Consider the following 57,671-nt stretch of genomic DNA (forward strand, 5'->3'; position numbering starts at 1 on the left):
GCTGGGCGGGTCTTCGACTTCAGACAGTTCAATCGTTCAAGGTGCTAGCGACCACCGTAATCTGTCATCTTGAGGCCGCAGCCGAAAGATCTCCCACCCGTTTGCCTCAATCCAACTCCGGGGGAGATTTCTCGCGTGCGCGCTCGAAATGACAGGACAAGGGGGACGCTGCCGCGCCGACAGTTTGGCGTTGACGACCCACTCAACATGATAGAGAAAAGACGGACTGTCGCGTCTTACGCCTTGATACGTTGGCGGGGACGACCGGCGCAGCCTGTTACTGGAGCGGCAGCGGCACAGTCAGGACGGTCTGGAGTGCGCCGTCGGCGACGAGGAGTGCTACGCCGCCGGTTGTCACGGCGATGCCGTACGGGCGGCGAACCTGGCCGACACCGAGCGGGTCTCCGGCGTTGCCGTCGGCATCGAACGGGACGATCACGCCGAGCGTCGACATGGTGACATAAACGTTGCCGTCGTCCGAGACCGCGATCCAGGGCTCGAAGTACAGTTGATCTTTCCACTGGGCAACTGCCCATGCTCCGAGCCAGGTGCCATCACTGCTGAAGCGCGCGATGCGGCCATTGTGCGCGTCGGCGACGAAGACGGTGCCGTCCTTGCCGACCGCGATGCCGACGGGCTCGAGCAGTTGACCGTCGCCGGAGCCCGTGCCACCGAAAGCCCGCACGAATGTGCCGTCGGTCTCGAAGACCTCGACGCGTTCGTTGCCTGTGTCGGTGACGTAAACGAGGCCATCGTGGATAGCGATGCCGCGCGGACCGTAGAACATGCCGGTCATCTGCTGCGCGTCGGTGCTGTCCTGCAAGTCGGCGAATTGGCCCCATGTTCGGAGCGGCGTGCCGTCGGCTGAAAAGACGGAGATGCGATGGTTCCAGGTATCGGCGACATAGATTGAGCCGTCTGCGTCGATGGCGACGCCGTTTGGACCGCCGGCACCGGCGGCGGAATTGATGCCGAGCTGTCCTTCACCTGCGCCACTCGTGCCGAACGTGCGGATGAACGAGCCGTCCGAGGCGTATTCCTGGACCCGTCCGTTGCGCGAGTCGACGACGACGATCGTGCCGTCGCTGCTGATCGCCACGCCGCGCGGGCTGTTGAGCTGCCCCTCGGCCGACCCTGCGCCGACTCGGTCGGAGAGGTTGAATGGGCCGGTCGCCTGGAACAGCCGGTTGGCAATATCGGGCTCGGCGAGGACAGTGAACTGTTGCGCTTCTGGCTGGCGATCCAGGTTGCGGTCAATGATGAACGCGGCGAATCGACGCCACTCGTCCGGATTCACGATCCCGCTGAGCAGATTGCTCCATTCTGGAGCAGCAAACATGGGAGCGAGATCGTGACCATAGATGTAGTCCTGGCCACGCATGGATGGCGCAACGAGGCTGGCGTCGCGGCTACTGTCGATGATGACGATCTGCGCGTCTGATGGCGCAGCTCCGCTATCCGGATCAAAGATCGTCAGGTTCGGGTACTGACGGAAGTACCAGGCGAATGGCTGCTCGATCCGGGAGTCGATTGCGATACGGAGGCCGTGCCCGCCGGTCGGATCCGCTGAGTCGCGCTGGTTCAGCGTCATGTCGCGAGACAGGCGTTGCAAGCGTCCGACGACGATCGGGATGTCAGCAGAGAGCGCGTGCGCGGCAAGCGGGTCGCCCGGCTCACCCGGACGTTCGGACGCGGCCAGCACGCTCGATCGGATCGTCAGGCCGCCGAGAAGCACGAGCCCGATGAGGAAGGCGAGTACGAGGCGGTCGCCGGTGACGCGACGGCCAATGGCTGACAACGCGAACGCCAGAGGCACGACCGCGACCAGCGCGACCAGCACGAAGCGCAAGAGCCAGTCGGCGGCGTTGCCACCGGTTCCAGACGTCAGCAGACCGAAGAGGCTCAGCAGCGCCGCAAGCATGAGCGTCGCAGCGGCGACGTAGAGCGTGCCCGGCCCTTCACGGAGCGAGCGCCAGGGCAGGCGCGCGCGAAGATGTGCGGCACCGATGGCGGCGAGCAGCGTCAGCGGGATGACGACGCCGACCCAGGCGGTGAGGTTGTTCCCGCCGAGCAGTGTCGAAGCGACGAACGCGGAGAGCGCCCAGATCGATGTCGAGCGGGTCAGCGGGGTTGCGCGGCTGGTCACGACGGCGACGATCGCCAGCACGACCAGCAGCGGTTCGTTCAGCAGCAAGTTGAACGCCGTCATGTGCCATTGAGTGCCGACCTCGGCGATGTGGTCATTCCAGAATGCCCGCCCGAGTGCCGCGAGCGAAGCAGTGAAGCTCCCGGGCCGCGTCAGCAGCACCGTGGTGGTCAGTATGATCGTCGCAGCGCCGGCCGCGACGGACGGCGCTGCTAGCGTTGCCCATGTGTGAGGACGGCGATCGAGCGCTCTGGCAATGAGCACAGCGCCTGGCCAGGCAAGACCGACGAGCACGATGCCATACGGATCGCTCAGGATCATCAGGGCGCTCGCAACACCGGCGAGTACCGCCCAGCCGAGCGATTGACTGTTTCCGGACCAGATCACGGCGAACAGGATGACGAGCGTGCCAAGACCGGCTAACGCGGCACCATCGACATTGCGGGCGGCCACGATCATCGTTGGCGAGAAGGCGGCGAGGACGAGCGCAGCCGCGCTGATATCCCAACCGAGCCGGCGGTGGAACGCGAGCCAGAGCAGGACGGTCGCGATCCCGGCGAGGCCGAAGGCGACGCGCACGATCGCGTCGTTCGCGCCGCCGACAAAGATGGCGAGCGCCGCCCACTGGACGGTCGCGGCGACGCCATGGAGGTCGTCAGACACATTCTCGCCACGCACGATCCACCAGGCGCTCAGCGCCGAGTCACCGCCGCTTGCGGATAGTGGCCAGCGATCGAGCCCGACGAGCCGCAGGAGCGTTGCGGCGACGATGGCAATGCTGGCGAGCGCCCAGCGGCCACCGGCGAACGGAAGGTCGATGGCGCGGTCGAGCACAGACGGCAACCGCCGCGTATCGACCTGCCAGGTTTCGTCATCGAGTGGCATGTCGCGACTCAATCCGCCCACACCCTTCCGTCAGCTAGTACCGAATCTGATTCCACGTCGACAGGAGATCGTTGCGCACGTAGACGCGGAAATTGAATGAACCGAGCGGAGCCCACAGCTCGCGGAACGCGACCAGCCGGAACATCTTGGCCTGTTGAGCCGGTTCGTGCATGCCCCAGACCGAATGCCAGACGCTTTCGGCCACGTCGAGCGCCGAATACGGCGGCTCCTTGTCGTTCTGATAGTTCTGGCGATTTTCCTTGTTCAGCTCTGGTGCAATTGCGAACTTGCGGTACGTCTCATCTTCAGGGAACCACCAGCGCATCGAGTACTCGAAATATGTGTAACCCTCCAGCATCGACGCGTTCGCGCTGCCAGCGTCGCCGCTCAGATTGTCGTTGGAGATGATGACAATCGGCGCATCGGTCGGCTGGGCGATCGTCGTGCCGAAGAACTTGCGATTGGTGTAGTTGCGCAGATACCACTGGAATGGCCACGACGTTCCCGAGTCATAGGCGATCGGCATGTCGAGTCCGCCGGTCAGCTCGCGTGAGAGTGTGCCAATGTCGGTTAGCGCCTGCGGCACGTCCGGCGATGTCTGGACATACACGAGCATGTCGATCGGCACGTCGCCTTCCTGATACGACATGCGGAAGGTGACGTGTGCCTGCCCGATCAGGATGACGGCGACGGCAGTGATGCCAAGCACGCCGGTGGCCAGCTTCGGGCCGAGCCGGAATGCACTCCAGAGAACGATGACTGCGAGCCCGACCAGCGGGAGATACAGGATCCAAGGGTTGTCGGCGATGGCTGGCCGCATCTCACGGATCAGCGGGCCGTCTTCCATCTGCACCCACGGTCCGGCGCTGCCCCAGGCCCAGAGTGCGAACCAGGCCGCTGTGAGGACGGGCACGCCGACGGCAGGCACCCAGATGGAGCGGCGGTGCAGCCGACCTTCGCGAACGGCGCGCTCGACTGACTCGATGGCTGACCCGACAACCGACGCCGCCAGGATCGCCAGCGGCAGGGCAGTGTGGACGCTGAGCCACGGCATCTTCTCACCGGCCCACGAATAGATCGCCAGGTTCATCACGATCCAGTAGATCGCGAAGCCGCGCAAGTAGGTGCGCGGATCGACCGTCTGACGCTTGAGGATGGCTGGGATCAGGCGGCGTGCAGTGAGCATCACTCCGACCGGAAAGAGGAGAATGCCAATGAACTCGTACTGCGCGAGCAGCAGGAGGTAGTAGAACCACGGCTGATCGGCGCGCTGCACGTCGTGCTGGCCGAGCCAGTAGCCGAGGGCACCGACCGTGCCACTCGCCAGACCGCCCATGTTCATGAACAGGCTAGTGTAGAGGGCAGTGAACAGGGCCAGGCCAAGGGCAACTGAAATCCACAGTGTGCGTCGTTCGGTGAGGACGCGTAGCAGCGCTGCTGCTGTTGAATCGTGTGGCTGGCTGCCGAGTACACCGGCGAGCCACGATTCGGCTTCCAGGTCGCGCGCTTTCCCGAGCGCGCTGAGGACGCCAACGATCCCCAGCACGGCAACTCCGAGCGCGGCCAGGAAGATCGGGTGGACTGCGAGGTCGATGGCGAAGGATCGAACGTTGCCGCTGGACGGGTCTTCCCAGGGGATGCTGGGCAGGGCAGGTGCGCCGAGCTTCGGCAGCAGCACCCAGACGGCAGCGAGACCGACGCCGGTTGCGACGACCACGCCGAACGCCGTCCGGCTCACTTGCCACGTCACGACGGCGAGGATGAACGTGACCATGATGAACGCGATGATGAACGAGACTTCCATTGTCGCGAAGAGCAGCCCGGCCATGATGCCGACCAGGTAGACCCAGCGCGGCTCAGGTCGCTCCATGTAGCGCAGGCAGGCGATGACGATCGCCAGCGTCGCGACGAGGACAAATGGATCGTGGCGGATGTAGCGCGTGTAATAGAGGATCGTTGGCGAGAAGAGCAGGAATGTCGAGCAGGCCAGTGCGCCCCAGCGACCGAGGAACTTGGAGTCGCGCAGCAGCGCCGGCATCAGGACGAGCATGACACCGAGCGCAGCCGGCCAGATTCGGGAAACGTAGTCGTTGTCGCCGAAGAGCAGGAACGCGAGTGCGTCGGCGTGAAAGAGCGTCGGGCCGTGCATGAGCGGATCGTGAATGTAGCCACTGCCCACGGCATAGAGCCACGAGAAATAGGCGTGCAGGCTCTCGTCGTGGTGGAGCGCACGCGATGATAGATCCCAGAAGCGCGTCACGGCAGCGAGAATACCGAGGACAACGTAGGCGATCAGCTCGACCGTTATGCGGATGCGCGGCACCACGCCAGTGACACTCGGTGTGTCACGTGCCAGCGTCACTTCATCGGCGGACATGTCAACGTCGGCGGCGAAGACCGAATTCTCGACGCTGAGCCGCTCAGGGCGCGTATGATTCATCGTGAGGCTGTTATCCTGCCGCAATAGTCGCCCGCACAGAGCGCCTGACGCGTCGCTTGCTGCTGCTTTCCACAGGCGCGGATGCCCGACGTAGTGTACACAGAGCCTCTCCGGGCTGTCAGACGTGATCGACAAGCGTTGTCGCGCTCATGCGTCTAACAAGCCGTTGCGCTGGAGAGCGGTACGCCAGGAGAGGAAGCGTTCAGGTGGCTGACCGGTTTTCCGCATCGAACCACGAATCTAACGGGCACGAATTTGCGCGGGTTGCGCGCCTTTTCATTGTCTCCGACGGTGGCGGATCGACTGCGGAGGCGGCGATCGATGCGGTGATGGTTCAGTTCCCCGACACCGAGTTCTCGATCACCCGTCGCCCTGGTATCCGCACTCGCGAACAGGTGTTGAATGTTGTGCGTGAGGCGTCGGCGGCGCAGAGCATCATCGTCCACACCATCGTCATTCAGGAGATTCGTCAGATTCTGGTGCGCGAGTGTCGCCAGCGAATCATCCCGCATTTTGACCTGATCGGGCCGCTGATCGGGCATATCTCGCAGCAGGTTGGGCAACGGCCAGTGTTGCAGCCGGGTATCTCGCGTGGCATCGACACCGACTACTTCAAGCGTATCGACGCGATTCAGTTCACTGTCCAGCATGACGATGGGCAGAACGTCAGCACCTTGTCAGAGGCCGATCTTGTGCTGGTCGGTGTCTCGCGCTCGTCGAAGACGCCACTGTCGATCTATCTCTCCATGCGCGGCTGGCGGGTCGCCAACATCCCGATCGTCCTTGGTGTGCCGCCTCCGCCGCAACTGCAGGAGATCGATCAGCACCGGATTGTCGCTGTCACGATCGACTCGCCGTACCTCTTGGAGATTCGCCGCAATCGCCTGCAGGCGCTCGGCCAGCAGACCGACGGTGCGTATACCGATCCGGATCAGGTCGGCGAGGAGATGGCCTACTTGCGACGGATTGTGCGCAGCGGCTACCCGTGGCCGATTGTGAACATCACCGGCAAGTCGGTCGAGGAAGCGGCCAAGGAAGTCATCGCGATCATTGAGGCGCAGCGGGCGCTGGACGATCCGCTCTACGGCACGCCGCTGCCCGCCCCGCCATTGCGCAACGACGAAGAGCGACCCTGACCGGATAGAGGAACGAGCCGCGTGAGGATCAACCTCACGCGGCTCATTGGTATTACGGAGTTTCGGCTAGTCGCGCTTCTTGAACAGCCCACCAGCAGCATCGCTGATCTTCTCACCGATGCCGGACGGAATCTTGTCCGAGAACTGGCTGAGTCCGGGGATCTTCTCCGCCAGCGCGTGAATTTGCTCGTCTGAGGCGTTGTTGGTCAGGAAGTCGGTGAAGACCAAGACTGCTTTGTTGGCCTGGTCGGCGCTCAATCCGGCCTTCTCCTGCAACTCCTGGAGCAGCTTGTCCATGAACCCCCTTCGTGTGGGTGCGTGGGAACCCGTATCGGGTTCCGAGATGTACGACTTCAAAGCCTACAACGTCGTGTCTTCGATGTCATAAGCCCTGGCTTCCGCCTCGTGAGCAGTTACCGACAAATGGATCTTGTCGCCGTCAACTTCGCTGACCCAGTCCATCGGCACGCGGATGTCGCGGGTGAAGATGAGCCCCTTCTTGACGAGGAAGCCGGTGAGCTGCCCATCGTCATCGAGATAGACTTCTTCGACCGTACCAACCTTATGGCCATCTGCGCCGACGACATCGGTGCCGTCGCTGATGATGACGTCGTTCTCTTCAACGTTGGTGCGATTCTCGACGATCGGCGGGTCAACTGGCGCGGCATCAAAAAAGCTGTCTTTGCTGCCCTCATACCCGCGTCCAACGTACGGAGCGCCGTACAAGTACAACCCCGCCCCGCCGGCATTCGGCAGGATGAATGGGACGTTGTGCAGCTCATCGTCCGGTACAGTCGAGTAGTGCGTTTCGACGAACTCTGGCAGCTTCGTCGCTGCCTCTTCCGGCATGTCGAGCACGAGCTCCTCAACTTCATGGCTGGCGATCATCCCGACATCGACGATGTGGCGGTGGTGGCCGAGGAATCCCCCAGACACAATCATCTCGACGATCTGCCTGGACTTGGGGTCCAGAACCAGTCGCTCGACGCTGCCGAGCTTCTTGCCGTCTGAGGTCAGAACGTTCATTCCAAGATCAATTCGCATGTCGGTCTCCGATTCATTCCGTATTTCGTTCTTCCCGCTGTGCCTGTTGCAATCCACATGCCACCTTGTTTCTGGGATGTTACGGCAGGATTCCTGCGCTATCGCTGTCGCGATGAGGACGTTCAGAGATGTGAGGGAGAGACGGTGGTCAACGAAGGACCTTCTTGGCGACCGCGGCAGATGATCGACGGGCGACAGAGCTCTCTCGTGGCGCGAGCAATGCCGATCTACCTCGCGCTGTTGCTGGCGATCCTGACTGTCGTGGCGTTGCTACTCGTTATCAAGATGACCGACGTCCTGATGCTCATTGCCATTGGTGGGTTGTTTGCGGCGGCGATATCGGGCCCTTCGGCGCGATTGGAGCGGTGGCATGTGCCGCGGCCGGTCGCTGCGCTAGTGATCTATATGCTTTCGTTGGCTGTGCTCATCGGCTTGGGCTGGTTCGTTGTTCCACCCCTCGCGGGCCAGATTTCCAACCTGGTTGATGACGCGCCCGACTACGTGGATCGCTACGAAGACGTTCGCAGGCGTTACGACGAGCTCCGAGAAGACTACCCACAGCTCAGCAGTTTCGATGAGCAGATGAGTGGGTTTCGCGACCGGATTGTGGACGGTGTCGGCGCGCGACTTATCGATCTACCAACTCGATTGTTCAGCGTGTTCATCGATCTGCTCGCGGTATTCATCATTTCGATGCTGCTCTTGTCCACACGGGAGCGGATCCGCGATCTCATACTTTCAATGGTTCATCCGAATCAGCGCGAGCAGACGCATCGAGTAATGAAGATGATGTGGGATCGCGTCGGTCTGTACGTCCGCGCCAAAGTGATCGTCATGGCGATCATCGGCGCGATCACCTATGTCGCGTTGCTATTGATTGGTGTTCCGTTCCCACTGGTGCTGGCGATTGTGGTGGCGTTTGGTGAGATCATCCCGCGCGTTGGCCCGTGGCTGGCGCGCATTCCGCTGCTGGCAATTGCGGCGTTGCAGGGCTGGGAAGTGTTTGCACTGACCTTCGGCGCGTCGATTGTGATTGAGAACTTGAAGGGGCTGGTTATCTCGCCATTTATCGAGGGCGACCAACTCAACATCCATCCGCTGCTGGTTATCATCGCTGTGCTGATCGGAGCGGCGCTCCTCGGGCCGTTGGGCGCGTTCATCGCCGTGCCAGCTGCCGCGGCTATTCAGGTGCTGTTCGAGGAAGTCGTTCTGCCCTGGCGGCTGGGGCAACTTGAAGAAGTGACAGTCGCGGCCGAAGTATCAGAGCGGCGTGTGGAATAGATCGCCGACCGACATGTGAGGGTGCCGGTCGGCAGATCATCGATACTCGGTCAGGCGTCGCCGACTCGGCCGCCGTCGAACGTCTCGTCACGCGCATTGCGGCGCATGAAGGTCAGGTACTCGTCCTTGGTCATTGGCGGCTTGCTGGTTTCGAGGATGTGCTTGGCGGTCTCGGCGCTTCCGGCCAGCAGGTCGATGACGGTCATCGCCATCAGCTTGGCCGGCAGGATGTACGCCTGATACTTGTCCTCGATGGCCCAGTCGGTGCCGTGGCCAGTGCCGGAGAAGCCGCGGACGTGCGGGTGCAGGGCCGGCATGATGTGGGCGATGTCGCCCATGTCGGTCGAGCCGGTCTTGTGGCCGGTCTCTTCCCACTGATCCTCGGCGTAGAAGTTGAAGAAGTTGCCCTTGAACAGATCAGCCATCTGGCGATCGTTGAACAGCGGCATGTAACCCGGCAGGGTCGCGATCTCGACCGACGCGCCGAGTGCAACGGCACCCGCTCGCAGTGCGCGATCGACCTTGCGTCCGGCGTCTTCGATGGCTTCGGCGGTCTTGCCGCGCACCATCGTCTCGAAGCGGACGTCGTTCGGGATGACGTTCACGAGGTCGCCGCCGCGCGTCAGAATCGGGTGGATGCGGACGGTGTCCTCGTCGCGGAACGTCTCACGCTGGGCGTTGATTGACGCCAGCGCGATCTCGGCGGCGTAGAGGGCATTGATGCCGCGATGCGGTGCGCCACCGGCGTGGGCGGCCTTGCCGACGAAGCGCGCCTGCTTGCCGATGAAGCCGTTGTTCGAGGCACTAACACCGGCGATTGCTTCCATGTTCTGGCTGCTGGCCCCGTGGACCATCATCGCCATGTCGATGTCGTCGAACGCGCCGAGTCGGATCATCTCGCTCTTGCCACCGAGGAATTCGGTTTTGCCCTCGCGGCGGAGCTGGACGCGGTAATCGATCTCGACGTACTCCTCGGCCGGGACGGCAAAGAAGGCGACGTTGCCGGCCAGTTCGCCGAGCACCCCGGACTTGATCAGCCCGTTGGCGACGCCGAGCATGGTCGTGATCTGCGCGTTGTGGCCGCAGCAGTGCGCCGCGCCGGTTTCGGGGTTGGCGAACTCGTGGTCGGCGACGAGCACCGAGTCCAGCTCGCCGATGACGCCGACGGTTGGTCCGGCTGTGCCGCCGGCGACGACCGTCTTCAGGCCGGTGATCGCAATCTCCTCGTGATAGCCGAGCCCGAGGCGCTGGAACTCACCGGCCACAATGTTGGCGGTCTTGAACTCCTTGAAGCCCAGCTCGGGATCACGGTAGATGCGCTCGCCGACGCTGATCAGGTGGTCGGCGTTGCGATCGATCTCATCGAGTACACGTTGTTTGAGCTCTTCGTGCTGCATTCTGCCCTCTCCTCGTTTGCCAACGATATCGGCCCGTATGTTCGCCGAGGGCAGCCGGTGCGTCAATGTGTGTCTGCTGCGACTGTAGCTTCGAGCTGCTGCGCCAGCATCGCTGCGCGTTCCGCGTAGCCGTGTTCAGCGCCCCAGAGCATGCGCACGACGATGTGCCAGACGCTGTAGAACCCCAGCGTTGGCAACGGATCGGCCAGACGCGGATGTGGATACGCGCGAGCGACCTGCTCGGCGAACTCCACGCCGAAGTCATCGGCAATGTACATCAGGTCGCGGACCGGATCGCCGAGGACGAGTCCCTGAAAGTCGATGATGCCGGTGACGGTCAGATCGTCGGGATTGACAAACACATGATCGGCCGAGACTTCGCCGTGCAACAGGACCGGTTCCGACTGCCGGTCCGACTCGCGGGCCATCTGCGCCTCTGTCAGCGCATGCAGCCTGTCCAGCGTCGACTGCGCGACGAGTCCGTGCTGCTCGATTCTGGACAGGTCATTCGCGTAATGCGGAGCCGATGGCCCGTCGGCCATGCCGTCTTCGGTGGCTGCGAACGGGTACCAGGCGACTGGGATGCCGGCGGACTCGGTGAGCTCGCGCGGCGTGGCGTGCAGGTCAGCGAGGAACGCTGCGAGCGCCTGTGCTGCCGCATGCACGCGTTTCGCGGTCATGGTCTTGAACAGTGAGCGTGAAAGAGGCACGCCGCTCAACCGACGGGTAATCAGGAAGCTTCGTCCGTCCGGCAGATGCCCGGTTGCAGCATTGGAGGGGATGGCGAGTGATACCCGCTGTTCCAGCATCGGCAGCATGGCTGCTGCGCGGCTGAGTGCATTGCTCGCTTCGGCCGTTCGGCCAACCAGGAGAAGGAAGGCTTCGCCGATCTCGTGGGCGCTGCAATAGTCGCCACCGTCGAGTTCGGGCAGGTCGTCGGGTGACAGGTCGCCGGACGCGAGTTGATCCGCCAGGCGGGTGTTCTTCACAGGCAGCTCCCGAATGTCATGACGTACGTCGCGCAAACAAAAGCGCGGCTCCAAAGAGAGCCGCGCTGCTGTAGCGCATACGGGATTCGAACCCGTGATCTCCGCCTTGAGAGGGCGGTGTCCTAGGCCGCTAGACGAATGCGCCACGCTTAGCCGGTAGGCCGCGGCGAGTATAGCAATCGCCGAATCGGCCTGTCAAACGTGTGCTGAGTGAGCAGCGTCCGGCTGCTGCGCGCGCGTTCGCGCCTTAGAACATCCCGGTGCGAACCATCGCCTCACGAACGGCGGTGTAGTCGCGTCGGGCCTCAGCGGCAGAAGGGCCACCCTCAGTCTGGTTGCGAACGATCATGCCGTAGTACGACTCGAAGTCGCCGTCGGACATGTCGCCAGTGAACGAGCGAATGATCTTCTTGAAACGGTTCATGTGCTGTACCTCCTCGTACTTCATCAACCTGTGAGAACTATATCACCATATGCGGATATGTGCAAGGGAAGGTGAAATATCCGTTTCGCGGTACCCGGATCGACCGAAGCGCGCTCAGGTCTTTCGCTATCAGCCGTCTCGGCTTATCATCTGCACTACCCTCAACTCTGATCTGCGCCGCCGTTGTCTTGAAGGGACGTTCGTTGGAGAAGCTGATCATCTCAGCGGCGACGACCGGTTCGAAAACGTCGCGTGCTCAGACCCCGTATGTACCCATTACTGAAGAAGAAATCGCCGCGCAGGCGGTCGATTGCTGGCGAGCCGGCGCGGCGATCGTGCATATCCACGTTCGTGACGAGAACGGACAGGTCTCCTGTGATGCCTGGCGTTACCAGAAGGTGACTGATCTGGTCCGGGCAGCCGGGTCCGACGTGATCATGAACTGGTCGACCGGCGGCGGTGCCGGGATCGTCACTGATGAGCAGCGCACCGCGCCGGTTCGCAATGCGCCGGAAGTCGCAAGCTTCGATTGCGGCTCGACGAATTTCGGCGATGGCGTGTTCATCAATTCGCCGTCGTTCCTGACGAACCTGGCTCGCGAAATGAACGAGCATCTCGTCACGCCCGAGATCGAGATCTTCGATAGCGGCATGGTCGAAAACGCGCGACAGCTCATAGACGACGGATTGCTGCAGCCGCCGTACTGGTTTCAGTTCGTCCTGGGGTTGCGCGGCGGTGCCCCGGCAACGGCCCGCGAACTGGCGCATCTGGTCGATTCGCTGCCGCCGGGATCGAACTGGTCGGTCTGTGCGATCGGGAAGTACCAGCTACCGATGAACGTGATGGCGCTGGCAATGGGCGGACATGCGCGGACCGGGCTGGAAGACAACATCTATTACGGTTATCGCGAGTTGGCGACCAGCAATGCGCAACTTGTCGAGCGTCTGGCGCGCCTGGCCACTGAGATGGGCCGACCGATCGCCACGCCCGATGAGGCGCGTGAGATCATCGGCGTCAACGCCCGGCGCGGAACGATCGGGGTGTCATGACCGACGCATTGACCATCGTTGCGGCCGAACTGTCGCATGAGACAAACACGTTTTCGGTTGTGCCGACCGATCGCGCGGCGTTCGAACGCGCCGGGCTGCGGCGTGGTAACGAGATCCCGGCGGCGTTGCGCGACACCGCGACATCGTTTGCCGGATTCATTGACGGAGCCGAAGCGAACGGCGTCATCCTGCTGCCCGCACTCGCGGTCTGGGCGACACCATCGGGTATGGTCGATGATGAGGTGCTGGCGGAACTCGTTGACAGCATCATCGAAGCGATTGCCTGCTCGCGACCGCACGGTATCGCGCTGGCGCTGCATGGTGCGATGGTGACACGCGCCCACGAAGACGCCGATGCCTGGATCCTTGAACGGGTGCGCGAGGCCGTGGGCGACAGCACTCCGATTGTCGCGACGCTGGATCTGCACGCCAACATCAGTCCGCGCATGGTTGAGCTGGCCGACATCCTTGTTGGTTACGACACCTACCCACACGTCGATCAGCGTGAGCGAGCCCGCGAGGCGTTCGATCTGCTGATGCGGCTGTGTCGCGGAGAGATTCGCCCGGTCTCCTACCTGCTGAAGCCACCGATGATGCCGACCTCGCAGAATATGCCAACCGGCCGCGATCCGATGCACCGGATCATCGAGCGCGCCAACGAACTGGAGTCGCGGCGCGGCGTGCTGAACGTCACCGTCGCCGGAGGCTTTCCGCCGGCCGATACTGAGGAGACCGGATTCAGCGTGCTGGTCACCACCGACGGCGATGCGCGTCTCGCACGGGAGATCGCTCAAGAAGTCGCCTCAACGGCATGGGAGCGCCGCAGTCAGTTTCTCGGCGGGGTGATCTCGTGGGAAGAGGCCGCCGAGATTCTGCATTCATCAACCAGAAGCCCAACTGTTCTGGTGGACATTGCGGACAATCCGTGGACGGGTGGGCCTGGTGATTCAGCTGAGCTTGTCCGATTCCTTCTCAGTCAGGGCATTAGCAACGCCTGTGTTGCATCCGTGTGCGACCCGGAAGCGGTGGCTCGCTGCCTGGAGGCTGGACCAGGTGCGACGATTGATCTGGAGATCGGCGGGCACACCGATCATTTGCACGGCGCGCCGCTTGCGATAACCGGTGAGGTACGCAGCCTGAGCACCGGGCGCTATGTGAATGCCGGGCCGATGCACGCCGGGATTGAAGTCAACCTCGGGCCAACTGCGGTTGTGCGAACGGGCGGGGTTGAAGTCCTGCTGACGACATACGCCGAGACACCGATTGACCTGAACGTGTTCCGGTCTCAGGGCATCGAACCGACCGAGCGGCAGGTCATCGGGCTTAAGGGCAAGGGGCATTTTCGGGCGGCGTTCGAGCCGATCGCAGCACAGGTGATTCTGGTCGAGGGCCCCGGCATTACCGGATCGGACCTCTCGCGGCTGTCATTCCAGCGTGTTCGGCGGCCGATCTGGCCGCTCGATCCGGATGTGCAATGGAGTGCCGCCAAGGCTGAGGGGTGGCAGTATGATTGAGTATTGGCGAGTCTGGTTCGGGTATTCGCGAGTCATCACGAGAGAGTCAGACCGGAATCGAGGAAGTGCGGCAATCGGGCACAGGCCCTGAACGCGCGTAACGGGAGGCGAGGAAATGGTCGAAACCACCGAGAAGACTGCGAGCAGGCACGGCTTGGACCACCATGGTGTGCGGCCAAAAGGTGTTGTGCACTGGAACCTGACAGCGCCGCTACTGTATGAGGCGGCGATCCGACGAGGTGAGGGGATCCTGTCCAGCCACGGAGCACTCTCGGTGGCGACCGGCGAATACACCGGTCGATCACCAAAGGACAAGTTCATCGTGCGAGAGCCGGAGAGCGATGCTCTTGTCGATTGGGGTGCTGTCAACCAGCCGTTCGATGCCGACGCATTTGACGCCATGCACGAGCGCGTTGCGGAGTTCCTGAGCAATCAGGAAGAGCTCTTCGTGCAGGATCTGGATGTCGGCGCGGATCCTGAATATCGGATGCCGCTTCGTGTCGTCGGTCAGCGAGCATGGCATTCGCTGTTCGCGCGGACGATGTTCATTCGCCCAGCACGCGAGACGCTGGCCGATCACGTGCCGCAATTCACGGTGCTGCATGCGCCGGGCATGGAGGCCATACCTGAACGCGACGGCACCCGCTCGAAGACCTTCATTCTGGTCAGCTTCTCCAAGGGCCTGATCCTCGTTGGCGGCACTGAATATGGCGGCGAGATCAAGAAGTCGATCTTCTCGATCATGAATCACCTGCTGCCGCAAAAGGGCGTCATGCCGATGCACTGCTCGGCAAACATCGGCGACGACGGCGCGGTGGCGCTGTTCTTCGGGTTATCCGGCACCGGCAAGACGACGCTCTCGTCCGATCCAAGCCGAACGCTGATTGGTGACGACGAGCACGGCTGGAGCGACAACGGTGTCTTCAACTTTGAAGGCGGTTGCTACGCCAAGGTCATCAACCTGTCGGCCGAGGCCGAGCCGGATATCTACCGCGCGACCCGTCTGTTCGGGACGGTTCTTGAAAATGTCGTGCTCAATGAGGACACGCGGGCGATCGACTACACCGATTCGTCATTGACCGAGAACACGCGTGCCGTTTACGAGTTGGGCGTCATCCCGGGTGCTTCCGAGGATGGCACCGGCGGCCTGCCGCGCAACATCCTGTTCCTCACCGCCGACGCGTTCGGCGTGCTGCCGCCGATCTCGCGTTTGACTCCCGATCAGGCGTCGTACTACTTCCTGTCGGGCTACACCGCCAAGGTAGCCGGCACGGAGCGCGGCCTGACTGAGCCGGAGGCGACCTTCTCGACCTGCTTCGGCGCGCCATTCATGACGCAATCCCCCGGAACCTACGGGAGGCTGCTGCGTGAGAAGATCAATCAGTACAAGCCGAATGTCTGGCTGGTGAATACCGGCTGGACCGGCGGGCCGTATGGCATTGGTCACCGGATCTCGATCGCGCACACTCGGGCGCTGGTCGATGCCGCACTCAACGGCGATCTCGACAACGTCGAGTTCCGCACCGATCCGATTTTCGGTGGTGAGATCCCTGCGGCAGTGCCAGGCGTGCCGACCGAGGTGCCGACTCCGAAGCAACACCTGGGATGATGCCGACGCCTACCGCAAGCAGGCGCTGAATCTGGCGGAGCGTTTCGGAAGAACTTCGCGAAGTATGGCGACGGTGTGGATGATGACGTCCGCAACGCCGGTCAGCGCTGGATAGCGAGCCGACTGGCTATCAACGAAATCCAGAAATACACGGAGAAGCGGGCACCATGCGTGCCCGCTTTTCCGTGCCTCACTTCAGTTTGCGACAGTGAACCGCGCAGGATCGAACGCCTTCAGCGCCGGATCATCCTCGCCGGCCAGAATACTCGCCGTCAGTAACTCGGCCGTCGCGGGAGCGAGAAGGGCACCCGAGCGGAAGTGGCCGGTGGCAATCCAGGCGTTTTCGACGTGCGGAACGCGTCCGATGATTGGGTCGCCGTCGGCAGTTCCCGGCCGAAGTCCGGCCCATGTTGCGGCCAAGCGTCCCTGATTCAGCGATGGTGCCAACGTCTCGATGCGCTCGGTGAGCCAGGCGACTCCTGCCGGTGTCACGCTGGTGTCGAAGCCGGCCTCGTGCTCTTCGGTTGCGCCAACAGCGATGCTGCCGTCCGCGCGCGGCACGACGTAGATGCCGCCAGCTGCGACAACACTGGTCATTGGCGTTGGCGGCGCTGTGATCGCCAACATCTGACCGCGCACTGGAATCGTCGGGATCGACACATCAAGCGCATCGCCGAGCGTCCGGCTCCAGGCACCGGCAGCGATGATGACCGCGCCGACCGGGTGCTCACCATCGAACGTCTGGATGCTGGCGACCTTGCCGCGACTCACGTTGATCCCGATGACCGGTGTGTGCTCGCGAATGACTGCGCCGTTGAGCGCAGCGGCGCGTGCGACTGCGGTCGTCATGCGGGAGAGGATGACGCTGCCGGCTTCGGCGGCGAACACGCCGCACCCTTCGTCGATCGCGAGGACCGGTTCTCGCTCGCGGACATCAGCTGCCGAGTCGATCCACTCGACCAGCATGCCGTTCTCGGTCTGCCACTCCAGCGCGGCACGCATGCGCTCCCGATTTGCCTCTGGTCCGAACTCGATCTCGCCGGTGTGAACGTAGCCAACATCGATGCCGGTGGCGTCCTGCACCTCGGCGATGAGCGATGGATAGCGCCGGTAGGCGCGTAGTCCCAACTCGAGCTTGGTGCCATAACGCGGTGACGGTGGTGAGATGATGCCTGCGGACGCCCAGCTCGCTTCGCGTGCGAGCTCCCGGCGCTCTAGCAGTTCGACGGTCATGCCGCGCCGCGACAACTCCAGTGCGAGCGTTGCGCCGACAATACCGCCGCCGATGATGGTGATATCGCGTAGACCAGTCTGTCCCATGCATCCTCCCCCAGAACGATCCCGGATCCCTCAGGCACGGAGATACCATGAGCGGTGTGCCCTGTCCAGAATCCATTGTGCGGGAGACCGTGGAATAAGAGAGGATGCTGTGGTCGGACTGAGGCTGCTATTGTCGCTGCAGGTCGCCCTGATCAACGCGCCACTTCAGAAACTGGAGTCGCTTCCACTCTGTCAACGAGTCGACGTACTCGACAAATGGGTAGCACGCCTTCAATGCTTTCAGAGCGTCAATCTGTTCGTCGGTAAAACCCTGCTCGACGAGGTCAGCAACTGTGACTTCCGAGCGGGGAGTGAGCGAGGAAGCCGTCAATCCTGTTCCTCCATTCCATACGACACCGATACAACTCCATCAACGTAGTATCGAGTTGGAACATTCCCCTGGGTCGCGTCTGCGAGGCCGCGGGTCTGCCCCTACTGATGCAATTCCTGAGCCAGCGCTGAGGTTACGAACGTCGAACGCAAACATCCCCCGAGCCTGCCCGTTGAGGCGGCCCGGGGGATGATGCTTGCGATCGGGATTGTGCGGCGTGGCGAGCCTAGCTCTCGCTGTCGCCTTCCGCCTCAGCGGCTGCAACGAGCAGCTGCTCGTCGCGGCCCTGAATCCGCTGTCGCTGATCCAGCTTCTTCTGTCGTCGCTCGGTCTTCTTGCGACGAGTCTCACCCTGGGCACCTTCGAGTCGGCGCATGAAGCGCTCGACCTGACCGGCGGTATCGACGATGCGCTGCTCGCCCGTGTAGAACGGGTGGCACTTGTTGCACAGATCAACCCGCAGGTTTGGCTTGGTTGACCTTGTCGTCCAGGTGTTGCCACAGGAGCAAACGACGGTTGCTTCCTGATAATTCGGATGAATGCCAGCCTTCATGACTGTTGACTCCAGGTTCCCGTTCTCTCGTGGAACGGTCGTAGATGCTATCTAGTCGGCTGCCGCGACTTCGGCCTCAACGGCCGGGGCATCGGCGAATGGGTACACGCTGACGCGCTTGCGGTCGCGGTGGAATGGCTCGAACTTCACTTCGCCGTCAATCAGCGAATAGAGCGTGAAGTCGCGACCCATGCCGACGTTGGTGCCGGGGTAGATCTTCGTGCCCCGCTGGCGGACGATGATGCCGCCTGCGCGGGTGACGTTGCCGTCATAGAGCTTCACGCCAAGCCGCTTCGCCTTGCTGTCGCGGCCGTTACGGGAGCTACCCATACCCTTTTTATGTGCCATTGTGGTCTCTCCGTTTCGTCCCGATTACGACACGTCAGGCGGTGCGGATCTCGTTGATCTGCAATCGCGTCAGTTCCTGGCGGTGGCCCTGTGTGCGGCGATAGCGCTTCTTGGGCTTGAACTTGAACACGCGGATCTTTGGTCCGCGGAAGTGCTCGGAGACGGTGGCGACGACAGCCGCTCCGTCCACAACCGGCGCACCGATGGTAACTCCAGCGTCGCCCGATACCATCAGTACACGGTCGAGCTCGACCTGTGAACCGGCATCGGCGCTGAGCCGCTCGACTGTAATCGTGTCGCCGGCGGCGACGCGGTATTGCTTACCGCCTGTCTCAATGACCGCGTACACCGAGTCCCCCTCCTGTGCCCGTTCTGCGGGCATGTCCTCGAATATGCATCCAGGCTCGTCGTTCAAACATGAACATCAGGCCAACGACATTGCGTGGCCTGCCGACCCGAAAGTATATCCAGTCGTTCGCTTGCCGTCAAAGAGCCGTCTTCAACCGCACGATATAAAGTATGCCATTTGGCGCAAGGCGGTTCGCGGTGATTCGGCACCGTAAACACCCGTCGTTCTTGACACGCTTCTCGAGCCGTTCCTACACTTCCCTGACAAATGAGGTTTGCCCAGATTCCACGCGCCTTCAGGTTCGTTCGTACGAGGTGCAGCGGGAGTCGTCGGGCCATCCACGCGGTGCGTGGCAGGGATCGAGTGCGAGACAACATGACCTTATCTCAAGTCCAGTGTGCCGCGCAGTGTGGCATTTCCCAGATCGGTCGATCGTCGTGAGTGGAGTAGACGCAGCAGCACCCCCCAGGAGGCTCCGAATTGCTACACGCGGCAGCGCGCTCGCCAAAGTCCAGACCGCCCGCGTTGCTGCGATCCTCGAATCTTCGCATCCCAATCTGACCTGTGAGATCGTCGTCGTGTCGACCCACGGTGATCGCGACAAGGAAACGCCGCTCGCTGTGCTGGGCGGGGAGGGCGTCTTTGCCAAGGAACTGCAGCTAGCAGTCCTGCGCGGCGAAGCCGATTGCGCAGTCCACAGCGCCAAGGATCTCACCTCGATCATGCCGGACGGTTTGACGCTGGCGGCGATCCTGGATCGCTCCGATCCTCGTGACGTACTTATCTCGCGGCATCCCGGCGGGCTCGATGGTCTGCCAGCCGGCGCACGGGTCGGAACGAGCAGCCGCCGCCGCATCGCTGAGTTGCGCCTGGCGCGGCCCGATGTAGAGGCGATTGAGCTGCGTGGGAACATCGATACGCGGATTGCGCGCGTGCTCGATGACGCAGATTCACCGTTCGATGCAGCCATCCTCGCCGCAGCCGGCGTCGCACGAATGGATCGCTCCGACATCGTCAGCGAGTACCTCGACATCGATCAGTTCATCCCGGCTCCAGGGCAGGGTGCGCTAGGTGTCGATTGCCGCAGCGACGATCGCGCGACCCGCACATTGCTGCAGGCGGTAACCGATCCGACGACAACGATTGAGGTTGAGGCGGAGCGGGCCTATTTGCGAACGTGCGGTGGCGGCTGCCGCTCGCCGCTTGCTGCGCATGCGCAGGTAGATGGTGACATCGTCAGGATGTGGGCGATGTACGCCGATGAGACGCTGGATCGCATCGCGACCGCCGAGGACGAGGACGACATCGAGGACGCGAACGCACTGGCGTCACGCCTGGCGACGATGCTGCAGGAACGCGTGCAGGCATGAGCGACGCCGCTGCTGTCCTGCCGCTCTCCGGTTTGCGGATCGTCGTGACCCGCGCGACCGGGCAGGCAGCGGACCTCTCCGAGCGACTGGAAGCGCTCGGAGCAGTCGTCGGTGAGTTGCCGGCAATCGAGATTGTTCCGCTGCCGCCGAGCGAGCTCGATGCGCGGCTGAGTCAGATCGACACCTACGACTGGATCGTGCTTACCAGCACGAACGGCGTCGAGATGTTTGCAGGGCGCCTGCGCGACGCAAATGCACTCGTCGCGGCAGTTCGTCGCTGGCGCATTGCAGCGATCGGGCAGGCGACTGCAAAGCGGTTGCGGCAGCATGGTCTGCCGGTCGATCTGATCCCTGACCGCGCCGTTGCGGAGAGCCTGCTCGAAGCGCTGTTGGCAACGGGAGTAGAGGGGCGTCGCCTGCTGTTGCCGGTCGCCGAAGGTGCCCGCGCCGTTCTGCCGGACGGCCTGCGGGCAGCTGGTGCGACGGTCGATGTGGTGGCGACCTATCGAACCATCCGGCCGCAGGACTACGAATCCGATGCCCTGCAGATCGTTCGGAGCGGGGCCGTCGATGTGCTGACGTTTGCTTCGCCCTCCGCCGTCCGCAACACCATTGATCTGGTTGGTGGACCGATACCCGCAGCTGTGGCGATTGCCTGCATCGGCCCGGTCACGGCGCGAGCGGCGAGTGACGTCGGGCTAACCGTCGATATTGAAGCGCAGGATCATTCCATTGCCGGGCTGATTGACGCGATAAGCAGCTGGGCCGCGCAACGAGCGCCGCAGAAGGAGCAATCCAATGTCTGTTGACCGTGATGGCCATCCACCTTTTCGTCGCTACCGTCGCCTGCGTCAGTCCGCAGGTCTGCGGCGATTTGCGCGTGAGACGTTGCTGCATCCGGGCGACTTCATCTACCCGCTGTTCGTCACCTTTGGGACCGGCGTCCGGCGCGAGGTACCGTCGATGCCCGACGTGTACCAGATTTCGGTCGATCAACTCGAGCGCGAGGCGAACGAGCTCCTGTCGCTCGGCGTCGGTAGCGTCATCCTGTTCGGTATTCCGGAGGTCAAGGATGACGAGGCGTCCGACGCCTACGATCCCGAAGGCGTGGTGCAACGCGCGATTCGTGAACTCAAGCGCGCGACGCCCGAACTGATGGTGATGGGTGATGTTTGCTGCTGCGAATACACCACACACGGTCACTGCGGAATCCTGGACGGTGAGATCGTCGACAACGATCGCACGCTGACATTGCTGGCTCGTACGGCTGTCGCTCAGGCGCAGGCCGGCGTGGACATCGTCGCGCCGTCCGACATGATGGACGGTCGGGTGAAGGTCATGCGCGAGGCTCTGGATGCGGCGGGGTATGCGTCGTTGCCGATCCTGTCGTACGCAGCCAAGTACGCGTCCGGGTTCTACGGTCCGTTCCGCGATGCCGCCGAATCAACACCGGAATTCGGCGACCGGCGTAGCCACCAGATGGATCCGGCCAACGCCCGCGAAGCCTATCTGGAGATTGCAGCCGACATTGATGAAGGTGCTGATGCGATCATCATCAAGCCCGCGATGCCGTACCTGGATGTCATCGCCGGGGCGCGTCAACGGTTCGACGTCCCGATCGCTGCCTACAACGTCAGCGGCGAGTATTCGATGGTCCGGGCGGCCGGTCAGGCGGGCTGGATCGACGAGCGCCGGGTGACGATGGAGCTCCTGACGTCGATCCGTCGGGCAGGTGCCAGCCAGATCATCACCTATCACGCGAAAGACGCTGCGAAGTGGTTGCGTGAAGAATATGGCGCTGCCTCGACAGCCGCCGAACTGGTGGGCGGCTAGGGTGACGGCAGCCTAGTCGTACAATCAGTGCATGGGGCCGCAGACACGATCGAGGTACTGCCGGTCTCGATCGATTTCTGGTGACGACGGAGGAAAGCGTGCAGTTCTATCTCAAGTCCGATAAAGCCGATTCGGCTTCCCCAATAGGTGAGACCGAAGGTCGGCAGGTTCTGAAGCGGCTCCGCACTGGCGGACGCAAGATCGTTGACATATACGTTCTCGAAGCGGATGGCGCAATCGATCGCTATCAGGAGCGAACGCGGCGACGTCTCGGCTCGAACGCAATCGCCTCGCGAACATGGTTGTGCGAGACCGCTGACGGGGCCGAGTGGGTCAATGGCCGCTATGTGCCGGAACCGCTAGAGGCGATCGACGAGACGGAGCCGAGCCCGTTGGCCGTCGTGCTGGTCCTGACCGGTGCCGAGTCCATGCCCGAGACGACGATCGAGCAGCTCCAGAGCATCCCGACCGCGTAGAGCACTCAGCCACGTTTCGAGAAGCCCGCTCCAGGCGGGCTTTTTCGTTGTCTGCGCTTCGTGCGATGATCGAACATCAGACAATCGACAGGGAGGGACGCTGATGGAATACCGACAGCTTGGACGCAGCGGCGTTATGGTCTCAGCACTTGGGTTGGGTGGAAACACGTTCGGTCGAACGTGCGATGTCGCGACGACGGCTGCGATCGTCCACCGCGCGCTGGATCTGGGAATCAATCACTTCGACACGGCTGACAGTTACGGCGGCACACGTTCAGAGGTGTATCTTGGCGCGGCGCTGCGGGGCCGAAGACACGACGCAATCATCGCGACAAAGACCGGCTACCCGGTCGGCAGTGGCCCGAACAGCGACGGTCTCTCGCGACGGCGAATCATCGCCAGTTGCGAGGCGAGCCTGCGCCGAATGGGAACGGACTACGTTGATGTCTTCTATCTGCACCGTCCGGACCCACTGACGGATATTGAGGAGAGCCTCGAGGCGCTGGACGATCTGGTCCGACAAGGCAAAGTCCGCTACGCAGCGTGCTCCAATTACACCGGCTGGGAGATTGCCCGGCTCTGCGAGCGCGCGGCGGCGCACGGTTGGGCCGTTCCGATTCTGACGCAGTCGCGATACAGCATGCTGTTCCGCGAAACAGCGCACGAGATCGCCCCGGCGGCGCTCGCCTATGACATGGGCATCGTGCCCTATTCGCCGTTGGCGGGCGGGCTGCTGACCGGGAAGTACCGCTCGGCGGACAACATCGAGCCGGGCACGCGAGCCTGGAACAACCCGAACCTCCAGTCGCTGCTTGCTGATGTGATGCAGGTTGTCAGCGACCTGCGGGCGTTCGCCGAGCGCCACGATCGCACGATCGGCGACCTGGCGATCGCCTGGCTGTTGAATCAGCCGGGAGTCTGCTCAGTCATCACCGGTGTTACCAGTGCGGAGCAGGTGGAGACGAACGCGCACGCCGTAGGTTGGGTACTTGACGACGTTGAGCTCGGTGAAATTGGCGGCATCCTGGCCGCTGCGCCAGTAGAACTGGGGTAAAGCGATGAGTCACGACGAGCAGACGCCGACCTGCCGGAATCGTATCGAAGCGTTCCGAGAGCAACGGCAGCGCCACAACGAACGCATCTTCGAGATCGAGCACTTGGGCATCAAGCGCTTCTTCAGACTGGACAGCGCTGCTTACGAAGAGGGTGCGCTCGATTCGCGGACGAAGGAACTGCTGGGCCTCGTCGCGTCGGCTGTGCTGCGCTGCGATGACTGCGTGGACTACCACCTCGACCAGTGCATCGACATCGGGCTGAGTGATGCAGAGCTCTACGACGCCCTGAACGTGGCACTGGTCGTCGGCGGCAGCATCGTCATCCCGCACCTGCGCCACGCCGTCGAATCGATCGACCTCATTCGTGAAGGACGCAACGAGCGCTGAGTCCAACGCGCGCATGCGCGACATCACTCAACCGCCGGGACTGCCTCGGGCGTTTCGGCGACCGCTGTCGCGCGAGCGCGTGCATTCGCGCGCGAGAAGTAGACGTAAAACAGAATCATTGCCAGTGTCATCGTGACACTGTAGGTGCCGAAGGCGACGTTGTATCCGTGGGTGACGATGAGGCCACCGGCGATGAAGCTGGCGATCGACCAGCCGAAGTTCCACGAGGCCGATCGGTAACTGAACACGGCAGCGCGCGCTCTGGCCGGCAAGAGCTCGGAGATGTAGGTGCTGTCGATCGGCCACGCCATGTTGATCGACGTCGTTCGCAACATGTGAGCGACGATTGCGATTGGGAGATTGGCAGTCAGCATCAGCATCAAATACCACGGCACTGGCGCGAGCCGTACGAAGACGACCGCTTTGAGCGAGCCCATCCGCTGGGCAACGAGTGGAGAGAGCAATCCAACGAACGCTGCCATGAGTCCCGCCGCGGAGAAGATCAACCCGATCTCGCCAGCACTGGCTCCCTGCCGCTCCAGAAACACGTTGTAGAACGGGAACAGCGCACCAGCACCGATGCTCATCAGACCACCAACGGCTATGAAAATTGCCATGTGCCGTCGCACGGTGCGCGGATTGTGAACCACGGGATGCGCGTGCGAGCCGACTTCGTTCTCGTCCTGCGGGATCGATTGCTTGCGCTCCGCGCTCATCATCATCAGCGGGATGATTGCGAACCCGGCGATGACGATGCCGAGGATGAGTGTGTAACGGTAGGCCTCGGCACTTTGCGCTTGCAGGCCGCTGAACAGGCTCAGCGAGCGCGGCATCCAGCCACCCAGCAGGCTTCCGAAGGTGATCGACAATGAGTTCAGCGAGAACGCCAGCGCCGCGACGTGGTGGCGTTCGTGGCTGCGGGTGAGGTCGACGATGAACGGCATGGTCGGTACAAACAGGAAGGCCGTGCCGGCACCGCTCAGTCCGGCACACACGAGCAGCAGGAGCGGGTCGGTGACGATGCAGGCGAGCAACGAGGTCAAGACGAACACGATCAGGCCGATCGAGACGGTGCGCCAGACGCCGCTGCGATTGATCATCACCCCCATGCCGAGCGCCACGACGCCCATCGCCAGCGTGTTGACCGAATTCCAGCGCCCGATGTAATCCTCTTCGTGGCCCAGCTGAACGAGATAGAGGTTAAACAGCAGCGTGAAGACGCCGATACCAACGTTGGAGATCAGGCTGTAGAGCAGGTACAGCTTGATATCGCGGGCATGCGCAAGGACACCGCGAATGTAGGAGCTCACGTCTCATCCGTTTCACTCGAACAGGCCGCAGCGGATTATAGCGGTGGCGTATCCAGATTGTGAGTGGAATTCAGCACAGTCGATGGACGGAAATCGACCAGATAGAGCTTCAGGCTTGTTCGCCCGTCCCAGGTGTCACGTTGCAGGCGTGTGACGATATCAATGTGCGTGAGCCGGAGCAGCTCCGGAAGCCGATGGCCAGCACCAAAGAGGACGGCGCGATGGCCGCGGCGACCTTCAGCACCGACCTGTAGCAGCAGATGGCGACCGTCGCGAGACGTCTTCGCGTAGCGGTGTGAAAGCCCGCGTATCAGCAGGTGCGGCTCAGGGTTGCCCTGCCCGAACGGCTCCAGCTGTTCGAGGGCGTCAACGGTGCCAAGGTCAAGATCGGACGGGTCGGCTTCGGCGTCGATTGCGATCGTCCGTTGCGGCAAGCGCCCGCCGCACAGGTCGAGGACCGATGCGTTCAGCTCGTGGACAAAGGCGTCGAACATCTCTGCCTGCATCGACAGCCCGGCCGCAGCCTCGTGACCGCCGAAGCGATCGAGAATATCGCTGCTGGCTGAGATCGCCTGCACGATATCGACGCCGGGCACTGACCGCGCCGAACCGCGCACGACGCCGTCCCGATGTTCCAGCACGATTGCCGGGCGATAAAAGCGGTCGACAAGGCGGCTCGCAACCAGACCGACGATGCCGTTGCTCCAGCCGTCACCGGCAACGACGATGGCTGGGAAGTCAGGTTGCCAACCGATTTCGCGCAATTGCCCTTCGGCTTCTTCCAGCACGCGGGTTGTTTCGGCGCGCCGATGCTCATTGAGGTCGTTGAGCTGGAGAGCCAATGGTGTGGCGGTCGTGGCATCGTCCGCCAGCAGCAGATCCAGTGCTATATCGGGGTCGGCGACGCGCCCGGCAGCGTTGATGCGTGGGCCGATAACGAATCCGATGTGCCAGGTCGACAGGCGCGATTGATCCAGCCCGGCGCTCGCGCACATCGCTCGCAAGCCCGGCAGCTGCCAACGCCGCATTTTCGAGATGCCCTTCGCGACCAGCACCCGGTTTTCGCCGCGCAGCTCGACGACATCGGCGACGCTGCCAAGGGCGACATACGGCAGGTACATCTCGGCATCGTCGTCGCCCAGCAGCAAGCGCACGAGCATGTAGGTGACGCCAACAGCGGCGAGGTCGCGGAACGGATAGGCGTTGTCCGGACGCTGCGGGCTGACGAACGCGACGCTTTCCGGCAGTGCGCCACTGTAGTGGTGGTGGTCGGCGACGATCGCGTCGATTCCGTTGTCGAGCAGCATCTGCAGCTCGTCCGGGCTGCTGCTGCCGCAATCGACGCAGATGACGAGATTCGGCTGCTGATCAACGATCTTCTCAGCCATCGGCATCGTCAAGCCGTAGCCATCGCGCAGGCGATGCGGGATCATCGTCGACGGCGTTGCGCCGAGACGGCACAGAACCCGAACAAGCATGGCCGTCGAGGTCAGCCCGTCAACATCGTAATCGCCATACACGAGGATGCGCTCACCGCGCTGGATGGCGTCCCGCATCCGGCTCACTGCGCGCTCCGCGTCCGGCAACAGCGCCGGGTCGGCCAGCGATCCCCGCAGCGGATTCAGGAAGCGCTCTGCGTCGGCTGCGGTGGTGAGTCCGCGAGCGCGGAGGATCGCTGAGATCAGCGGATCATCGACGAGAAGCTCAAGGCTGGAATGTCGGGTTGGCTCTATCCAGAGAGCATTCGAGCCGTGTTGGCGTGGGTTGTCATTGCAGGTGTCGGTGTCAGCTTGCATTCACCGGCTCATCACGCAGGATGTGGATTGAATCTGCCAGCTCCGCGCCGAGGAAGTGCTCTTCGCCATTGACGTTGAGGCGGAGCGGTCCGCCGAACGGCATGCGTTCCATCAACACGATGCGTGCTTCGGGATACAGCCCGATGGAGCCGAGGTAGCGCAATTTGTCCGGGTCGTCGTCAGTGACGCGACTGATCGTCCCGGAATCACCGACGTTCAGCGATGACAGGCGGTCGTTGGAAACCTGCGGGACAGAGCCACTCATACTCGGGATCGGGTCGCCGTGCGGATCGATTGTCGGATAGCCGAGCGCGGCGTCGATCCGGGCTTCGAACTCCTCGGAGATCGTGTGCTCCAGTCGCTCAGCTTCTTCGTGCACTTCGTCCCACGAATAGCCGAGCGCTTCCGCCAGATACAGCTCCAGCAGGCGGTGATGCCGCACAACCTCCAGCGCCGCCTTTTGCCCGGCGGAGGTGAGTGTGACGGAGCGATAGCGCTGGTGATCGACGAGGTGCAGATCGGCCAGACGCTTGATCATGCCGGTCACCGACGGCGCCGCGACTTCCAGGCGCTCGGCTATGGCTTGAGTTGTGACGCGCTGGCCGTCCTCAGAGAGACGATAGATCGTCTTGAGGTAGTCCTCCATCGCGGGTGTGATCGTGACCACATCGTCACCTGCTTTGATTATCGCGGTAGCGACCGTCGTCTCGTAGGGCCTCGGAACCTACTCTTCAGCGCCGAGAACCCTCCAGAGGAGCACCGACTCGATCGCCAGGATCACGGTCGTGATGATGGCCGAGGCCACGCACCACTGGCAAATCGCCTTGATAACCCAGATCTCCAGATACGTGAGATAGGCAGCATACGCGAATCCGGCCAGGGCGATGCCCCATGATGCCATCGTCGCGACTTCGAACGACACCGGGAGCTTGCCTCGCATGCGGCCCAGCGCTGAGACGGCCAGCGCGACATACATGCCGAGCCCCAGGAGCGCGATCGGAACTGGCCCGATCGTCGCGTACTTGCTCTTCTGCACCGTACCGCAATCGCCGACCGCGCACACAAGCGCGCTCTCGTTGAAGTGCGTGTAGGTCAGATACGCGGCAACGATGATGCCGAGAATACTCAGGCCGACGATGGCCCCGAGTGCTCGGGGCCAATTGCCGGTCGAATCGCTACTTGCTGAGCTCCGCGTCAATGCGCTGCTGTAGTTGCTCAAAGGTCTGATACCCAGTCACTTGTTCGCCGTTGATGAAGAAGGTTGGGGTCGAGTTGACTCCGAGGTTGATCGCCTCATCGTAGCTGGCTCGAACGACATCGAGATAGGTGTCGTCCTCAAGGCAGCTGACGAATGCAGTTGTATCCAACCCGAGCTGATTCGCCATCTCTTCGAGACGGCTCTGGGTGAATGCGCCCTCGTTCTCGCCATTATGGTTGGCGAAGATGGTCTTGTGCATCCGATAGCCGGCACCCTGATCCATCGAGCAGGCGACAGCCTCGGCGGCACGAACCGATTCGCGACCGGCACCGCTGGCGAAGAACCGGTCAATGAACGGGAAGTTGCGGAACTCGACATAGACCTGGCCGGTATTGACATACTGCTCGACCAGCTTGGCCTCTTCGTTCATCGACCACTGTGCGCAAATCGGGCACTGGTAGTCGGCCCACTCCTGAATGGTGACCGGCGCGTTCGGATCACCGATTGCCAGAATCTGGCTGCCATCATGCTGACTGCTCACCGGCGTTCCGTCGGCACCTGCCTCAGGCGAGGCGATCGCGCCCTGTTCTGGTCCCGGCGTGAAGACATCATCAATGCCGGTTGGGATGACGATCGGATCATCAATCCCGTTATCCCGCAGTGTGTTGACGAGGACCAACCCGAGAATGACCAGAACTGCAACGAGCGCGCCACCACCGAGAATCATCATTCGACGGCGCTTGCGATCCTTTTCGGCCTGGATGACGCGCTGCGCACGGCGTGATTGCGCGCGCGATGTGGCGTCTGTTCCCTCGGTTGTCTGCGGGCGGCTCTTGCCCTTGCTGCTTCTGCGTTTTGGTGTGTTTGACGACACGGCGGACGATCTCACCCTTCATCGACACGGCGCGTCCACGTCCGGTTAGCCATGGCATCTCAAGAGACCCTGGCAATCCCTCGAATTTCGTGGCCGCTTGTACAACGGTCGCCTATAGTCAGGCTCACTGAAGGAGGAGTATGCCAAAACGGTGGATTGTCGGTGGGATCTTTGCTCTCGGAAGTGCGATGGGTTTGACGTGGTTGTACGCGCGGCGAATCGCTCCCTCCTGGCTGGAGACAGTACGGCTACGCGTGGCAGTACCGGGATTACCTGCCGAGCTCGACGGGCTCAAGGTCGCGCATCTGTCGGACGCGCACGCCGGCGGTCCGGGTGTCACGCTCGATCTGCTCTGGAAAGCGCGCCGGATTGCCGAGGCATATCAGCCCGACATCATCGCCCTGACCGGCGATTTCTACCATCAGGGTCAGCCAGTTCCGGATGGCGATCTGCTGGGCGAATGGCCCGAATCAGCGGTCGTGCTGGCTGTCCTTGGGAACCATGATCTACGAGGGACGCGAGCGGAGCTTGATACCGTTCTGAGTCGCCTGGAGGTCGGCAGAGTGCGGCTGCTGCGCAACGAGGCAGCCAGAATCACGCTTCGCGGTTGCGATCTCTGGGTGGCCGGGGTAGACGATCCATACTCTCAGCAGGCCGATATATCTCGCGCATGCGCTGATGTTCCCGATGAGGAGGACGTGCTGCTGCTTCTGGCGCACTCCCCGGCGATTGTGAACGATCTGCCGACGGGTCGGGTGCGTCTGGTGCTTTCGGGGCACACCCACGGCGGGCAGATCCGTCTGCTGCCGTCCGGGCGCGTGCCGTTTCAGAATTTGCTGCGCCAACTGAACCACGAACCACCGCGCAACGATCCGCCGTTCTATCGCGGGATCCACTGGGTGAAGGGGGGCGTGGTTGTGATCTCAACCGGATTGGGCATGTCAGAATGGCCACTGCGCTTTCTGACCCGACCGCAGGTGATCCTGATTGAGCTGTCTCAACCTGCAACAGTTGGCCCGGACTGCGACGAGGTGGACCGCTACGTTGAACGAGTCGATCCCCCACCCTGGTATATCCGGCTGCTGTCGTAAGCTACGTCCTCACCAGATCTATTCTCAACGTCTGTTCCCTTCGCTAGCGTTTGAGGTGTCGTGCTCGTGCTTGATACGTTGGTTGGTGATCCACTCCGCATACTGGCCATTGATGTCGGTGCCGGGACGCAGGATGTCCTCGTCTATCAGTCGGATCAGGGGGTGGAGAACTGCACCAAGCTCGTCCTGCCGTCGATGACCCGTGTTGTTGCATGGGAAATCGAGGCGGCAACAATCGCTGGTGTTCCGATCTATCTCGATGGGAACGTGATGGGCGGTGGCGCGTCGTCGAGCGCGATTGAAGCTCACTTGGCTGCCGGACTGGATGTGTTCGCCAACCCCAACGCTGCGCGTTCACTGCATAACGATCTGGACCGCGTCCGCCAATTGGGCGTTAGCGTCGTGAATGAGCGACCAACGGGCACCTGTGTCATCAACATGCGCGACGTCGATCTGGCTGCATTTCAGGCTGCACTGAGCCCGTTTGGTGTCGAGGTGCCGGAGCTTATTGCCGTGGCTGTCCAGGATCATGGCTATCTGCCGGGCGCTGGCGGGCGTGAGTTTCGCTACGAGTTCCTGCAGGCGATGCTGGCGGACGGCGGCGACGTGCTTAACATGTGTTTCCAAAGGCCGCCGGACTACATGTTGCGGATGCACGCGGTGGCCAGCCAGATTCCCGGTGCGTTCATCATGGACACCGGTGCCGCGGCGGTGCTTGGCGTGCTCGGCGACCCGCTGGTAGCTACGGCCGCCCGCGACGGAGCGATTCTGGTCAATATCGGCAACATGCACACGTTCGGCGTGGCCGTGCGCGGTCGACGCATCTTCGGTCTCTTCGAGCATCACACCGGCGGAATTAACGCTGAGACTCTGCGTTGGCTCGTGGATCGGTTGAGAACAGGTCGGCTCACACATGGCGATGTGCGGGAGCAAGGCGGACATGGTGCGGCGTTTCACCCAGACTATCAGGCTACCGGCCCGTTTGAATTCGTCGCAATCACCGGCCCGAACCGGCATCTGGCAGCCGAGCTTGGTTATCACCAGGCGGCCCCATTTGGCGACATGATGCTGACTGGCCCGTTCGGCCTTGTTGAAGGGACGCTGCAACGGTTGCATGCGCTTGGCTATGCATTGCCGGTGCGTTCGTTGTCGCCCAGCCAAGTGCTCTAGTTGACGCGCGCGACCAGTGCATCGACGAGCTGCTCCAGTGCATCGCGTGCTGGTCCTGAGCCGAGCGCCGAATGGATGAGCGACGATGCCCGTTCGTGCCAGATGTGGGCTTGTTCCTGCACAGCATCCTCGACCTGATACTCGGCGAGCATTGCCAGAATCTGCGCGATGCCGTCCGGTGAAACATCCTGCTCACCGTAGAGATGCTCGATTGTCAGGCGGTCGGTTTCGGATGCGCGCTCGTGGAGCAGCAGGATCGGCAGCGACTTCTTCCGTCGGCGGATGTCGTCGGCAGCAGCTTTGCCCGTTTCATTGGGCGAACCCCAGATGCCGAGGATGTCGTCACGCAACTGAAATCCGACACCCAGTGCAAATCCCGCCTCGCCGAGAACATCAGCGTCAGCAGCTTTGGAACCAGCGATCGTCGCACCGGCCCAGCAGGCGCAGCGGCAGATGGCTGCCGACTTCCCGCCGATCATCTGCATGTATTCATCGGCAGTCACGTCGCCGCGTGTTTCGAACCCAAGATCGAGCACTTGCCCCTCGACGATTCGGAGCGTTGTGTCGTGGAGCGCACGCGACAGGGCGATGACGCGATCAGTCGCGACGCCGGCATCTTCCGAGCGCAGGAGCGCCAGGTGTGCCGTAGCGAACATGGCATCTCCGGCATTAATAGCCTGGGCGATGCCCCACAGTGACCAGACGGTCGCACGGTGACGCCGAAGCGGGCTCTGGTCCTGAATGTCGTCATGGATCAGCGTGAAGTTGTGCAGCAGCTCGATTGCGGCAGCCATCGGCAACGCAGAGCGGCGGTCGCCATCGGACGCCTCGCAGGCCAGAACGCAGAGCAGCGGACGAATGCGCTTGCCGACGTCTGAGCGCTTCGGCTCGAAGTGCTCATCTTTGAACCCGAGGTGGTAGAGCATGATGTCGTAGACCGACAGAGTACTGAGATGCGCACCGGGTGCATTGCGCGCAGCAGCACTGACCGTCGCCAGAATCTCGGCATCGAGCTCGTCATTAAGCGTGGATTGCATGGGAATAGTAGACAGTCGGAATCGCCTTTCCATCGATCGGCAACAAGACCGCGATTGAAGGGCCGATCCTGCACGCGGCATACTATAGCATGACCGGTGCGCCAAACTCGTGGCCAACCCGGCCACCCCAACGTGATGAGGCGTCTACCGGACAAACTGGATGGCAATCGTCAGGGCCGCATCGCGCGGCACGGTTTCCCGCACGTTGGCAGGCAGATTCAATAGCAGACAGGACAACTGCGATGTTTCTCGACCCACTCTATTTTGTGTTCATGATACCGGCGATGATCTTCGTCCTCTTCGCGCAGCATCGCGTCAAGAGCACGTTTCAGAAATACTCGAAGGTCATGACGAATCAGGGGATCACCGGGGCGCAAGCCGCCGCTGAGATCCTGAAATCGAATGGCATCTACGATGTGCAGATTGAGCACATTCCCGGTCAGCTCAGTGATCACTACGACCCGCGCAGTAAGGTGCTGCGGCTGTCTGATTCAGTCTATGGCAGCAAGTCCGTCGCGGCTGTTGGCGTCGCGGCGCACGAGTGCGGGCACGCGCTGCAGCACGCCAAGGGGTACGCGCCGCTGGCGATGCGAAGCGCGATTGTGCCGGTTGCGAATCTCGGCAGCATGCTTGGGCCGATCATGCTCATTGCCGGCGTCATCATTGGTCTGACCCAGCTTGCCTGGCTTGGCATCATCTTCTTCGCCGCTGGTACGGTGTTCGCTGCCGTGACGCTGCCGGTGGAGTTCAACGCTTCGTCACGCGCGATGGTGCAGCTCACGAATCTGGGCATCTTCGATCGAACTGAATACGACCAGGGCCGCAAGGTCCTGAATGCCGCCGCACTGACCTACGTCGCCGGCTTTGCCGCCGCGCTACTGCAGTTGCTGTACTACATCTCGCTCGTTACCGGCATGCGCCGAAGCGACTGACCGCATTCTGAACTCAGGTATGAACAAGGGCAGCCCGACCGGGCTGCCCTTGTTGCTTACCCGGCAAGCGCGGCGGTGAGGCAGAGGTCCGCCCCGGGCGGGTCGCTGCGTTCGACGATCACGGTATCGCAGTCATTGAACGTGGCGAAGTCTCTGAGCGTCTCGGCCAGGCGGGCGTAGAAGCGCTCGTCGGCGCGGTCGACGAACGAGGGTTCCAGATGCAGTGCGCGGACGTAGAACTGACCGGTGGCGCGATCGGCCTTTGGATCAAGCCGCCCGACCAATTGATCGCGATAGAGGATCGGCAGGCTGAAGTACCCGTAGCGCCGCTTCGGTGCGGGCGTGTACGACTCCAGCATCAGCTCGAAGTCAAACATCGTCGCCGTGCGACGGCGATCCCAGACGAGGCTGTCGAACGGCGAGAGCAAGGTTGTGCGGCTCAGCGGGATGCGCTTTTCCAGCAACTCGGCCCAGACGTAGGCCTCATCGCCCCAGCCGCGGACTCGGGCTGGGACGATGAGGCCGCGCTCGACGAGGTCCTGCACGACAGCCTGCACGGTGCCGGTGCGCAAGCTGGAGTTGCCCCAGTTCTTGCGGAAGTAGTCCGGCAGCCACCGGGCGGTCGCGATGCCCATGGCGGAGAACGCATGGGCCGCCAGCGCTCGGCGCTCGTCGTCGATGTCGGGGAGCTGCGCGTCGTCCCAGTCCGGCATGATTCGCTCTGTCAGGTCGTACCAGCGCTGGAACTTCTCGCGGCGATGCACCATGAACGTGCCCATCGTCCAGAGCAGCTCCAGGGCGAGGTTGGTCGGCTTGTTGCCGTACCAGGCCCACGGCTCGGCGCGAGTGCTGCCCTCGGGTGCGGTGAATGTCGTGCTGGAAACGGGGCCGAATTCGGTTGCGTGGGAGATGACCTGATCGAGGACTGCCGCATTCTCATTCAGCCACTGCACGGTGCGCGCATTCCAGCGTGTGCCGCTCGGGTCTGCGTATTCGAGCATCATGCGGCGGAAGTAGGGGAACAACTCGACGGGGACGAATGCCGCCGCGTGGGCCCAGTATTCGAACAGCGCTCGATCTGGATAACACAGTTCGGAGAGCCATTCCTTGGGGTGGTTCCCGAGTCGACTCCAGAGGACGATGTGATGGCTGCGAGCGACGACGTGGATTGTGTCGATCTGGAGCGCACCAAGGCGGTAGATGGTTTCGCGTAAGCGCTTCTTGGTCGGCCGTTTCGGCGTGGGCCCAGCGAGCTGCTGCGCGCCAATGGCCAAGCGTCGTGCCTCGCGAGGGGAGAGCTCCAGCACGGTTCAATCCTCCTGCTACATGGATGGTGCGGTGCGACAGACGTGCATTGTAGCAAGGATGCGAACGTTTGTGCGGATTGGTTTGAGTGGGCTTAGCCGAGGACCCGTCCGAGCTTCGTCTGGTGCGATGGGCGGAGATCTGGCGCAGCGTGACGCAGGGCATCGACAGCAGCGACGAGCGCCGAGTGCGAGGCTGACTTCGCTTCCAGCTCGATCTCGCCGAACGTGATTTCGCGACCGTCGTTCAGGCGCGTTCCGGTGCAGCGGTCGATGGCAAGCTCAAATGAATTGCCATCTGGGTCGACGAGGTCGATGGCGGTGCGAACGTTCTCGATCGTCGCGACCGGCTGCAGTGGTGCGTCGCCGACGATGCTCCTCGCTGCCGCCAGCGGTTCGGGCAGCTTCGAGAGCCGGCCACCTGCAAGCAGCGCCTCCGCATCGTTGGCGCTGATTTGCGCGTTGATTTCCGGGCGTGAGGCGACGTGCGCCAGATCTGCGGACATAGCTTCGCGTGGTCCCTTGAACGTCAGCGTTGCTGCATCGTTGCTCGCTCGAACGCGCAGCGTCGATGACGCCGTCTCGAGTCGCGCGTCCGCAGAGTCGAGGTAGGTGTCATGCTGATGGATGGTGCGCGTCCGCGCGATGCGTAACGGCGGGAACGACGTCGCATCGAGGAGTGAGGACACATCGTCAATCTCGAACTTGGCTTCGACTTCGCGTGGTTCAATCATAGGTCGCTCTCAGCAGATCGCGAATCCGGCGATCGTGGTTTGGCATGCCGCATTCGAGCATCCGCAACACGGTCGTTCCGTGGTCGTAGGGCACACGATGGATTGCGCCGTGCCACCCGGATCCTGGCGACCATTCGAACGAGCCCCAGACAGCGCGCCGATCCCCATCACGAGGTAACCCGCAAGCGGCCACGTCGAAGAGGTGCAGCGCGCCGACCTGGCGGTGATAGGGGATGTGCAGGTGGCCGAAGACCAGAACACCGGCATCGAACGGTGCGACGAGATCGCGCAGGTCGTCCGGCGGCAGGTCGGGGAAGATGTGTCGATCCAGGTCGGTCGGGTTGGCATGCACGACCATCAGGCGATCGCCGTCCGGCGCGATGGTGTCGCTGAACTGCAATTCGTTCAGACGCCTGATGCGTGCGTCGCCAAGCTCCTGGCGCGTCCACTCGATCGACGCGAAGGCTTCTTGCGCCAAGGCTCTGGATCGCTGGCTCCATGCTCGATGATGTCGCGGTCGGTATTACCGACAAGCAGCACGTCGGCGCGTTCTGCAATCAGGTCGAGCGCTGCGGCTGGGTCGGGGCCATTCAAGCAGTAGTCGCCACCTGCGACAAGGCGATCGAATGTGCCGAGACGCTCAATATCAGCCAGCACAGCTCGCAACGCCTCCAGGTTGCCATGCACATCGGTGACGACCGCCACGCGAAGCTCAGTCGGCATCCTGCTGCTCGGCTTCCGATGCTGTCGTCGCCTCCGCCTCGGCGATCGCTTCGTCGAGATGGGCACGCAGGCGACCTGCAAAGTCCGAGCCCATCAATCTTCGCCAGGCTGTGATGAACGCTTCATAGGCGAGGAAGCGGTCTTCTGAACGGAACGCGACGAGGGTGAAGAGCGCTGCGTCATCGCGCTGACCGCGTGGCGAGGTCGTTGAGCCGCGGATACGCTGCTGGCGTTGCGCGACGGTGCCGCGTTGCCGATTCGTGGCGATATCGAGCAGCTTCTGCGTCCGTTGCTCGGCATTGGCGCGCGAGATGTGGAGCATCCGCTCGATCATGACGTCAGCGTCGTGGAGGTCGCCGATATGCTCCTGTATCTCCTTGACCTCGTTGATCAGGCTATTCGTCCCCGACGGCAGTGCAAATCGGAATAGCTCGAGTGAATAGCGCAGCCGCTTGGCCGCGATCCGCAGATTGTGGATCTCTTCAACGTTGTCCGGGTCGTCGACCCAGGGTGCGAAAAAGAGCATCTCATCCAGACGTGTCTGGATGACGAGACGGGCGTTATAGGCCGTCGAGCGATCGCAGCGGATGCCGCTGATGCGTCGTGCTTTAGCCACGAGAGTACTCCGCCAGGAAGCCACGGAACCGCACGTCGAAGCGCTCCGCGTCGAGCATGTCGAAATAGGCCAGCATGTCAGTGCGCTTGACCTCGCGTTCAGCGCGAATGTCGCGCAGCATGCGATTGATTGTCGGGTGCTCGGCCGCAGGGCGAGTTCGGCGATAGGCGACGAGCGTTTCGCGCAGGACATCGCAGTCGCGCACGCCGCCCAGCACGTCGGTCAGTTGCTTGATCGTGCGATGGTAGTAGCGATAGCGCTGGCGTGGGAAGCACTCAACGGCCACGTCCATGGCAGCCCGTAGTCGACGGGAACCGACCCGCATGTCGTGGAGCTGCTCGGGGTCGCGCCCGAGGAGCGTGCCCGCGCGATACGACATCATCGTGTCGAACCGCTGTTCGATGATCCTCCCGATTGCAATCCGGAACTCAGTCGCGCCATCCATGCCGTCGAACTGCTCTCGTCGTGCCATGGCGTGTCCTCATCTTTGCAACGGTGCGTGCCCTCAGGTTCGGCACAGATCAGAGGATTTCCTTGACCTTCGTCCTGATCGTCCGGGCAATATCATCTACATCTTCGTTGCCGTCGATAACGGTGAATGCATACGACTGGCTGAGGCGCTCGAACTCGTCGAACACCCGCTGCTGATAGATCTGAAACGATTCGGCCGGGTCGCTGCTCAGGCCGAGGTCCATTCCGACTTCGTAGCGGTCGATTGCTTTGACTGGCGTGCTGGGTACGCGATCCTTGGTCACCTCTGGCGGTACGCGCAAGTAGAACACAGCGTCTGGCTCAGGTGCGAAGCCATATAGCGTTTCCAGCCATGCGTGGTTTGCACCCCGCGCGACATCGCGGGCGAAGGCGGTGTAGATGTAGCGATCTGCGACCACGATTTCGCCACGCTCCAGTGCGGGGCGAATGACGTTTGCGACGCGATCAGTGAAGTCAGCGGCGTAGAACAGGCTGAAGGTGATCGGTCGTAGCTCTCCGGCCGCCTTGGCTTTGTGGATCGCCTTCGAGATGTGCGGCGACGTGCTCCAGTCGGTCCGGATCGGCTCAATTTCGCGTCGACGCAGCCAATCCAGCAGCAAGCGGACCTGTGTGCTGCGCCCGGAGCGGTCGATGCCTTCGATCACGAACAGGCGTCCTGGAAGAGCGGGCGCTGCTGCGCTCATGCCGACTCCATCCGTTCCAGCATTCCGGCGACGATCGAGCGTAACTCCAGTTGCTGTTTGCGCACCGGGTCGCGCGCATCCAGCGCAACCATGTCGAATGGGCGCACGAATTGCTCGTATTCGGCGACGACGCGCTCCTGGAACTGACGGAACGATCCGAGCTGTCCACGCACTCCGGCTTGCTCGTCAGCTTCCTCGATCGTCGATTCACCGGCGATTCCCATGACCCGACCTAGCGAGGTATCGGCGTCAATACGCAGATAGACGGACAGATCGGGTCGGACGGCGAAGCCATAGAGATTGAGGATCCAGTCGATCTCGACGCCGCGCGCGATGTCGCGAGCGAACGCGGTATAGACATAACGATCGGCGAGCACGACGTAACCGGCACGCAGGGCGGGGATGACCTCGTTGTCGTTGCGCTCGGCCATGTCGATCGCGTGCAGGATCGAGTAGGTGCGCGCTGCGAGCGTGCGTTGTCGACGCGCTTCGGCGATTGTCTTGGATACGAGCTTCGAGGAGTTCCAGGACGTGCGGACAACGCCATAGCCCTGCACGCGCAGCCAGGTGTCAAGCATGTCGATCTGCGTCGCCCGACCCGACCCGTCGACACCGTCGACGGTGATGAGTGCGCCCGGGAATGTGTGGTGTTCCCAGGACGATGGATTGGCTGGATCAAGCCGACTGGTCGGCCAGCGATCATCGGTCATGCGGACCGCTTCTTCCCTTTGCGACGATCGCCCATATCAACGAGAACACGGGACGGGACATCGCCCAACGAGTGGAATTCCGCCCTGACACTGCCGTGCTGCTCGATATCGTAAGACAGCAAACCGACCGCCTTGCCGGGCGAGCGATCCAGCAGCGACGGCGCGTTGACGACGGCCATAACGCGATTGTCGCGGTCAAGCTGCCAGACGTTTACGCGGTGCAGGTGCGCGCAGAGCACGAGGTCGACTCGCGCTTCGAGAAGCAGTTCGAGGATATCGCCGGCGTTCGGCAGAATGTCGCCCTCCTTCAGCTTCTTGCCCGGCACAGGCATCAGCGACCGATGCGTGCAGAAGATGCGGGTCAGCTTCGGCGATGAGCCCTCGAAGTACGCTAGTGCGCGATGCAGTGCGTCTTCCGGTATGACTGGTTCGCTATCCAGACCGACGATGCAGGCTTCGCGCGTGCGGTCGAAGAAGTCGACATCGGCGAAGAAGTCGAGGAACGGCGTGGTACGCGGTCGGTCGTGGTCGTTTTGCTCCAGCGCAGTGTCCGGCGCTGTCAGAAAATAATCCAGGTCGGAGTCCGGCGGTCGAGTTGGACCGGGGCCACCAGCGAGGTAATCGCGATTCCCCGGGATCGCCCTGATGCGATCGAGCCCGAGTGAGGTCAGAAAATCAACCACCGGACCGAACTGCTCGACCAGTCCACGCTGCGTGAGATCGCCGCTCACGATGATCAGATCAGGTTCGAGCTTGTCGATGATCCCACGTGCTAATTCCAGGCCGAGATCGACGTCCGGGCCCGGTGCATAGTGAAGGTCAGACAGTTGCACGATACGCAGTTGGCTACTCACTCTCGATTGAATCGACCTAAAGCGTAGGACAGATGATACGCTGCAAAAAAGAAGTTTGTGTTAAGCCGCTGCGTCGAGTGTCGGGTACAGTGAATTCAATGGACCTCGGCGCGGCACCATCTGGCGTACTGGACAGCAGGCGATGCTGCGTCGATCATGCGACGTAAGCCATGTGGCACGTAGCTCGTGCCGCGACCGTGGTGAGATTCAGCACGATGACAAAGAGACGGCGACCCGTGACGAGCAGACGAGACCGAGCCAATGCCGCGGCGTTGAAAGCGCCGGAGCTGTACATCAACCGTGAGCTGAGTTGGCTGGAGTTCAATCGGCGCGTCCTCGAAGAGGCGCAGGACACAGGCAACCCGCTGCTGGAGCGCGCGAAGTTTCTCTCAATCTTCTCGTCCAATCTCGATGAGTTCTTCATGGTGCGAGTTGCAGGAATCGTCGGTCAGGTGCGTGCCGGCGATGACACGGCTGCTCGCGATGGTCTCACCCCTGCGGAACAGCTATCGGCGATCAAGCTGCTGGCCACCGAGATGTCAGTCCGCCAGCGCGAATGCTGGCACGGCGAGATCGTCCCGGCGTTGCGCGAGCACGGTGTGCATATCGAGACGTACGCAACGCTCTCAGGGCGCGACCGGCGCTCGCTGACCCGCTACTTCGAGCGGCAGATCTTCCCGGTGCTGACGCCGCTGGCGGTTGACTCCGGCCACCCGTTCCCGCACATCTCGAATCGCAGCCTGAATCTGCTGATCCTCATTGAGGACGAACTGGGACGCCACATTGCGCGGATGAAGATTCCGCCGGTTCTGCCACGCTTCGTTCAGATCCCCGATGCTGACGGCGGGCCGCCGCCGAGTTCTCGGCGCAAGCTCCGCTACGTGATGCTGGAAGACATCATCGAAGCGAACCTCGATCAACTGTTCCCCGGCAAGCAGATTCAGAGTAGCTACTCTTTCCGTGTCACCCGCGATGCAGATTTCGAGGTCGCCGCCTCAACCGGCGACAGCCTGCTCAAGGCGATAGAACGTGAGCTCGATCAGCGTCTATTTGGCTTCCCCGTGCGGTTGACTGTTGACGACTCAATGCCGGCGGAGCTGCGCACCTGGCTCGCAGATCAGCTCGGCGCGGCAGAGACAGATGTCTATATGATGGATCGTCCGCACGGTCTGTCGGATGTCATCGAGCTGTATTCAATTGATCGTCCAGCGTTGAAGGACAAGGCGTTTGTGCCGCGCTATCCGGAAGTCCTGAGCCAGGCAGATTCGATCTTCCAGGCGATCCGCAAGCAGGATGTGCTCCTGTATCACCCGTACGATTCGTTCGCGCCGGTTGTCGATTTCGTGCGTCAGGCCGCGTCCGATGAGGATGTCGTCGCGTTCAAGCAGACGCTCTATCGCGTCGGTGCGCACTCGCCGCTGGTCGATGCGCTGATGGAAGCACGCGACGACGAAACGCAGATCGCAGTGCTGGTGGAGTTGCGTGCCCGCTTCGATGAAGAGAGCAACATCAACTGGGCGCGGTCGATGGAGGCCGAGGGCATCCACGTTGCCTATGGCCTGCCCAAGCTGAAGACGCACTGCAAGATCGCGATGGTTGTCCGCCGCGAGGGTAACGATTTGCGGCAGTACATTCATCTCGGAACCGGTAACTACAATGTCGCGACGTCGAGAATCTATACCGATCTGGGGCTGATGACCTGCGATCCGGACATCGCCGCGGACGTCACGGATGTCTTCAATTATTTGACCGGCTATTCGGCGCAGACCGAATATCGCAAGCTCCTCGTCGCACCGGTGAACCTGCGAACCAGCCTGATAGCGCTGATCGAGCGCGAGATGACGTTTGGCTCCAAGGGCCGCATCATCATGAAGGCCAACGCGCTATCCGATTATGGGATTGCTGAGGCGCTCTATCGCGCCGCGAAAGCCGGGGTGCAGATCGATCTCATCATCCGCGGCATCTGCGTCTTGCGCCCCGGAATCGAGGGACTGAGCGAGAACATCCGCGTCGTCAGCATTGTCGGCCGCTTCCTTGAGCACGTCAGATTGTTCTACTTCAAGCACGCAGGACCGGACGGCAAGGAGTGCATGTACGCAGGCAGCGCCGACCTGATGCGTCGCAACCTCGACTATCGGGTCGAGATCCTCTTCCCGATTCAGGATCGCTCGATCCTGGAGCGCCTGCGCGACGGCATTCTGGAGTTGCAGTTGCGCGACAACGTGCGTGCCCGTGAGCTCCAGCGCGATGGGTCATATGTGCGTTTGTCGCCAAAGGATGGCGAAGCGCCACTCGATTCACAACTGGTACATCTGAACTATGAGCCGAGCGCCGCCGCTCGCGCGTTCATCACTGCGCGGCAGGACCCTGATTAGCGTCGGTTGTCTCGTCCGCTGCAGGTAACCTGCCGAACTGTGCGAGCAGGTCCAGCAGCTCATGCTCGCGCAGGGCGAGGGTTGCACGGGCGTCCTCCAATGCCTGGAGAGCGTCGGCCAGGCGTTGCTCGGCGGCGGCGATCCTCGCGTCAGCGTCTTCGGCGTTGGACGTCATGCGGACTGCCTGCTCGCGCGCGCCAGCAGCGCGCGGGCACGCTCGGCGACAGGCGGATCTACCATCGCGCCATCGACCGACACGGCACCGTGGCCCTCGTGGACAGCGGCGTCGTACGCCTCAACGATCCGGCGAGCTTTGTCGACCTCGTCGCTCGACGGAGCGAAGGCGACGTGAATCGTCGGAATCTGCGCCGGATGGATCGCGAACTTGCCGTCGAAACCCATCGCTGCCGCCATCTCGCATTCGCGTTGCAGTGGCGCGGTGTCACGGAATTCCGGGCAGATGCTGTCCCACGCTGCGATCCCCGCCGCCCGCGCGGCCAGTAGCAGCATCCAGCGGGCAGCCTGTAGCTCTGCGCCGTCGGGCGTCCGCCGCATGCCGATCGAAGCGCTGAGGTCTTCTCCGCCCAGGAAGAGGCCGGTGACACCAATGGCATCGGCGAACGCTTCGGCGTGGAGCAGGGATCGAGGCGTCTCGATGTTGACAACGAGATCGCGGCCGACAGCGAGGCGACGAACTGGCTCGAGCTCGATCACACGATCGACCTTTGGCACGACGAGAGTGACATCGGCGTGGTCGGTAACCGCGCGCAAGTCGTCTTCAACGCAGCCGAAGCGTGGCGCATTGATCCGCACGAAGCGTTGCACAGGCGAGCCCGTCGGCCAGTCGGCGAGCGCCGCTGCGACGTGCCGGCGGGCCTCTTCCTTCTTCGCTAGCGGCACGCTGTCTTCCAGATCGAGGACGACAGCGTCAGCACCGCGCTCGGTCGCCTTGGCCAGCATTTCCTGCCGGTGGCCGGGCACGAAGAGGAGTGATCGGGGCAGAGGGATTGTCATCGTCTTTACGAGCCCGGTGGTTCGCGTTCCAGGATGATTGTTGTGCCGCCACACTTCGGGCACACGCTCAGCCGCTCGAAGCCGCGAGTGTAGTAGCCGCACGATTCGCACGACCAGCGGGTCACGGCGAACAGGCGAACGAGGTCGGAGCGCGAGATGATCCCGACGACCTGCGCATCCCGCACGACCGGAACGCGGCGAACGTGCTGGCTGATCAGGATTCGTGCAACTGCCTCGGCGTCGGTGTCTTCGCCGACACTCAGGACGTCGCGAGTCATGATATCGGCAACTGTCGTGCCCTCTTTGGCGATGATGTCGAACTCGGTCACCATGCCAACCAGGCGCTTGTCCTCAACGACTGGCATACCGGAAATACGTTCGGTGAACAGTGTTCGGGCGGCCGACTCAATTGGTGTATCCGGGGTCACGGTCATGACCTCGCTGGTCATGATCTCGGTGACCAGCGTCCTGCTAGCAACCGACATAGTCCCATCTCCTCACGCTGTACCTGTTTCATCGTTGCAGGTGATTGACACGGGGAGCGTATCACTCACGACGCGAGGCAACGCACGAACGCCGCCACGCGGATTGAGTCCTATCATGATGGGATATTCGCGACAGTACGGCAAGGTGAACACCGAAACTGGTCAGTTGTCCGCGGCCGCCTCGGGCAGCTCCGTTCGGAGAGCTTCGATGTTTTGCCGCATCACGGCGAGCATGTCCTTGCGTAAGCCGCGCGATGCTGTCGCCACGTCGTTGAGGATTTGCGATAGCGAGCGCGGGTCATCGGCAAGGATGTCGCCGACCTCGTCGTGGAGCGCGCTGCGGAACGCACTCTCCAGACCGCCACGAACAATTCGCAGCACCTTGTTGTCGCCGCCAAGTCCTGCCTTCTCGATCTCGGCGCGAACTTCGCGGATGCGGATCGGCAGAGTTGCGACTTCGCCAATTGCGGTGCGGGCTCGAACTTGTGGCTCCACGTCCATCGACCACCGTTCGACGACCTCGAACGCGTTCGTCGCCCGTTCGGCGCGCATCGTGACTGCTGCCGCGACCATACCGGGTTCGGGCTCCGACGCTGGCTCGCTGGTCAGCAACGGCCGATGCTCTTCACCCCACAGATAGAAGCAGGCGCAACTGAGGCGGAAGTAGTAAATCGCCGAAATCAGGTTGTTGCGCGGCGTCACCGGTAGCTCATCAATGCGGGCCAGCGGGCCGATCAGCCGGCTCTCCGGAAGCCCGACGAAAAGCTGATCCGGACGTGGCGGAATCGTTACGACCTCGGACCGGTCTACTGTCGCGCGTCGACCAGTCGTGACGCGGCGCAGCAGGTGTTCGCTCATCTCCGATTCCGGCGAGAGGAAGACGCCACGGACAATGCGTGGAGCCGAGAGGCCATGCGCAGCGCGCGTCTCATCGACGATCTGGTGCGCGGCACCGCCGACATCAAGCAGGTTGCTGACGACCGCCGCACTGACCTGGCTCGGTCGGATCCGATCCGGTGCGAATTTGGCGTCGGCTGCCTGGAGAATTGGTTGGTCTTTGCCCCGTTGCGTGCCAATCAGCAGAAAATCCGGGTTCTCAAGCTGATGACGATTTGCTTCCTTCGAAACTTCCGGGACATCGTCGAGCCGCATCACCGAAACGATTCGATAGGCGTCGTCGTGAGGGATGGGCCACTCGGTGCCCTCGGCATCGCGGAGCACCTCGGCACAACGAATTGCCCAGCGATCACCGATGTGGCGGCTGGCACCTCCGCGGTCGCTCCAGATCATGAGTTGGCGGTCGAGTGCGGCAGCCATGAGGTGACCACCTGGTAGGCGCGTCGATCGGACATTCTCTCCGTCGCCCGCGCGATGATGTCCCGCCATGTAGGTTTTGGCCTCCTATGCTCGGCTTTCGTCAGCGCCTGTGTTGTTGATGATTGCCTCGGCGTCTATCTCAATCAGCATACGCGGGTCAATCAGCCAGGAAATCCCAATCAATGTGCCGGTCGGTCGAGTGTCGAGAAACGCTTCGCCAAGCGCTCGGCAGGCATCTTCTACATCCTCTCGTCGGGTCAGATAGACGCGATAACGGATGAGATCTGCCAGTGTTGCTCCGGCTTGCTCCAGCGCGAGACGAATATTCTCGATCGTCTGCTTCGTCTGAATGTACGCGTCACCAATGCCGGCCAGCTCTCCGGAAGGCAGCGTCGCTGTCGTGCCGGAAACGAAAATCCGATCACCAAGCTTGATCGCTCGGGAGTAACCAACCTCGCGTTCCCAGACGGTACCGGTGCTAAACAGTTCGCGGCTATTCGTTGCCATGTGCATCTCCGTCCATTGACGCAACGACTCCGGCCATTGCATAGAGGAATACATACAACATGCACCAGTGGAGCCGCATTGCGTCGAATGGCATGGCCATGAAGGCGATGCCGCCGAAGCGGTCGCGGCCGGCCGCTTTGCCGACCTCGTACGCCCCCCAGCAGACTTCTGCCACCGACAGCCCCAGCGGCTCGTCGCCGAAGTCGCCAGACTCGCCGATATCCAGTACATCTGGATCGACAGCGAGCCAGACTTTGTCCGCCCCGCCAATCGACTTCCCCATCACCGAGGCGATCCACTCCTCATAATTCTGACGGCGCGCCCGTGCGATTTGCCAGTAGGTGATGATGTTGTCGCGCTGGACGCCCTTATCGAGGAATCGCTGAATTACATCGCGGTCGTTGCGCGGCCCACGGAGACCGACATGGGTGTAGCGAGCAGGATCGACATTCGGCAGGTCGAGAATGCGCCGTGCCCAGGTCGATCCCCAGCGCGGCAAGCGCGGGTCGTCCTCCTCGATCTCGCCGGTCAGGTTGTCGTGGTGGGCATCGAAGTTGATAACGGCAACCGGCCCCTGCGCTGCCGCGGCAACCGCTTTCAGAACGCCGTAGGTCGACGGGCCGGAATTCCCGCCAAGCGTGAAGGGGATCGCGCCCGCCCGGATGATCTCAGTGACGCGATCGCCGGTCGTAGCGAATGTGGTGGCGTGATCGTTCGATATCTCAACATCGCCATAATCGACCAGACCCAGGCGCTCGAAGACATCAATGTCCAGCTCCGGCAGGTAGCCACCGTACTTGACGGAGTTGGTTCGGAACGTGCTCGGCGTGAGGTTCGTACCGAAGTAGTTGGAGCCTGCCGCGCCAATGCGTGAGTCGGGCACCGGCGCTTGCCACGGCACTCCGAGGAACACGATGTCGCTGCCGGCCAGGTCGCTTGGCGTTCGGGCCGGTGGCGCTCCGAAGAGCGTCGGAACGCTGCCGTAGTGGCGCGGCAACTGCATCCCAACAACTGGATCAGATGGCTTGCGTGGCCACTTCAAGTTCTCGCTCATCGTCTATCCCCTCTTCCAGAGTCGGCCAGACCAGTCGATCGGCGTATGCTGTCCTGCCTGCTCCCGTCGTTGACCGTGCTCAATCGCCGTGTCGATTGCCTCGTTCATTCGCATGCTGATCGTTGACCAGTCGTATTCGCGGACGAGTTGCGCTCCATTGTCGCGCAGAATCTGCGCTTGTTCGGGGTCCGCCATGGCAGTAACAACCGCATTTGCGAACGCCTGCGGTTCGTCGGCCAGCAGCGTTGTGCGGTCAATGCCCGGGATACCCTCGGCCCCGATCGTGGTCGAGACGACTGGGGCTCCGGCGGCGAGTGCCTCGAAAATCTTCAGGCGCGTGCCTCCGCCGGAGCGTAGTGGCACGATCGCGACCGCAGCCGACCACAGCCACGGGCGAATGTCCGCGACTCTTCCGGTGACGACGACCTCGTCGGTGGCGCGGGCGAGCAGCCAGTCCGGCGGGTCTGCTCCGACGAACACGGTTCGCGCTCCCGGCATGCGCTCGCGAACGAGCGGTTCAATCTCGTCCAGGTACCAGCGTGCCGCGTCGCTGTTCGGCTGGTGACGCATGACGCCAGTGAAGACGATGTCGTTGCGACGCTCCGCATCGGTCGGGCGTGCGAACGCAGCGACATCAGTGCCATTGGGCACGACACGCGTCGTCGCTCCAGAAGCTGCGGCAATGGACGCGGCGTCGCGGTCTGACGTAGCGACGACGACGTCTGCCGAGCGCCACAGGCGGCGCTCCAGTTGGGTGACCTTCCGTGCTTCGGCCAGCTTCAGCGATCGCTCGATGTCGCTGTCCGCGTTCCGCGCCACGCGCAAGAGCAGCTCGGCTTCGACATCGTGGGCATCGATCACTGTTGGGCAGGGGCGCGGTGGCTGGAACAGCGCCGTTCGCGTGGATTCATAAAGGATGCAATCAATGTTGCGCGTGAGAAAGAGGCGATCCAGCACGCCCTGCATAGACTCGGACCAGGTCGATAGCTCAACAAACGACTTGCGCGACGAGATCGATCGCACCTGCAGCCTGCGCTTGGTGCGATTGGCCGGATGCCGCGGCGTCCAGGGGTGGGGGACGCAGGTGATGTTGCCGAGCGCACGCAGGGTGTCCAGCTCCAGATCGTCAGCATCGGTGATCGGGCAGAGGATCGTTACCTCGTGGGTGCGCGAGAGTTCGCGAATAAGATGAAACGAGCGCAGGGCACCGCCAAACTCCGGCGGCGTCGGCAGCCACGGCGTCACGACAACCAGATGTCGGCTCATGCCGACATCCGGGCGTTGTCGTCTCGGCAGTGTCGTCTACAATGACGCCATAGGGGCTGGAACAGAAATGACCTCCGGATCGCTGACGTGCAGCGCTGATGCCGGGCGACCAACCACAGTTCGTGGCGTCGGCTGCTGCATCTTAATCCAAAATCAGATCAACGCCGGTGGCCGGCGCTGATTGCAATCGAAAGCAGGAGGGCGACATGCGACGAGTTCGATTTGCGGCTGATGGCGAGATTCACGAAGGTGAGTCAATCGAACAGGATACGGTGCTGCGCGGCAACGCCGGCCGACTGTACAACCCGGCCGATGTCGTCTGGCTGCCACCGGTGAAGCCGGGCAAGGTCGTTGGTCTGGCACTCAACTATGCTGACCACGCAGAAGAGCTCGGGCTTGCTTCGCCGGAAGAGCCCGCCCTGTTCTTCAAGCCGTTGACCTCGCTGATCGGCAACGGCGCGCCGGTCATTGCGCCGCCGAACGTTGAGTACATGCACTATGAAGTCGAGCTGGCCGTCGTCATCGGTCGTGGTGGACGCAAGATCCGCCAGAGTGAGGCGATGGACCACGTGCTCGGCTACACGATCGCGAATGACGTCACTGTTCGCGACTTCGTGCACAACTTCTATCGCCCGCCGGTGAAGGCCAAGGGCTTCGACACGTTCGGCCCGCTCGGCCCGTACCTCGTAATCGACGAAGTTGACGACCCGAACAATCTGGAGCTGCGAGCATTCGTCAATGGCGAGCTTCGCCAGACCGGTACGACGTCGCTCTTCGTCCGCGACATTCCGACGTTGATCGAGTACATCAGCGATTTCATGTCGCTGGAGCCGAATGATGTCATCCTGACCGGCACGCCGAAGGGGATCAGTCACATCTATCCGGGCGATGTCATGCGGCTTGAGGTCGACGGTTTGGGTGCGCTTGAGAATCCAGTGATTGCAGACGCATCCTGATACGCAGTTCGATGGGAAAGGGGCCAGCCTGATGGGCGCACGAACCGGCCAGCAATACATCGATGGCCTGAAACAACAGCCTCGTGAGGTGTATATCGAGGGCGAGCGGGTGAGTGATGTCACGGAGCATCGCGCGTTTCGCAATGTCATTCAGAGCATCGCGCATCTCTACGACATGCAGCACGATGCGGAGCATCGCGACAATCTCACCTACGAATCGCCGGATACGGGGGAGCGAGTTGGCACAGCCTTTCTGCAACCGCGTACGCGGGCCGATCTACAGCGTCGGGGCAAAGCATTCAAGACCTGGGCGGACTATTCGCACGGGATGCTCGGGCGAACTCCGGATTACCTGAGCTCGTCGCTGATGGCCTTTTCCGGAGCCCATGATTATTTCGGTACGAACAATCCGGACTTCGGCAAGAACGTCGAAGCGTACTATCGCAAGGCACGCGAAGAAGATCTCTGCCTGACGCACACGCTCATCAACCCGCAGGCAAACCGCTCAGTGGGACCGTCGCAACAAGCTGATCCGTATTTGTCGGCACGTGTGGTTGAGGAGAAGGACGACGGCATCGTCATCCGCGGCGCGCGCATGCTGGCGACGCTCGGCCCGATTGCGGACGAAATCGAGGTCTTCCCATCGACCGTCGTGAAGGCTGATCCAGCAGACTCTCCGTACGCGTTCGGATTCGTGATTCCATGCGGCGCGCCAGGGCTGAAGTTCCTGTGCCGCGAGACCTACGATCTCGGGCGCTCAAAGCACGACCATCCGCTGGGATCGCGCTTTGAAGAGATGGATGCGGTCGTCATCTTCGACGACGTGTTCGTGCCGTGGGAGCGTGTGTTCCTGTATGGCGATCCGGAGCTGGCCAACGGTGCGTTCGGTGCGACGAACGCCGTCATCCATATGGCCCATCAGGTGATCGCGAAGAACATCGCCAAAACCGAGTTCATGCTCGGGCTGGCCAGCACGATCATCGACACGATCGCGATCGAGCCCTTCCAGCACGTCCACGAGAAGGTCGCCGAGATCATCATTGGTCTGGAGTGCATGCGCGCCCTGAAGGCGACCGCCGAGAACGACGCGCAGCTCGATCGCTGGGGCATCATGACACCGGCGCGAGAGCCGCTCGATGCGGCCCGCAATCTCTATCCCCGGCTCTATCCGCGCTTCGCTGAGATCATCCAGCAGCTTTCTGCCAGCGGCCTTATGGCCACGCCGACCGAGGCAGACATCAATGGCGAGATGGGTCCGTCGATCGATCGATTCCTGACCGCAGCCAGAGCCGACGCTCGCGATCGGGTGGCGCTCTTCCGCCTGGCCTGGGATACGGCAGCATCGTCATTTGGTTCGCGGCAGGTGTTGTACGAGCGCTTCTTCTTCGGCGACCCGGTTCGTATGGCCGGCGCGCTGTTCAATTCCTATGATCGCACGCCGTATATGAATATGATTCGAGAGTTCATCGCCGAGGGCCGCGAGGCATCGATGTCAGATAAAGGAACGAGCGGATGAACTCCCCAGGAACTGTCGATCCGGGATCGTTTCGTCGCGCTGTAGGGCAGTTCGCGACCGGCGTGACCGTGATCACGGTTCAGCACGGCGGCCATGTCCACGGTATGACGGCGAATTCCTTTACTTCGGTTTCGCTCGAACCCCCGCTTGTCCTGTTCTGCGTCATCAAGACGGCGCGAATGGCGCGGATGCTTCCTGATGTCGAAGGCTTCGCGGTCAACATTCTCAGCGACCGCCAGCTTGAGATCTCTCGCCAGTTCGCTGGTGCAAACAAGGAGCAGGCCGCGCGAACAGTGACGCTCGAGCAGGGTCAGATCGCGCCGCTGTTGCCCGGTTCGCTGGCCGCGATGTCGTGCCGGACGACGGCAGTGCACGAGGGCGGCGACCACTGGATTGTCGTTGGCGAAGTCGTCGCGCTTCACGAGCCGACGACGAGTCTCCAGGGGCCGCTCGCGTTCTTCCGCTCGCGGTATTGCGATCTGGTCGAGCCATCGACACCGGCCGAGGCGGCCGACCGATGGGCGAACGCGGACATGCGCATTTATCACGACGAGTGGAGTGCCGGGGATCTCAGTGATCCCGCAGAAAGGCAAGACCCACCATGGTGAGCTCAACATCAACAGGTGTGCAGATTCAACGCGGCAGGCCGACGCCGAGATCAGGCGCGAACATCATCCGGTCGGCGCACGGTGAATTCCATGTCACTGACCTTGACCGAGCCCATGCGTTCTATGTCGATGCCCTTGGATTCGTCCTGACGGAGCGGACGAGCGACGCGCTCTATCTGCGTGGGTTTGAAGAGCGCGACCATCACTCGCTGGTCCTGCGGAACGGAGCGACTCCGGGAGCCAGCCACCTCGCGTTCAAGGTTGCGACGGAGGATGATCTCGATCGCCTGGCGCATTTCGCGGCAGCGGCAGGGATTCGGACGATCGAGGTGCCGGAGGGTCAGGACCCGGGACACGGGCGTGCAGTGCGCTTTCACGATCCGTTCGGCCTGCCTCTCGAGTTCGTCGCGCAGATGCAGCAGGAGGAGCGCCTGTTGCAGCGCTTCGATCTGTATCGCGGCGCGCAGGTGATGCGCTTCGACCACTTCAATTGCCAGCTGCCGAACGTCTCGGATGCATATGCCTGGTATTCGGCCGAGCTCGGCTTTGGATGCTCGGAGTACACCGTCTCCGACGATGGTCGGCTCTGGGCTGCCTGGCTGCAACGCAAGCAGAACGTCCACGATCTGGCACTGATGAATGGCACCGGCCCGCGTGTCCACCACTTCGGGTTCTGGGTCACCGATCCGATGTCGGTGCTGCGGGCGTGTGATGTGCTGGCTGCGTCGGGTTGGGCGGAATCGATCGAGCGCGGCCCGGGACGCCACGGCCTCTCGAACGCGTTCTTCCTGTATTTGCGGGATCCGGACGGCAATCGGATCGAGTTGTACGCCAGCGACTACCTGCTGTCCGACCCGGATTGGGAGCCGATCCGCTGGACGCTCAACGATCCACGGCGCGCGACCTTCTGGGGTCACATGGCTCCGCCCTCGTGGTTTGACGAAGCTGCCTGCTGCTTCTCGTTCGAGAGCGGCGAGGCGCTGCCGATGTCAGCTGGGATGTTGCAGGATCGTCCCGATCACGTGACCTAGGATTCTCCGGCGGTCGTGCGCTGCTGCTCTGCGCGGCGCTTCATCGCCTGTCGCCGTGAGCGCTCGAGCGAGCCGGCCAGACGGAAGGCGCTGGTGACCAGCGAATTGTCAGCCGGCGGCGTGGGGCTCAGGCCCTGCGCCTTGCGCTCGCGCGCGATGCGGCGCTGCTCGGCCGCTTTTGCGACTGCCTCTTCGTACTTGCGCTTCTTCCAGCGATAACGGCAAACGCCCAGCGCAACGAACCCGGCGACCAGTCCCATCGCGCCGCCTGCGCCAGTTGGTGAGGTTGAGACGAACCCATAACCGAGCACCTCGGCGAGGTAGACGGCACCAAGCGTCAACGCGTAGGCAACGTTAAACCAGACCATCTCTTCGAAAGCCTGACGCAGGCTCCAGGTCGTCGCTATGCCAATGATGAACGGTGCGATTGGAATGAGCCACATCGCAGTTTGGAGCATCTAACCAGTGACCCTTCCAGCGAAACTGTCGCTGAGTGTGACCTGCCGCACGCCGCTCATTTGGGAGAGGCGGTATCATTCCATAACAAGTCGTTCGGCTGTGTGGCGATACGGACTGGGGGTCACGAATCTCCACGTTGTCGAGCGTTTCCGAAGCATACCAGCGCATGGCATTGTTTCGTCAGGTAGGAGGGTGCATGGGTCCCGGAGAACGATGGCTATTGTTTGGCGTCCTCGCCAGCCTGTTACCGGCGCTATTGCTGGTGCGAACCCTGATGCACGTGCTCAACATTCAAATCGGCGAGCGACCGAAGTGGCACGGCTAGGCAGCATTCCAGAGTAATTCCAACGCAGTTGATGGCGTGGGGAACGACATCCTTCCCCAGGCCGCTCTACGCTGGACACGTACCGTTACTCGGGAACTGCCAACGAAAGGTCGCCACCATGGTTGCACCGGGTTCTGATTGGTCAGATTCGGTCGTGCACGCTGCTTCAGCGCGTACTGACCAGATCGCCTTGGCGCTGGACGGCGTGCCGTCTGCTTCGATGTCGCGAACCCTTGCCGCGTACCAGCTTGCCTTCTCACTCTATGGCGGACGCTTCCAGAAGACGCTTGCTCAGTTGCGCGCGCTGCCCGCCAGCGCCATCGTTCTTGTCGCCAGCAAATTGGTGAAATCGCCCCAGATTATGCAAATCCTGGATCTTCCACACACGTTTGTGGAGTCTCTTCACGCGATTCCTGAATCGCCGAAGGTTGTTTTCCTCGGATGCCAGGATTCGGCAAGTCTTCCCGAAAATGAGATTGTTGAATTGCTGGCAGAGGGCGCGACGCTGATTACCAGCGACAAGTCTGCGTTGACTTCGCCGATGAGCGATGCCTTGCGTCCCACCAGCCCGCGGCCTGCCCGCATTGCGCGTGTGCGCTGGCTCGCCACTCACGATCTGTGCATGGGCCATCCGGCAGGGATTGATACCCACATGCTTCCGGGTGTTCAGCTACCGGCCGGGCATATCCCGGTTGCCGTTGACGACACGACCTCGGCGCAACTGGATGTCATCGCGGTTGATTCACTGACCGACGAGCCACTCATCGTGCGTGCCGAAGTTGGCGGCGGGCGGCTCCTTCATGCGGTCCCGCACTGGTGGCAGCACGACAGTATCGCGCGGACTGTCGTCGACCGGCGTCAACTGAGCGTTATCCCGTCGTTTGCCTCGCTTGGCGCGCGCGTGAGTGACGTGACTTTCGGTGAGCTGCAAGCTGCGCGAACCATGCTTTGTGGGTTGATGACGGGGCTTGGGGCCGGCGCGAGGTAGGTGACGATGGGGCGCGTGCAGGAAACACGACGGATTGCTCGCCTGCTTGAAATCATCTCGTTCATCCAGGGGTCACCGAGGCGGTGGTCCCGGAAGCGTCTGGCCGACGAGTTCGAAGTCTCGGAGCGTTCGATCACCAGCGATCTGCAGGTCATTCGCCATGGCCTCGGATGGGATTTGCGCGTCGAGCCCGGCGGAGGCTACTACTTTGGCAGGTCGGTTCCTCGGCTACCGTCGGTCAGTTATTCGATCCCGGAAGCACTTTCACTACTGCTGGCCGTAGAGGCCGGCTTCAGTTACGGCGGCGTGCAGCAGGAGGAGCTCAGTGCTGCGGTCAGGCGTCTCACGTCCGTGTTCCCAAAAGACTTGCGACGCATCGTCGAGCACCTTGAACAGGGCTCGCCCCCGCAGACGGATGGCCGCCGAACGCAGGCGCTCACGAAGGTTCTGTCGGCAATTTCAAACGGTCGGCGGCTGCATCTTGTCTACAAGGTCGCCTCACGCGGCGGTGACATGACCGAGCGTGATGTAGATCCCTACGGCATCGTGCCCTACGAGCGCACATGGCACCTGATTGGCTACTGCCATTTGCGCCAGACGGTCCGTGTGTTCAAGGTGGATCGCATTCGCAGCATCGAGATACTGCCGCAGAGTTTCGTCGCGCCGGTCGATTTCAATACAGAGCGGTTCCTGGCCTCGGGCTGGGGGCTGATGCGCGGTCTTGATCTGCCGGTGGACAAAGTGGCGCTGCGTTTTACGCCACCTGCGGCCGACTGGGTCGCCGAGGGCGAATGGTTCGAGGGCGAGCACATCGAGCACGAGCCGGACGGATCGGTCGTTTATCGGGCCACCATTCAGGTAACACCCGAATTCCAGCGCTGGGTTCTCCGCTACGGGCAAATGGTGGAGGTAAACTCGCCCGATCATTTGCGCGACTGGATCGTTGCCGAAGCGCGCGCGACGATAGAACGGACTAGCACCAAGGCCTGACTTCGGGACGGTTGGCCCGCCTCGTGCGTTATATCTCCGTACCAGACGCACGACGCGATTTCGGTGTGTCGTGCAGGAGAAGTTAGGACGCTACATACCGTGCCACCGCGAGTGACACCATTTCCTGGGCCGGTTGATTCGGCCCGCCAAATCTTTCAAATCGTTCGCGAGATGTCGTTCGACGATCTGGAGCAGGCAGCGTTGCGGCGGCCTCGCCTGGCCGTGGTCTCAACAACCGCCGAGGATGCGCAAGTAGCAGCACTCGACATCTTCGGTCCGGAAGCGAGCGAGCGCGTCGTTGCCCTCGGGGAGGCAGACCCGCTTCCGGACCTCGCTGAAATCATTCTGGTCGAGGAGCGCGCCTGGCGTGCACGCGCGGTCTCCGATGCGCGGGTCGTCGTCTTCAGCCGTTCTGAGCCAATTGAGCGCGTCTGGCAGATGCTGTTCGCTCGCGAGCCTGATATTGAGCTCGCGCTGGGACGGTCATTCCCGAAGCTGCGCCGCGCGGCGGCAGCGCACGTCGTGAACGCCACGTCGCGCGTCAACGCGCAATTCGCTGTCGTCTCGAACATCCCGTCGCTGGTGCCAGTTGTTGGCGGATTGCTGGCTGCCGGCGCGGACACAATCGTGCTGACCAAGAATCAGTTGATGATGATCTACAAGCTGGCGGCGATCTACGGCCGAGACACCAGCAACCGGATGGCGATTTATCGAGAGATGGTGCCGGTCGTCGGTGCCGGCCTGTTCTGGCGCACGGTTGCACGCGACATGGCGGCGATTCTGCCGTTCGCGGCGGGTGCCGTGCCGAAGGTTCTGATCGCGTTCACCGGCACGTTCGTCGCCGGGATGGCGGCGCAGGTGTACTACGATGAAGGGCGACGCCCGTCGCGTGATCGACTTGACTCGTTCCGCCACTGGGCGATGCGAGAAATTCGTCGCACACCAGCGCTGCTCCGATCGGTGCCGAGGCTCCGCGATGGCTTCGTCAACTCAGATGCCGACGTGATCGATGTGCGCTACACGACCGACGTTTCGAGTGAAATGCCGTAGTTGTTCAGCTTCTCCGTCAGCTCGTCAAGACTCAAGTCCAGCAGGCTGGCTGCGGCAACACGATCGCCGCTCGACTGGCGCAGAGCCTCACGGATCATCTGGCGTTCGACATCCTGAAGGACTTCCTGCATCGGCGTTCGGTTGCGCACCGTGCTGGCGATGTCGATGAAGTGCCCCTGATCGGTCGATGAGAACGTGATCAGGTCTTCGGTGATGATTCCGCCCTGTGCCATGACAATCGCACGTTCGATCGTGTTCTCCAGTTCGCGGACATTGCCGGGCCAGTCGTGATCGATGAGCGTCCGCATCGCGCCGGCTGAGATTTGCGTTGGGCTAGCGGACGAGCTGATGCGGTGCTTGTGCAGAAAGTGCTCCACCAGCAACGGAATGTCGTCGCGCCGCTCACGCAGCGGCGGAAGATAGATCTCAATGACGTTCAGACGGAAATACAGATCCTCGCGGAACTGGCCATCACGCACTTCCTGGGGCAGGTTCTTGTTCGTTGCCGTGATCACGCGGACATCGACCTTGACTGGCACGGTCCCGCCGACACGTTCGAACTCGCGCTCCTGCAGCACACGCAGCAGCTTCTTCTGGGTTGAGAGCGTCATTTCGCCGATCTCATCCAGAAAGATCGTGCCCCGATTGGCGCGCTCGAAGTGGCCTTTCTTCTGGGCAATCGCACCGGTGAACGCGCCCTTTTCGTGGCCGAAGAGCTCGCTCTCAAGCAACGTCTCCGGCAGAGCCGCGCAGTTGACCTTCACCAGCGGGCCGTGCGCATAGCCGGAGTTGCGGTGAATCGTCGTCGCAACCAGCTCCTTGCCGGAGCCGGTTTCGCCGGTAATCAGCACCGTCGAATCTGTGCGCGCGACGCGGCCAATGGACTTGAAGACTTCCTGCATCGCCGGGCTGTTGCCGATGATGTATTCATTGGGATCGCGCTCGGCGAGCGCACGAAGCTTCTGCACCTCGTTGGCCAGCGCCTGGCGCTCAAAGAACCGCTGCACGCGCAGGAGAACGTCATCCAGATCAAATGGCTTGGTGACATAATCATAGGCACCGAACTGGATTGCATCGATGGCGGTGGAAGCGGAGCCGTAGGCAGTCATGACAATGATCGGAAACGGGCCATCGCGTGTGTCGCTTAGCTTGCGCAGAACGTCGAGGCCGCTGACATCCGGCATGCGCACGTCCATGATGACCAGATCAGGCGGGTCGTCAGCAGAGATTTCCTCAATGATTGTCGCGCCGTTCGTCACCTCCTCGACATCGAAGCCCTCGTCTTCGAACAGTTCGCGAAGGAGCGATCGGATACCGGCGTCGTCATCCGCTACCAGTATTCGAGCCATCCTGAGTATCGTCCTCCCCCCGGGGCGCATGTGGTATCCATCCACGCGGGAATCCCCGCGCGCTGGAATGTCTGGTTGTGTACATGGTGATCCGCATCGGCGCGGCATCACCCTACTTCCAGCCCGACGCCCGATGACCGGCACATGACCTGTCAAGGCAGGTTAGATGGGCAAGTATACTCCGGCCCAAGTGATGACTGTTGTGAGACGTATTGTGAAGCAGGAAACAGTGTATGCCTGACGTGCCGGAGCGAGTAGTGCTCATCGGTCCCAGTGGAGCCGGAAAATCGTCCATCGCCCGTGCCCTGGGTGAGCGCCTGGGCAAGCCGGTGATCGACACCGATGATGAGCTCAGCGAACGAATCGGGATGCCGATCACCGAGTTCTTCGCACGCTACGGAGAGCCGGCGTTCCGTGCTATTGAGCGAGAGGTCGTCGCGCAGGCGTGCCAGCAGGGCCCAGCAGTTATTGCGACGGGTGGCGGCGCGGTGCTCTTCGACGAAAACTGGGCCGTCTGGCGTCCGAACAGCGTTGTCGTTGGCCTGTCGGCTGATCCGGAGACCCTCGTCGGTCGCGTGACGCGCCAGACCGGGGCGGACGGGGAGCGTGCCGAACGGCCGCTACTGGCCGGCAACGCTGAGGAGCGTATTCGCGCGCTCGTAGCGCAGCGCTCAGCGCTCTACGCGCAGGCCGATGTCACCATCGATACCTCCGCTCTTGATCACGCTGCGGCTATTGAGGCCGTTGTGCGAGCTGTCATGCAGCATTCTGCCGGTGGGCTCAGTCCGCGATTGTCGCTGCTGACGCCGTCTGGACGCTCAGACATTTACGTTGGCCGCGGGGTGCGCAGTCAGCTCGGGCAGACGATCCATCAGCGCTGGCCGCGCTCGCGCCGCGCCTGGGTGGTGTCCGACGAGAATG

Annotated in this window: 56 protein-coding genes, 1 tRNA gene and 2 pseudogenes (1 of these 59 running past the window's edge); 23 read left to right on the plus strand and 36 right to left on the minus strand. The window is 62.2% G+C overall.

All coding sequences use genetic code 11. From position 1 onward, the window contains the following. Positions 1 to 277 precede the first annotated feature (277 nt). Together M9890_01630 and M9890_01635 are read right to left on the minus strand one after the other, a co-directional pair. Positions 278 to 3,031, minus strand: a complete 2,754-nt coding sequence (locus tag M9890_01630; protein MCO5175658.1) for a 6-bladed beta-propeller — start codon at positions 3,029 to 3,031, stop codon at positions 278 to 280. Between the two features lie 34 nt (positions 3,032 to 3,065). After that, a complete protein-coding gene (locus M9890_01635; protein ID MCO5175659.1) occupies positions 3,066 to 5,471 on the minus strand; it encodes a TIGR03663 family protein in 2,406 nt (801 codons plus the stop codon). 206 nt (positions 5,472 to 5,677) lie between these two features. On the opposite strand from M9890_01635, the gene M9890_01640 reads away from it, so the two are divergent. Next, positions 5,678 to 6,607 carry a kinase/pyrophosphorylase gene (locus M9890_01640; GenBank protein ID MCO5175660.1) on the plus strand — a complete coding sequence of 310 codons (930 nt, stop codon included), beginning with the start codon at positions 5,678 to 5,680 and terminating at the stop codon, positions 6,605 to 6,607. 66 nt (positions 6,608 to 6,673) lie between these two features. Here the strand turns inward: M9890_01640 and M9890_01645 are convergent, their stop codons facing one another. After that, positions 6,674 to 6,904, minus strand: coding sequence for a hypothetical protein (locus M9890_01645; GenBank protein ID MCO5175661.1), 231 nt, complete (start codon positions 6,902 to 6,904; stop codon positions 6,674 to 6,676). A gap of 63 nt (positions 6,905 to 6,967) precedes the next feature. Beyond that, positions 6,968 to 7,633 (minus strand): PRC-barrel domain-containing protein, encoded by a 666-nt coding sequence (locus M9890_01650; protein MCO5175662.1) that lies wholly within the window; start codon positions 7,631 to 7,633, stop codon positions 6,968 to 6,970. Between the two features lie 237 nt (positions 7,634 to 7,870). Here M9890_01650 and M9890_01655 point away from each other — a divergent pair, with 237 nt between their 5' ends. Next, complete coding sequence (locus M9890_01655) at positions 7,871 to 8,932, plus strand: AI-2E family transporter (GenBank protein ID MCO5175663.1); 1,062 nt, start codon at positions 7,871 to 7,873, stop codon at positions 8,930 to 8,932. A gap of 50 nt (positions 8,933 to 8,982) precedes the next feature. Here the strand turns inward: M9890_01655 and M9890_01660 are convergent, their stop codons facing one another. The 4 genes from M9890_01660 to M9890_01675 form a co-directional block, all read right to left on the minus strand. Further along, positions 8,983 to 10,329, minus strand: a complete 1,347-nt coding sequence (locus tag M9890_01660; GenBank protein ID MCO5175664.1) for an amidohydrolase — start codon at positions 10,327 to 10,329, stop codon at positions 8,983 to 8,985. Positions 10,330 to 10,391: 62 nt separating this feature from the next. Further along, positions 10,392 to 11,318 carry a phosphotransferase gene (locus M9890_01665; protein ID MCO5175665.1) on the minus strand — a complete coding sequence of 309 codons (927 nt, stop codon included), beginning with the start codon at positions 11,316 to 11,318 and terminating at the stop codon, positions 10,392 to 10,394. A gap of 71 nt (positions 11,319 to 11,389) precedes the next feature. Further along, positions 11,390 to 11,463 (minus strand) — tRNA-Glu (locus M9890_01670). 102 nt (positions 11,464 to 11,565) lie between these two features. After that, positions 11,566 to 11,742 carry a hypothetical protein gene (locus M9890_01675; protein MCO5175666.1) on the minus strand — a complete coding sequence of 59 codons (177 nt, stop codon included), beginning with the start codon at positions 11,740 to 11,742 and terminating at the stop codon, positions 11,566 to 11,568. A 203-nt stretch (positions 11,743 to 11,945) separates the two neighbouring features. Here M9890_01675 and M9890_01680 point away from each other — a divergent pair, with 203 nt between their 5' ends. From M9890_01680 to pckA, 3 genes are all read left to right on the plus strand, one after another. Further along, the gene (locus M9890_01680) at positions 11,946 to 12,791 is read left to right on the plus strand and encodes a 3-keto-5-aminohexanoate cleavage protein (GenBank protein MCO5175667.1); all 846 of its coding nucleotides are present in this window, start codon (positions 11,946 to 11,948) and stop codon (positions 12,789 to 12,791) included. Beyond that, positions 12,788 to 14,305: a M81 family metallopeptidase gene (locus tag M9890_01685; GenBank protein MCO5175668.1), complete on the plus strand. Its 1,518-nt coding sequence runs from the start codon at positions 12,788 to 12,790 to the stop codon at positions 14,303 to 14,305. Before M9890_01680 ends, M9890_01685 begins: the two co-directional genes overlap by 4 nt. A gap of 154 nt (positions 14,306 to 14,459) precedes the next feature. Next, positions 14,460 to 15,914 carry a phosphoenolpyruvate carboxykinase (ATP) gene (pckA, locus tag M9890_01690; GenBank protein MCO5175669.1) on the plus strand — a complete coding sequence of 485 codons (1,455 nt, stop codon included), beginning with the start codon at positions 14,460 to 14,462 and terminating at the stop codon, positions 15,912 to 15,914. Between the two features lie 195 nt (positions 15,915 to 16,109). On the opposite strand, the gene thiO is transcribed toward pckA, so the two are convergent. The 5 genes and pseudogenes from thiO to rplU form a co-directional block, all read right to left on the minus strand. Then, the gene (gene thiO / locus M9890_01695) at positions 16,110 to 17,234 is read right to left on the minus strand and encodes a glycine oxidase ThiO (GenBank protein MCO5175670.1); all 1,125 of its coding nucleotides are present in this window, start codon (positions 17,232 to 17,234) and stop codon (positions 16,110 to 16,112) included. A 127-nt stretch (positions 17,235 to 17,361) separates the two neighbouring features. After that, positions 17,362 to 17,565, minus strand: coding sequence for a hypothetical protein (locus tag M9890_01700; GenBank protein MCO5175671.1), 204 nt, complete (start codon positions 17,563 to 17,565; stop codon positions 17,362 to 17,364). 367 nt (positions 17,566 to 17,932) lie between these two features. Further along, positions 17,933 to 18,118: pseudogene (gene rpmE, locus M9890_01705) on the minus strand (50S ribosomal protein L31). A 51-nt stretch (positions 18,119 to 18,169) separates the two neighbouring features. Then, positions 18,170 to 18,466: a 50S ribosomal protein L27 gene (gene rpmA, locus M9890_01710; protein ID MCO5175672.1), complete on the minus strand. Its 297-nt coding sequence runs from the start codon at positions 18,464 to 18,466 to the stop codon at positions 18,170 to 18,172. 34 nt (positions 18,467 to 18,500) lie between these two features. Next, a complete protein-coding gene (gene rplU / locus M9890_01715) occupies positions 18,501 to 18,815 on the minus strand; it encodes a 50S ribosomal protein L21 (GenBank protein MCO5175673.1) in 315 nt (104 codons plus the stop codon). Positions 18,816 to 19,252: 437 nt separating this feature from the next. Here rplU and hemC point away from each other — a divergent pair, with 437 nt between their 5' ends. From hemC to M9890_01745, 6 genes are all read left to right on the plus strand, one after another. Then, positions 19,253 to 20,185, plus strand: a complete 933-nt coding sequence (gene hemC / locus M9890_01720) for a hydroxymethylbilane synthase (GenBank protein ID MCO5175674.1) — start codon at positions 19,253 to 19,255, stop codon at positions 20,183 to 20,185. Next, positions 20,182 to 20,994: a uroporphyrinogen-III synthase gene (locus M9890_01725; protein MCO5175675.1), complete on the plus strand. Its 813-nt coding sequence runs from the start codon at positions 20,182 to 20,184 to the stop codon at positions 20,992 to 20,994. The genes hemC and M9890_01725 overlap by 4 nt, the downstream gene beginning before the upstream one ends. Next, the gene (gene hemB / locus M9890_01730) at positions 20,984 to 22,018 is read left to right on the plus strand and encodes a porphobilinogen synthase (GenBank protein MCO5175676.1); all 1,035 of its coding nucleotides are present in this window, start codon (positions 20,984 to 20,986) and stop codon (positions 22,016 to 22,018) included. Before M9890_01725 ends, hemB begins: the two co-directional genes overlap by 11 nt. An 80-nt stretch (positions 22,019 to 22,098) precedes the next feature. Continuing rightward, a complete protein-coding gene (locus M9890_01735) occupies positions 22,099 to 22,494 on the plus strand; it encodes a hypothetical protein (protein MCO5175677.1) in 396 nt (131 codons plus the stop codon). 103 nt (positions 22,495 to 22,597) lie between these two features. Further along, entirely contained in the window at positions 22,598 to 23,548 is a 951-nt protein-coding gene (locus M9890_01740) for an aldo/keto reductase (GenBank protein MCO5175678.1), read from the plus strand. 4 nt (positions 23,549 to 23,552) lie between these two features. Then, entirely contained in the window at positions 23,553 to 23,936 is a 384-nt protein-coding gene (locus M9890_01745; GenBank protein MCO5175679.1) for a carboxymuconolactone decarboxylase family protein, read from the plus strand. 23 nt (positions 23,937 to 23,959) lie between these two features. Here M9890_01745 and M9890_01750 read toward each other — a convergent pair whose 3' ends face one another. Genes M9890_01750 through M9890_01770 form a run of 5 tightly spaced genes read right to left on the minus strand, consistent with a single transcriptional unit; the run spans position 23,960 to position 29,114 of the window. Further along, the gene (locus M9890_01750; protein ID MCO5175680.1) at positions 23,960 to 25,246 is read right to left on the minus strand and encodes an MFS transporter; all 1,287 of its coding nucleotides are present in this window, start codon (positions 25,244 to 25,246) and stop codon (positions 23,960 to 23,962) included. Between the two features lie 35 nt (positions 25,247 to 25,281). Then, a complete protein-coding gene (gene recJ / locus M9890_01755; protein MCO5175681.1) occupies positions 25,282 to 27,042 on the minus strand; it encodes a single-stranded-DNA-specific exonuclease RecJ in 1,761 nt (586 codons plus the stop codon). Beyond that, a complete protein-coding gene (locus tag M9890_01760; GenBank protein ID MCO5175682.1) occupies positions 27,032 to 27,709 on the minus strand; it encodes a metal-dependent transcriptional regulator in 678 nt (225 codons plus the stop codon). Before M9890_01760 ends, recJ begins: the two co-directional genes overlap by 11 nt. A gap of 57 nt (positions 27,710 to 27,766) precedes the next feature. Further along, the gene (locus M9890_01765) at positions 27,767 to 28,240 is read right to left on the minus strand and encodes a vitamin K epoxide reductase family protein (protein MCO5175683.1); all 474 of its coding nucleotides are present in this window, start codon (positions 28,238 to 28,240) and stop codon (positions 27,767 to 27,769) included. Continuing rightward, positions 28,218 to 29,114 (minus strand): DsbA family protein, encoded by an 897-nt coding sequence (locus tag M9890_01770; GenBank protein ID MCO5175684.1) that lies wholly within the window; start codon positions 29,112 to 29,114, stop codon positions 28,218 to 28,220. The genes M9890_01765 and M9890_01770 overlap by 23 nt, the downstream gene beginning before the upstream one ends. Positions 29,115 to 29,254: 140 nt before the next feature. Here M9890_01770 and M9890_01775 point away from each other — a divergent pair, with 140 nt between their 5' ends. Together M9890_01775 and M9890_01780 are read left to right on the plus strand one after the other, a co-directional pair. Then, complete coding sequence (locus tag M9890_01775) at positions 29,255 to 30,205, plus strand: metallophosphoesterase (protein MCO5175685.1); 951 nt, start codon at positions 29,255 to 29,257, stop codon at positions 30,203 to 30,205. Positions 30,206 to 30,271: 66 nt separating this feature from the next. Beyond that, the gene (locus M9890_01780) at positions 30,272 to 31,375 is read left to right on the plus strand and encodes a DUF1786 domain-containing protein (protein MCO5175686.1); all 1,104 of its coding nucleotides are present in this window, start codon (positions 30,272 to 30,274) and stop codon (positions 31,373 to 31,375) included. On the opposite strand, the gene M9890_01785 is transcribed toward M9890_01780, so the two are convergent. Then, positions 31,372 to 32,412, minus strand: coding sequence for a polyprenyl synthetase family protein (locus M9890_01785; protein MCO5175687.1), 1,041 nt, complete (start codon positions 32,410 to 32,412; stop codon positions 31,372 to 31,374). The genes M9890_01780 and M9890_01785 overlap by 4 nt on opposite strands. Positions 32,413 to 32,654: 242 nt before the next feature. On the opposite strand from M9890_01785, the gene M9890_01790 reads away from it, so the two are divergent. Further along, positions 32,655 to 33,344 carry a zinc metallopeptidase gene (locus M9890_01790; protein MCO5175688.1) on the plus strand — a complete coding sequence of 230 codons (690 nt, stop codon included), beginning with the start codon at positions 32,655 to 32,657 and terminating at the stop codon, positions 33,342 to 33,344. A 56-nt stretch (positions 33,345 to 33,400) separates the two neighbouring features. On the opposite strand, the gene M9890_01795 is transcribed toward M9890_01790, so the two are convergent. The 8 genes and pseudogenes from M9890_01795 to M9890_01830 form a co-directional block, all read right to left on the minus strand. Beyond that, the gene (locus M9890_01795) at positions 33,401 to 34,651 is read right to left on the minus strand and encodes a winged helix DNA-binding domain-containing protein (protein MCO5175689.1); all 1,251 of its coding nucleotides are present in this window, start codon (positions 34,649 to 34,651) and stop codon (positions 33,401 to 33,403) included. Positions 34,652 to 34,743: 92 nt separating this feature from the next. Beyond that, positions 34,744 to 35,382, minus strand: a complete 639-nt coding sequence (locus tag M9890_01800; protein ID MCO5175690.1) for a CYTH domain-containing protein — start codon at positions 35,380 to 35,382, stop codon at positions 34,744 to 34,746. Continuing rightward, a complete protein-coding gene (locus M9890_01805) occupies positions 35,375 to 35,860 on the minus strand; it encodes a hypothetical protein (protein ID MCO5175691.1) in 486 nt (161 codons plus the stop codon). The genes M9890_01800 and M9890_01805 overlap by 8 nt, the downstream gene beginning before the upstream one ends. Further along, entirely contained in the window at positions 35,788 to 36,105 is a 318-nt protein-coding gene (locus M9890_01810; GenBank protein ID MCO5175692.1) for a metallophosphoesterase, read from the minus strand. Before M9890_01810 ends, M9890_01805 begins: the two co-directional genes overlap by 73 nt. After that, positions 36,095 to 37,100, minus strand: a pseudogene (locus tag M9890_01815) (CHAD domain-containing protein). The gene M9890_01810 and the pseudogene M9890_01815 overlap by 11 nt, the downstream one beginning before the upstream one ends. 142 nt (positions 37,101 to 37,242) lie before the next feature. Beyond that, positions 37,243 to 37,896 carry a hypothetical protein gene (locus tag M9890_01820; protein MCO5175693.1) on the minus strand — a complete coding sequence of 218 codons (654 nt, stop codon included), beginning with the start codon at positions 37,894 to 37,896 and terminating at the stop codon, positions 37,243 to 37,245. Continuing rightward, complete coding sequence (locus tag M9890_01825; protein ID MCO5175694.1) at positions 37,893 to 38,606, minus strand: hypothetical protein; 714 nt, start codon at positions 38,604 to 38,606, stop codon at positions 37,893 to 37,895. Before M9890_01825 ends, M9890_01820 begins: the two co-directional genes overlap by 4 nt. Beyond that, complete coding sequence (locus M9890_01830) at positions 38,603 to 39,460, minus strand: metallophosphoesterase (protein ID MCO5175695.1); 858 nt, start codon at positions 39,458 to 39,460, stop codon at positions 38,603 to 38,605. The genes M9890_01825 and M9890_01830 overlap by 4 nt, the downstream gene beginning before the upstream one ends. Before the next feature lie 236 nt (positions 39,461 to 39,696). On the opposite strand from M9890_01830, the gene ppk1 reads away from it, so the two are divergent. Next, positions 39,697 to 41,835, plus strand: a complete 2,139-nt coding sequence (gene ppk1 / locus M9890_01835) for a polyphosphate kinase 1 (protein MCO5175696.1) — start codon at positions 39,697 to 39,699, stop codon at positions 41,833 to 41,835. Here the strand turns inward: ppk1 and M9890_01840 are convergent. The 7 genes from M9890_01840 to M9890_01870 form a co-directional block, all read right to left on the minus strand. Next, the gene (locus tag M9890_01840; protein ID MCO5175697.1) at positions 41,810 to 42,010 is read right to left on the minus strand and encodes a hypothetical protein; all 201 of its coding nucleotides are present in this window, start codon (positions 42,008 to 42,010) and stop codon (positions 41,810 to 41,812) included. The two genes, ppk1 and M9890_01840, sit on opposite strands and share 26 nt — an antisense overlap. After that, the gene (locus tag M9890_01845) at positions 42,007 to 42,849 is read right to left on the minus strand and encodes a CoA ester lyase (GenBank protein MCO5175698.1); all 843 of its coding nucleotides are present in this window, start codon (positions 42,847 to 42,849) and stop codon (positions 42,007 to 42,009) included. The genes M9890_01840 and M9890_01845 overlap by 4 nt, the downstream gene beginning before the upstream one ends. Positions 42,850 to 42,854: 5 nt before the next feature. Then, entirely contained in the window at positions 42,855 to 43,334 is a 480-nt protein-coding gene (locus M9890_01850; protein ID MCO5175699.1) for a CBS domain-containing protein, read from the minus strand. Between the two features lie 162 nt (positions 43,335 to 43,496). Continuing rightward, entirely contained in the window at positions 43,497 to 44,651 is a 1,155-nt protein-coding gene (locus M9890_01855) for a hypothetical protein (protein MCO5175700.1), read from the minus strand. Positions 44,652 to 44,735: 84 nt separating this feature from the next. Continuing rightward, on the minus strand, positions 44,736 to 45,158 hold the full coding sequence (locus M9890_01860; GenBank protein ID MCO5175701.1) for a RidA family protein: 423 nt from the start codon (positions 45,156 to 45,158) through the stop codon (positions 44,736 to 44,738). Further along, the gene (locus tag M9890_01865) at positions 45,145 to 46,212 is read right to left on the minus strand and encodes an arginase family protein (GenBank protein ID MCO5175702.1); all 1,068 of its coding nucleotides are present in this window, start codon (positions 46,210 to 46,212) and stop codon (positions 45,145 to 45,147) included. Before M9890_01865 ends, M9890_01860 begins: the two co-directional genes overlap by 14 nt. Before the next feature lie 3 nt (positions 46,213 to 46,215). Continuing rightward, positions 46,216 to 47,478, minus strand: coding sequence for a glycosyltransferase family 4 protein (locus M9890_01870; protein MCO5175703.1), 1,263 nt, complete (start codon positions 47,476 to 47,478; stop codon positions 46,216 to 46,218). A 206-nt stretch (positions 47,479 to 47,684) separates the two neighbouring features. On the opposite strand from M9890_01870, the gene M9890_01875 reads away from it, so the two are divergent. From M9890_01875 to hpaD, 4 genes are read left to right on the plus strand one after another with little or no spacing between them, the layout of a single operon-like run. Continuing rightward, positions 47,685 to 48,434 (plus strand): fumarylacetoacetate hydrolase family protein, encoded by a 750-nt coding sequence (locus tag M9890_01875; GenBank protein MCO5175704.1) that lies wholly within the window; start codon positions 47,685 to 47,687, stop codon positions 48,432 to 48,434. A 31-nt stretch (positions 48,435 to 48,465) separates the two neighbouring features. Then, positions 48,466 to 49,950 (plus strand): 4-hydroxyphenylacetate 3-monooxygenase, oxygenase component, encoded by a 1,485-nt coding sequence (gene hpaB, locus M9890_01880; GenBank protein ID MCO5175705.1) that lies wholly within the window; start codon positions 48,466 to 48,468, stop codon positions 49,948 to 49,950. After that, positions 49,947 to 50,558 carry a flavin reductase family protein gene (locus M9890_01885; protein ID MCO5175706.1) on the plus strand — a complete coding sequence of 204 codons (612 nt, stop codon included), beginning with the start codon at positions 49,947 to 49,949 and terminating at the stop codon, positions 50,556 to 50,558. The genes hpaB and M9890_01885 overlap by 4 nt, the downstream gene beginning before the upstream one ends. Beyond that, positions 50,555 to 51,589, plus strand: coding sequence for a 3,4-dihydroxyphenylacetate 2,3-dioxygenase (gene hpaD, locus M9890_01890; protein ID MCO5175707.1), 1,035 nt, complete (start codon positions 50,555 to 50,557; stop codon positions 51,587 to 51,589). The genes M9890_01885 and hpaD overlap by 4 nt, the downstream gene beginning before the upstream one ends. Here the strand turns inward: hpaD and M9890_01895 are convergent. Beyond that, positions 51,586 to 52,047, minus strand: a complete 462-nt coding sequence (locus M9890_01895; protein MCO5175708.1) for a hypothetical protein — start codon at positions 52,045 to 52,047, stop codon at positions 51,586 to 51,588. The genes hpaD and M9890_01895 overlap by 4 nt on opposite strands. A 516-nt stretch (positions 52,048 to 52,563) precedes the next feature. Between M9890_01895 and M9890_01900 the strand changes: the two genes are divergently transcribed. The 3 genes from M9890_01900 (at position 52,564) to M9890_01910 (ending at position 55,401) form a co-directional block, all read left to right on the plus strand. Further along, complete coding sequence (locus M9890_01900; protein MCO5175709.1) at positions 52,564 to 53,361, plus strand: hypothetical protein; 798 nt, start codon at positions 52,564 to 52,566, stop codon at positions 53,359 to 53,361. A gap of 15 nt (positions 53,362 to 53,376) precedes the next feature. Then, positions 53,377 to 54,351, plus strand: coding sequence for a WYL domain-containing protein (locus tag M9890_01905; protein MCO5175710.1), 975 nt, complete (start codon positions 53,377 to 53,379; stop codon positions 54,349 to 54,351). Between the two features lie 99 nt (positions 54,352 to 54,450). After that, a complete protein-coding gene (locus tag M9890_01910) occupies positions 54,451 to 55,401 on the plus strand; it encodes a hypothetical protein (GenBank protein MCO5175711.1) in 951 nt (316 codons plus the stop codon). Here the strand turns inward: M9890_01910 and M9890_01915 are convergent. Continuing rightward, complete coding sequence (locus tag M9890_01915) at positions 55,368 to 56,750, minus strand: sigma-54 dependent transcriptional regulator (protein ID MCO5175712.1); 1,383 nt, start codon at positions 56,748 to 56,750, stop codon at positions 55,368 to 55,370. The two genes, M9890_01910 and M9890_01915, sit on opposite strands and share 34 nt — an antisense overlap. Positions 56,751 to 56,983: 233 nt before the next feature. On the opposite strand from M9890_01915, the gene aroB reads away from it, so the two are divergent. After that, positions 56,984 to 57,671, plus strand: the start of a protein-coding gene (gene aroB / locus M9890_01920; GenBank protein MCO5175713.1) for a 3-dehydroquinate synthase. The gene runs 956 nt beyond the window's last position; the window shows 688 of its 1,644 coding nt (coding positions 1–688); the start codon lies at positions 56,984 to 56,986; its stop codon lies off the right edge, out of view.

The organism is Thermomicrobiales bacterium (assembly GCA_023954495.1).
In the GTDB taxonomy this organism is placed as follows: Bacteria; Chloroflexota; Chloroflexia; order Thermomicrobiales; family CFX8; genus JAMLIA01.

Excerpts from the sequence above, each read along its gene's own strand:
- M9890_01630 (MCO5175658.1), bottom strand. The coding sequence starts at position 3,031 with ATGCCACTCGATGACGAAACCTGGCAGGTCGATACGCGGCGGTTGCCG.
- M9890_01635 (MCO5175659.1), bottom strand. The coding sequence starts at position 5,471 with ATGAATCATACGCGCCCTGAGCGGCTCAGCGTCGAGAATTCGGTCTTC.
- M9890_01645 (MCO5175661.1), bottom strand. The coding sequence starts at position 6,904 with ATGGACAAGCTGCTCCAGGAGTTGCAGGAGAAGGCCGGATTGAGCGCC.
- M9890_01650 (MCO5175662.1), bottom strand. The coding sequence starts at position 7,633 with ATGAACGTTCTGACCTCAGACGGCAAGAAGCTCGGCAGCGTCGAGCGA.
- M9890_01655 (MCO5175663.1), top strand. The coding sequence starts at position 7,871 with ATGCCGATCTACCTCGCGCTGTTGCTGGCGATCCTGACTGTCGTGGCG.
- M9890_01660 (MCO5175664.1), bottom strand. The coding sequence starts at position 10,329 with ATGCAGCACGAAGAGCTCAAACAACGTGTACTCGATGAGATCGATCGC.
- M9890_01675 (MCO5175666.1), bottom strand. The coding sequence starts at position 11,742 with ATGAACCGTTTCAAGAAGATCATTCGCTCGTTCACTGGCGACATGTCC.
- M9890_01685 (MCO5175668.1), top strand. The coding sequence starts at position 12,788 with ATGACCGACGCATTGACCATCGTTGCGGCCGAACTGTCGCATGAGACA.
- thiO (MCO5175670.1), bottom strand. The coding sequence starts at position 17,234 with ATGGGACAGACTGGTCTACGCGATATCACCATCATCGGCGGCGGTATT.
- rpmA (MCO5175672.1), bottom strand. The coding sequence starts at position 18,466 with ATGGCACATAAAAAGGGTATGGGTAGCTCCCGTAACGGCCGCGACAGC.
- M9890_01725 (MCO5175675.1), top strand. The coding sequence starts at position 20,182 with ATGAGCGACGCCGCTGCTGTCCTGCCGCTCTCCGGTTTGCGGATCGTC.
- hemB (MCO5175676.1), top strand. The coding sequence starts at position 20,984 with ATGTCTGTTGACCGTGATGGCCATCCACCTTTTCGTCGCTACCGTCGC.
- M9890_01740 (MCO5175678.1), top strand. The coding sequence starts at position 22,598 with ATGGAATACCGACAGCTTGGACGCAGCGGCGTTATGGTCTCAGCACTT.
- M9890_01745 (MCO5175679.1), top strand. The coding sequence starts at position 23,553 with ATGAGTCACGACGAGCAGACGCCGACCTGCCGGAATCGTATCGAAGCG.
- recJ (MCO5175681.1), bottom strand. The coding sequence starts at position 27,042 with ATGCAAGCTGACACCGACACCTGCAATGACAACCCACGCCAACACGGC.
- M9890_01775 (MCO5175685.1), top strand. The coding sequence starts at position 29,255 with ATGCCAAAACGGTGGATTGTCGGTGGGATCTTTGCTCTCGGAAGTGCG.
- M9890_01785 (MCO5175687.1), bottom strand. The coding sequence starts at position 32,412 with ATGCAATCCACGCTTAATGACGAGCTCGATGCCGAGATTCTGGCGACG.
- M9890_01790 (MCO5175688.1), top strand. The coding sequence starts at position 32,655 with ATGTTTCTCGACCCACTCTATTTTGTGTTCATGATACCGGCGATGATC.
- M9890_01800 (MCO5175690.1), bottom strand. The coding sequence starts at position 35,382 with ATGATTGAACCACGCGAAGTCGAAGCCAAGTTCGAGATTGACGATGTG.
- M9890_01810 (MCO5175692.1), bottom strand. The coding sequence starts at position 36,105 with ATGCCGACTGAGCTTCGCGTGGCGGTCGTCACCGATGTGCATGGCAAC.
- M9890_01820 (MCO5175693.1), bottom strand. The coding sequence starts at position 37,896 with ATGAGCGCAGCAGCGCCCGCTCTTCCAGGACGCCTGTTCGTGATCGAA.
- M9890_01825 (MCO5175694.1), bottom strand. The coding sequence starts at position 38,606 with ATGACCGATGATCGCTGGCCGACCAGTCGGCTTGATCCAGCCAATCCA.
- M9890_01840 (MCO5175697.1), bottom strand. The coding sequence starts at position 42,010 with ATGACGTCCAACGCCGAAGACGCTGACGCGAGGATCGCCGCCGCCGAG.
- M9890_01845 (MCO5175698.1), bottom strand. The coding sequence starts at position 42,849 with ATGACAATCCCTCTGCCCCGATCACTCCTCTTCGTGCCCGGCCACCGG.
- M9890_01850 (MCO5175699.1), bottom strand. The coding sequence starts at position 43,334 with ATGTCGGTTGCTAGCAGGACGCTGGTCACCGAGATCATGACCAGCGAG.
- M9890_01855 (MCO5175700.1), bottom strand. The coding sequence starts at position 44,651 with ATGGCTGCCGCACTCGACCGCCAACTCATGATCTGGAGCGACCGCGGA.
- M9890_01860 (MCO5175701.1), bottom strand. The coding sequence starts at position 45,158 with ATGGCAACGAATAGCCGCGAACTGTTTAGCACCGGTACCGTCTGGGAA.
- M9890_01865 (MCO5175702.1), bottom strand. The coding sequence starts at position 46,212 with ATGAGCGAGAACTTGAAGTGGCCACGCAAGCCATCTGATCCAGTTGTT.
- M9890_01870 (MCO5175703.1), bottom strand. The coding sequence starts at position 47,478 with ATGAGCCGACATCTGGTTGTCGTGACGCCGTGGCTGCCGACGCCGCCG.
- M9890_01875 (MCO5175704.1), top strand. The coding sequence starts at position 47,685 with ATGCGACGAGTTCGATTTGCGGCTGATGGCGAGATTCACGAAGGTGAG.
- hpaB (MCO5175705.1), top strand. The coding sequence starts at position 48,466 with ATGGGCGCACGAACCGGCCAGCAATACATCGATGGCCTGAAACAACAG.
- M9890_01885 (MCO5175706.1), top strand. The coding sequence starts at position 49,947 with ATGAACTCCCCAGGAACTGTCGATCCGGGATCGTTTCGTCGCGCTGTA.
- M9890_01895 (MCO5175708.1), bottom strand. The coding sequence starts at position 52,047 with ATGCTCCAAACTGCGATGTGGCTCATTCCAATCGCACCGTTCATCATT.
- M9890_01915 (MCO5175712.1), bottom strand. The coding sequence starts at position 56,750 with ATGGCTCGAATACTGGTAGCGGATGACGACGCCGGTATCCGATCGCTC.